Source organism: Plantibacter sp. ME-Dv--P-122b, from assembly GCF_030209375.1.
In the GTDB taxonomy this organism is placed as follows: Bacteria; Actinomycetota; Actinomycetes; order Actinomycetales; family Microbacteriaceae; genus Plantibacter.
Genome location: NZ_JARVSC010000001.1, coordinates 330992 through 388662 on the forward strand (window position 1 = coordinate 330992; position 57671 = coordinate 388662).

A 57671-nucleotide genomic window follows, 5' to 3' on the forward strand; every position below is an offset into this window, starting at 1 on the left:
AGGCGATCTCCCTCGCGGTCCCGTCGATCGGTGGTGTCCCGGTGGCCATCCTCGGCATCAACGTCGTCGGCGCCTTCCTGCTCGGCCTCCTCCTCGAGTCGCTGCTCCGACGCGGGCCCGACGCCGGCCGTCGGCGCGATCTCCGCCTCTTCCTCGGCACCGGCGTCCTCGGCGGTTTCACGACGTACAGCGCGCTTGCGGCCGACAGCAGTGTCCTCCTCATCGAGGGGAACGCTCTGGTGGGGGTGCTGTACGCGGTGGGGAGCGTCGTGCTTGGCGTCCTCGCGAGCTGGGGCGGCATCGTCCTCGCCCGACGGATCGGCGGTGGCCGCTCGTGACGCCCTGGCTCTTCCTCGCGATCGCGGCGGCCGGTGGTGTCGGTGCCGCGGCCCGCTTCGTCGTCGACGGCCTCGTCCGCTCCCGTGTCGGCGGCGCCTACCCCTGGGGCACGACCGTGATCAACGTCAGCGGGTCGCTCCTACTCGGCCTCGTCACCGCGCTGGCCCTCGGCGGGGTCGTCGACGAGGCGTGGCGGCTCGTCCTCGGCGGTGGCCTGCTCGGTGGGTACACGACGTTCAGCACCGCGAGCATCGAGACCGTCCGACTGCTCCACGACGGACGTTCCCGGGCCGGACTGGTGAACGCATTCGGCATGCTCGTCGCATCGGTGATCGCGGCCCTGGTCGGCTACGGGCTCGGTTCGATCCTCGCCTAGCCACTCGTTCGCCCAAATAAGGGCGAACGAGCGTTCGTTCGCCCGAAGATGGGCGAACGAACACGGCGACTATGCCTCGAAGCGGCGGTTGTGCCGGAGGTTCAGCACGATCGGGATCCCGAGGGCGACGACGAGCAGCAGGATGCTCCAGAAGCCGATCTCCGACCACAGCAGGAAGACCCCGAAGACGCCGAGTCCGCCCGACAGCCCGCGCAGGATGATCGTGAACTGTGGGAGTCGCTGCGGGCGGCCCTGCCACATCGGCAGTGGCGAGTCGGGGTTCGCGGCGATGAGACGGACCATCGACAGCGTCCCGAAGACGGCCGCGAGGAACAGCAGCGAGAGACCCCAGGTGAACATGTCACCAGTCTGTCAGTCTGCGACTACTCCCTCACGCCGTCGCCGGAGCGCGTGGCCGATCAGGAGCGGGGCTGCCCCGTGTTGCGGTCGATGTGCGGCTTCCGCTCGATCGGCTTCTTGACGCGGACGATCTCGCCACGTCGTTCCTGGCCGGGCAGCGGCCGTGACCGACGTCCGTAGATGAGCTCCGAGGAGTCGAGCAGCCAGGGCACGAGGGCGACGGTCACGCCGTGGACGAGCATGATCTGGTTGCGGATCCGCGACGCCCGCCGGTTGTGGAGGAGGCTCTCCCACCAGTGTCCGACGATGTACTGCGGCATGTAGACCGTCACGACCTCGGCGCCGTGCTCTGCACGGTGCGCCTTGATGTACTTCGCGAGCGGCATCGCGAACTCGCGGTACGGCGACTCGAGGATGACGAGCGGCACGTGGATGTTCTGCTCGATCCACTGCTGCTCCAGCAGCTTCGTGGCCTCCGGATCGATCGACATGTGGACCGCTTCGAGGCTGTCGTGCTTCGCGGCGATCGCATAGTCCAGCGCCTTGAGGATCGGCTTCTGCATCTTGCCGACGAGGACGATCGCGTGGTCGCCGGTCGCGCCGAAGGTCGTGGTCGGGTCGACCTCGACCTCCTTCTCGACGTCGCGGTAGTAGCGGTTCACGCCGAGCATGAGGACGAAGAGGATCGGCATGAGCACGAAGACCAGCCAGGCGCCGTGGGTGAACTTCGTGATCGTCACGACGATGAGGACGCTCGCCGTGAGCAGGGCGCCGAACGCGTTGATCGCGAGTCCGCGGTAGACGGAGCCGCGGTTGTCGCAGCCCTCCCGCAGCATCCGCAGCCAGTGCTTCACCATGCCCGTCTGGCCGAGCGTGAACGACACGAACACGCCGATGATGTACAGCTGGATGAGCTGGGTGAGGTTCGCCTGGTAGACCACGAGGATCGCGCACGCGGCGAGACCCAGGATGATCATGCCGTTCGAGAACACGAGGCGGTCGCCACGGGTGTTGAGCGACTTCGGGGCGTAGGAATCGCGCGCGAGGACGGCCCCGAGCAGCGGGAAGCCGTTGAACGCCGTGTTGGCCGCGAGGAGCAGGACGCACGCGGTCGCCGCCTGGATGAGGAAGAACGGGATGCTGTTCGCACCGAACACCGCGGTCGCGACCTGGGCCATGAGGCTCGGCTGCGGCGTCGTCGCGCAATCCGCGAACCCTTCGAGGTGGCAGGCGTTCTCGGCGTAGTGCACGCGTGAGATGAGGGCGAGCGCGGTGAGGCCGACGAACAGCACGATCGCGGTGCCGCCCATGAGGACCAGCGTCTTCTGGGCGTTCTTGATCTGCGGGCGACGGAACGCCGGGACGCCGTTCGAGACGGCTTCGACACCGGTAAGCGCTGAACAACCGGAGGAGAAGGCGCGCAGGAGGAGCAGGATGAACGCCGCCTGGGTGAGGCTCTCGCCCTGCACGGTGAACGCGGCGCTCGACGCGACGGGGGCGTCGCCCATGAAGGTGCGGGCGAGTCCTGCGACGATCATGACGAGCACGCTCGCGATGAAGAAGTAGGTGGGGATCGCGAAGGCCTTGCTCGACTCCCGGACACCGCGGAGGTTCACGGCCATGAGGACGAGGACGAATCCGACGGCCAGCTCGACGCGCCAGGGGTTCAGGCCCGGGATCGCGGAGATGATGTTGTCGACGCCCGAGGCCACCGACACGGCGACCGTGAGGACGTAGTCCACCAGGAGAGCGGACGCGACGACGAGGCCGGCCTTCTCGCCGAGGTTCCGGTGGGCGACCTCGTAGTCGCCACCGCCCGACGGGTACGCCTTGATGAGCTGCCGGTAGCTCGCGACGACCACCACGAGGAGGATCACGACGCACGCGGCGACCCACGGCGCGAAGCTCAGGAAGGCGAGTCCGCCGAGCGTCAGGATCATGAGGAGTTCCTGCGGCGCGTATGCCACGCTCGACAGTGCGTCGCTCGCGAAGATCGGCAGGGCGAGCCGTTTGGGGAGGAGCTGGCCCTCCAGGTTCTCGGTCGGCAGCGGGTCCCCGATCAACCAGCGTTTTGCCGATCGTGGTTCTGTCCCGGGCTCTCGACCCTCAGTTGTCACGAGCGGCGATATTACTCCTTCGGGAACCGGAGTCAAGCGGGATCCGGGGCGCCCAGGGCGCATCGTCACCCGACCGTGACGGAGTGTCCATCGAGCGGGGGAGTGGCGGACGCGGATCGTCGACCAATATCCTGATCGACGGCTGGTACCTGGCTGTGAGCCCGGACCGTCGCTCGTGATCGACCACCCACCTCAAGGACCCTCATCGTGACCGCTCGCCGTCGTCTCCTCCCGCTCGCCCTCGCCGCTCTCGCAGCGGCTCTGACGCTCTCCGGTTGCAGTGTCGTGGAGGGCATCCTCCCGAAGCCCGCCGAGACCCGGGACGCCCAGTCCGGCGAGATCGTCGGTGGAGGCACCACGGACGTCTTCACGCTCTCGATGGGCGACTGCCTGAACGACGAGTCGTCCTCGGAGGAGGTCTCGGAGGTGCCCACCGTCCCGTGCTCCGAACCCCACCAGTACGAGGTGTATGGCGAGGTCACCCTGACCGGTGACGAGTGGCCCGGCGACGACGCCGTCACGCAGCAGGCCGACGACGGCTGCTACGCGCAGTTCCAGCCGTTCGCCGGCATCGTCTACGAGGACTCCACGCTCGAGTTCAACTACTACACGCCGACCAAGGGCAGCTGGGAGGAGATGGGTGACCGGCTCGTCACCTGCGTCATCTTCGACACTGCGGCGACGACGGGCTCGCTGGCCGGCGCGGCACGCTAGGCCGGCCGCACGCGCCGCACCGACGGAACCGCCCGACTCCGGACAGGAGTCGGGCGGTTCCGTGTCTCGGCCGTGTGTCGGGGCGCTCAGCTCTGCAGGCGCTCCCGCAGGCGGTCGCGGACGGCGACGAGGTCGGCACGCAGGGCGGAGACGGTGTCGTCGTCGAGCACGCCCCCACGGGCGACGTGCTCGCGGAGTTCGGCTCGGACCGCCTGCCGGAACTCGTTGAGCGACACGTCGGTCTCGTGGAGCGCCAGGCGACCCTGCACCTTCTGGTCGGCGCTCTCCTCGGCGGTCGATGTCCAGCTCGGACCGGGCTTCGCGGACTGTTTCGCGTCGCGAGCGGCGGAGGCGAGATCGGCCCGGAGGCTCTTCATGGCAGCTGTGACCCCGCTGCGGACCTCGTCGGCGATGCGGCGGACGGAATCGGTGAGCTGGTCCTCGATGCCGTCGAGCTCACCCGCCCGTGCCGCGAGTTCCGCCCGGCCCGCCTCGGTGATCTCGTAGACGGTCTTCCGCCCGTCGCTCGTCTTCGTGACGAGTCCCTCCTCCTCGAGCTTCGCGAGGCGCGGGTAGATGGTGCCGGCGCTCGGGCTGTAGGTGCCGCCGCTCCGGTCGGTGAGCGCCTGGATGAGCTCGTAGCCGTGCTTCGGGGACTCGTCGAGCAGGCTCAGGAGGTACAGCCGCAGGCTGCCGTGGGCGAAGACGGGGCTCATGCGCCTGCCTCGCTCCCTGCGGTGGTGGACGCGCCGGCCGGCTCGGCGGCCGATCGCCGGAGGACGGTCACCGCGCCGCCGACGGTGTTCATCCGCACCTCGGCGAACTGCCCGGACAGGACGCCGGTGTGCGAGTTGTACCCGCCACCGCGCAGTCCCTTGAGGACGACGCCGTCGATCGCCAGGCGACCGCCGACCGAGTTCGCCGTGTAGCGCGCGGCGAGTTCTTCGTCGAGACGGACCGTGATCGCGCCGCTGACGGTGTTCAGATCGAGCTGCTCGCACGCACCGTGGATGTCGAGGAGCAGGTCGGAGGAGACGCCGTCGATCGAGGCGCGCGTGATGTCGCCGGAGACGGTGACGTCGCCCGAGACCGTGTGCGCCTGGATGCGACCCGTGTGGTTCTGGACCGTGAGCTCGCCGCTCACCGAGTTGAGGTCGAGTCGCCCCGTCATCCGGTCGGCCACGAGGTCGCCGGACACCGTGTTGAGCTTCGCGTCTGCGGTGAGTCCTGAGACCAGTCCACTGGCGCTCACGACGCCGAACGTCAGGGCGATGTCGCGGGGGACGAGGACGCTGACCTGGGCCGTGGCGCGGTTGGCGCCGAAGTTCGAGAACACCTCGAGGAAGTTGTCCCAACGCAGCTGCGGGTGGTCGATCTCGGCGACGTCGCCGTCGATGGTGATCTTGAGGTCCTTGCCGGTGACGGCGCCCACCTCGATGCGTGCGCCGGGCTCGTCGTGTCCGATGATGTCGACCTGACCGCCGATGAGGCCGACCTTGAGTCGTCTCACGAGTTCGAGGTCGATGATGCGGCTCTCGCCGGGAGCGATGATCCACTTCTCCTGTGCCATGGTGCGGTTCCTTCCGAGTGATCGCGATATATCGCGTTGAACTGGAATTCACGATATATCGCGTCTCGGCGCGAGGCAACCCCCGGAACCTCCGGGATCACCCTGAGCCGACCCTGGGATCAGCGGCCGGACGGCGTCAGCCCGCGGGCATCGCGGCCGCGTGCTCATCGCCAGCGGTACTCGAGCTCCGGGCGCCCCGGGGTTCCATAGCGCGGCGACCGCTCGACGGCACCCGTCTCGGCGAGGTACTCGAGGTAGCGCCGGGCCGTCACCCGCGACAGCGACCCGGCGGCCGCCGCCTCGCTCGCCGAGAGCGGTCCGGCTGCCTGCCGCAACACGTCCGAGACCAGACGCAGTGTGTCCTCCGACAGGCCCTTCGCCAGCTGCGGACGGGATGACGGCGCTCGCAGCGTGGCGAGGGTGAGGTCCACCTCGTGCTGGCTCGCGACCGCGCCGTCCGCCGTCATCGTGCGCCGGAAGGTGCGATACGCCTCCAGCTTGTCGGCGAACGCGGGGAACGCGAACGGCTTGATGAGGTACTGGACGATGCCCGCCGAGACCGCCGCACGGACGATCCGCAGGTCGCGAGCCGCGGTGATCGCGATGACGTCGACGTCGATGCCCGCCGTCCGGATGCGGCGGCAGAGCTCGAGGCCGTGCGCATCCGGCAGGTTGAGGTCGAGCAGGACGAGGTCGATCCGGTCGTCGGGGGAGCGGTGCGCCGCAGTCGCCCGCAGCAGGTGCATCGCGCTGGCGGCATCGCCCGCCACACCGGCGAGCTCGAAGCCCTCGACGCGATGCAGGTAGGACGCATGGGCCTGCTGGGCGATCGGTTCGTCCTCGACGACCATGACCCGGATGAGCTGGCTCATGTGCCTGCCTCGTCCCGGACGCCGACCGCGGACGGCAGCGTCACGACGAATACCGAGGACGGATCGCGGACGACCTCGATCGTGCCGCCGAGCCGCGTCACGGCCTGCTGGACCAATGCGAGACCGAAGCCTCGACCGTAACGGCCTGGCTCCTTCGTGGACCAGCCGCGCACGAACGCGAGGTCGAGCGCCTCCGGGGGGAGCCCCGGTCCGCTGTCGGTCACCTGGATCACGAGCTCCGTCGTCTCGGCGTCGGCGGACCGCTCCGCGTCCAGCGGGTCCGGCAACCCCTGCCCGAGGTAGACCTCCACCCAGGGGCGATCACCGGACGCCGCGTCGATCGCGTTGTCGATGAGGTTGCCGAGGATGGTGACGATCACCGCCGGGTCGACCCGCACGCGTCCGAGCGCGGGGTCGCTCTCGAGGTGCAGTTCGACCCCCTGCTCGGCCGCCTGCGCCGTCTTGCCGAGCAGCAGTGCCGAGATCACCGGCTCCTGCTCCGCCGCGAGCACGCGGTCGGTCAGCCGTTGACTCGCTCCGAGTCCCTGCGCCGCGAGGTCGAGTGCCTCCTCCCGTCGGTCGAGTTCGATGAGCGAGACGATCGTGTGCAGCCGGTTCGCGAACTCGTGGGTCTGCGAGCGCAGGGCGTCACTCATCGTCCGCATCGACGCCAGCTCACCGCTCAGGTGTTCGATCTCGGTGTGGTCGCGCAGCGTCATCACCCACCCGCGCGGGTGCGGGCCGGCCGTCTCGCCCGGACCGACCGCCGGCTCCTGGTTCACGACGAGCACGTGATCGCGCGTGAGGTGGATCTCGTCCACGGCCTGGCGTCCGCTCGCGAGAAGGTCCCGCAGGCCGGTGTCGATCGGCAGCTCGTCGACCGGTAGTGCTCCCGGGGAACGTTCACCGAGGGGCAGCCCCAGCAGTTCGGCCGCCTGGTCGTTGACGAGCACGAGTCTGCGGTGCCGGTCGACGAGGACGAGCCCCTCCCGCACCGAGTGGAGCACCGACTCGTAGTAGTCGAACATCCTGGCGAGGTCCTCGGGCCCGCGTGACCCGGTGACCCGCGAGAGGTAGCGGCGCAGCGTCCAGGATCCGATCGCGCCGATGACGAGCACGAGCAGGGCGGTACCGAGCAACCACGGCACCCGGGTCTCGAAGGTCTCGGACACGTTGCTGACCGTGACGCCAGCGGCGACCAGGGCGACGACCTCGCCCGTGTCGTCACGGATGGGCGCGACGGCGCGAACCGAGGGGCCGAGCGTGCCCGTGTACGTCTCGGTGAAGGTCCGTCCCTCGAGTGCCGGCTCGATCGTGCCGATGAACGGCTTGCCGATCTGGTCGCGCTCACGGTGCGTGTACCGGGTGCGATCCGGAGCCATGATCGTCACGAAGTCGACGCCGGTGTCGCGCATGAGTGCCTCGGCGTAGGGCTGGAGCGCGTCCGACGGGCGATCCGAGCCGAGCTGCGCGACGACGTACGGATTGTCCGCGACGCCGTTCGCGACGTCGAGGCACTTCGCGACCGCGCGGTCCTCGGTCTCGGTGCGGGTCTGGAACCAGAGCAGCACGCCGGCGACGAGCGTCATCGCGACGACCGCGACGAGCTGCACGAGGAAGAGCCGCGAGGCGATACTCATGGACCGACCGGCCATCGCGTCACCTCCGTCTGCTCCGTCGCGTCGACCCCTCAAGTATCGGGGGTGACGAGGGCCTCAGGCGTCGCCGACCGCGACCAGTACGACCACAAGCGGCCACTACGACCACAACCCGGTCGATCCGCCGGTGCGGTCGCAGCATGGGTCGATCGACCACCCGCTGCCGCACTGACGCGGCCGACGAAACGGATCCGGAATGGCAATGACGCTCTCCTCCCTGAAACGGCTGGACAAGACCCACTACCTCTACCTCGCGGTGATCGTCGCGGTGCTCGCCGGCATCGTCGTCGGCCTCGCCGCCCCGGAGTTCGCGAAGGGACTCAAGCCCATCGGCGACGCCTTCGTGGCGCTGATCAAGATGATGATCGCCCCGGTCATCTTCTGCACCATCGTGATCGGCGTCGGGTCGATCGCGAAGGCCGCGACCGTCGGCAAGGTCGGCGGGCTCGCGCTGCTCTACTTCATCGTGATGTCGACCTTCGCCCTCGCGATCGGCCTCGTCGTCGGCAACCTCATCCAGCCTGGCGCCGGCTTGAACCTCGCCGAGACGAGCTACCAGGTCGAGGGGGAGGCCAAGAGCACGACCGAGTTCCTCCTCGGCATCATCCCTACGACGCTCGTGTCCTCGCTGACCGGCGGCAACATCCTGCAGGTCCTCTTCGTCGCCCTGCTCGTCGGCTTCGGCCTGCAGAAGATGGGGACGACGGGTGAACCGATCCTGCGCGGCATCAAGCTCATCCAGGCGCTCGTGTTCCGGGTGCTCGCGATGATCATGTGGATCGCGCCCATCGGTGCGTTCGGTGCGATCGCCGCCGTGACCGGGTCCGCCGGCGCGAGCGCGCTCGTCGGGCTCGCCACGCTCATGATCGCGTTCTACATCACCTGCGCGTTGTTCATCGTCGTCGTGCTCGGTGGCGTCCTGCGCCTCGCGACGGGCTTCAACATCTTCAAGCTCATGAAGTACCTCGGCCGTGAGTACCTCCTCATCGTCGGCACCTCCTCCTCCGAGGCGGCGCTGCCGCGACTCATCGCGAAGATGGAGCACCTCGGCGTCTCCAAGCCGGTCGTCGGCATCACCGTTCCCACGGGCTACTCCTTCAACCTCGACGGCACCGCGATCTACCTCACCATGGCGTCGATCTTCATCGCCGACGTCATGGGTGTCCCGATGAACCTCGGGGAGCAGATCTCGCTCCTCGTGTTCATGATCATCGCGTCGAAGGGCGCCGCGGGCGTCACCGGCGCCGGTCTCGCGACGCTGGCCGGTGGCCTGCAGGCCAATCGTCCCGACCTCGTCGACGGCGTCGGCCTCATCGTCGGCATCGACCGCTTCATGTCGGAGGCGCGTGCCCTCACGAACTTCACCGGTAACGCGGTCGCCACGATCATCATCGGCACCTGGGTGAAGGAGGTCGACCGGGTGCAGGTCGGCGAGGTCCTCTCCGGTCGCTCGCGGTTCGACGAGGCGACGATGAGTGTCGACGACCACACGGGCGCAGTCGCGGTGGCGAAGCCCTGACGGATCGGCCCGTCGACAGGCTGAGGGACCGGACAACCCGGTCCCTGAGCCTGTCGAAGGGTGGCTTCAGTTGGCCGGGGAGTCGACGATCGGCTTCGACGGCGGGGTGTCGCCCTCCAGCACCGCCTCGTCCAAGGCGGCCGTCGATCCCTCCGTCCGCGGAGCGATCCGGAACAACGGGATCGTGTAGCCGCAGATCGGGCCGATGAGCACGGCGAAGACCACCGTTCCGATGCCGACGTTCCCGCCGAGCAGCCACCCGACAGCGAGGACGACGAGCTCCACGCCCGTGCGCCCGACCCAGATCGGCCACCCGGTGACGCGGTGGATGCCGGTCATGAGGCCGTCCCGCGGGCCGGGGCCGAAGTTGCCGCCGATGTAGAGGCCCGAGGCGACGCCGAGGAGGAGCAGTCCACCGGCGAACAGCAGGATGCGCGCCCACAGGTCGAGGTCCGCGGGGATGAACGCCAGCCCGATGTCGGCCGAGGGGCCCACGAGGAGGACGTTCAGGACGGTGCCGACACCCGGCCGCTGCTTGAGCGGGATCCAGGCGAGGAGCACGAGCCCGCCGACGATGATCGTGATGAGTCCGAAGCTCAGACCGGTCCGCAGGTTGAGCCCCTGGGTGAGGACGTCCCACGGGGCGACGCCGACCGCACCGCGCACGATCATCGCGATGGCGATGCCGTACAGGAAGAGGCCGATGAGGAGTTGGAGCACACGACGGGTCATGGTGGACAATCCAATTGCAGGATTGGCTTTGGCGCTAGAGGCCAATCCGGGTATCGTGGTTCAATGGCTTCCATCACCCTGAGTGCCCGATCGCTCGCCGCCTTGCTCGGGCAATGGAAGACCGGTGCGCCCGCGTACCGCGGTCTCGCCGACCGCATCCGACTCCTCGTCCTCGACGGACGCATCCCGGTCGGCACCCGTCTGCCGGCCGAGCGGGAACTGGCCGATCGGCTCGCACTGAGCCGCACCACGGTCACCGCGGCGTACCGCGAACTGCGCGAGGCGGGCTACCTCCGCAGCATCCGCGGTTCGGGCAGCGTCACCCTCCTGCCGTCGGCGCCCACAGCGCTGGCACCCGTGCCACAGGGCGGGTTCCTCGACTTCAGCAAGGCGGCCGTCCCACCGTGCCCCGAGATCATCGACGCCGTGGCCGCCGCCGCCGCCGAGCTGCCGCGGTACATGCACGACTTCGACTACGACCTCGTCGGCATGCCCGAGCTCCGGCAGGGCATCGCCGACCGCTACACCGCGCGTGGCTTGCCCACCGACCCCGACGAGATCATGGTGACCGTCGGGGCTCAGCACGCGATCGCCCTCATCGCCCGCACCCTGCTCAGTCGAGGCGACCGCGTCCTCGTCGAGATGCCGAGCTATCCCCACGCCTACGAGGCGCTCCGAGCGGCCGGGGCCCGGCTCGGCGCGGCGACCGTCTCCTCGGAGACCGGCTGGGACGTCCGCGAGCTCGAGCAGTGGTTCGAACGCACGAGCCCCGCGATGGCCTACCTCATGCCGGACTTCCACAACCCGACCGGGGCCTCGATGCCGCTCGAGACCCGCCGACGGGTCGCCGCAGCGGCCGAGCGGCACGGAACGGTCCTCGTGATCGACGAGACCACGGCCGAACTCGACATCGACCGGCCGACGGACCAGGGCCTCGACGGCACCCCGTTCGCCGCGCTCCCGGGCGCGCCGGCGTCGATCATCACGATCGGTTCGGTGGGCAAGACGATCTGGGGAGGGCTCCGCATCGGGTGGATCCGGGCCGAGCGCGGCACGATCAGGAAGCTCGTCTCGGCGCGCTCGCTCGGCGACCTCGGCACGCCGATCCTCGACCAGCTGACGGTGCAGCAGCTCATGCCGGCCATGGACGGCATCGTCGCGAGGCGCGGGGTCGCGCTCGGCGAGACCCGCGACCGGCTCGTCGACCTCCTGGCCGACCGTCTTCCCGAGTGGACCGTGCCGCGGGTCGACGGGGGGATCGCCACCTGGGTGAACCTCGGCGAGGCCGCGTCATCGCAGCTCTCGCTCGCGGCGCGGAGTCACGGGCTCGTGATCGTCGCCGGGCCGCGGTTCGGGATCGACGGTGCGTTCGAACGCTACCTACGCATCCCGATCAGTTATCCGTGGGCCCAGACCGAGCAGGCGGTCGAACTGTTGACGCAGACGTGGCACTCCGCGATGTTCGGGCACGTGCCGGCCCTGGACTACCTCGAAGACGTCGTCTGAGGTCGTCGCCGACGAGCGTGACACCACTCCACACGCATCGCTCGTGCGTGCCGTGTCCACCCTCCGCGCGAGACCGCCGTGGGGCGCGCACGCGGTGACATACTTGCAGAGTCGGCACCTCTCGCATCAACCGAAAGCGGCTCCGTGCATCTGCTCTCCGTCCTCAGCATGAAGAACCGCGCGTTGATCGCGCTCGTCACCATCGTGGCCGCCGTGTTCGGCGTCCTGGCGGTGGGCGGTCTCAAGCAGGAACTCATCCCGTCGGTCCAGTTCCCGCAGCTCGCGATCATCACGAGCTACCCGGGGGCGGCACCCGAGGTCGTCAACGACGACGTCTCGACCCCGATCGAGACGGCCATCCAGGGCGTGCCCGGCATCGAGTCCACCTCGGCGACGTCGAGCACGAACTCGAGCCTCATCAGCGCGACCTTCACCTACGGCACCGACCTCGCCACCGCCGAGCAGAAGATCACCCAGGCGATCAACCGCATCAAGTCGACCCTGCCCGACACCGTCGACCCCCAGGTGGTCAGCGGCAGCATCGACGACCTCCCGGTGATCCAGATCGCCGTGTCCGGCGCGGCCGACCAGGACTCCCTGGCCGAGGTGCTCTCGAGCTCCGTGGTCCCCGACATCAAGGACGTCGACGGCGTCCGCGACGCGGCGATCGTCGGCGAGGTGGGCAAGCGGGTCACGATCACCCCCGACGACGCCAAACTCGCCCTCGCGGGGCAGACCAGCCGGGTCATCGGGACGACGCTGCAGCAGAACGGTTCCCTGCAGCCCGCGGGCGACATCACCGAGGGCGACAAGACGTTCTCCGTGCAGACGGGCACCAAGCTCACCTCGGTCGACGACATCGCCGCCCTGCCGATCACGGGCGCCTTCGCCGCCGACGGGTCTGTCCTGACCATCGGCGACGTCGCGACGGTCGCCCTGAGCGACGACCCGATCACCTCGATCTCGCGCGTCGACGGCGAGCCGGCGCTCACCATCGCCGTCACGAAACTGCCAGCGGCGAACACCGTCGAGGTCTCGCAGGGCGTGCGCGACATCCTCCCCGAGCTCGAGCGCACCATCGGGTCCGACGCGAAGCTCACCGTCGTCTTCGATCAGGCGCCGTACATCGAGCAGTCCATCGAGGCCCTGACGACGGAAGGCCTGCTCGGCCTCGTCTTCGCGGTGCTCATCATCCTCGTCTTCCTCCTCGACGTCCGGGCCACGCTGGTGACCGCGATCTCCATCCCGACCTCGGTGCTCATCACCTTCATCGGCCTCCAGGTCGCCGAGTACTCGCTCAACATCCTCACGCTCGGTGCGCTGACGATCGCCATCGGGCGCGTGGTCGACGACTCGATCGTCGTCATCGAGAACATCAAGCGGCATCTCTCGTTCGGCGACAACCGCACCGGTGCGCAGCGTGCCGGATCGATCCTGAGCGCCGTCCAAGAGGTCGCGGGCGCGATCACCGCCTCGACCATCACCACGGTGGCCGTGTTCCTGCCCATCGCGTTCGTCGGCGACGTCACCGGAGAACTCTTCCGACCCTTCGCCCTCACCGTCACGATCGCGCTGCTCGCGTCGCTCCTCGTCGCGCTCACCATCGTCCCCGTGCTCGCCTACTGGTTCCTCCGCGCACCGAAGGCCCAGCGACTCGCGGCTGCAGCCGCAGCGGAGGAGGCGCCGTCCGACGCGACGACCGGACCGGTCCGGAGCCGACGCGAGCGCCGGGTCAGCGTGCAGGACGAAGACGACCTCGAGAAGCCGTCGCGGCTCCAGAAGGCGTACCTCCCGATCATCCACTGGACGCTCAAGCATTCGGTCACCACGCTGCTGCTGTCGGTGCTCGTGCTCGTCGGCACCTTCGCGCTCACGCCGTTCATGAAGACCAACTTCCTCGGTGACTCCGGCCAGAACACCCTCACGGTCACGCAGACCCTGCCGGTCGGCACGAGCCTCGACGCTCAGGACGCGGCGGCGAAGCAGGTCGAGACGAAGCTGCGCGACATCGACGGCATCGACACCGTCCAGCTCTCGATCGGGTCGAGCGGAAGCTCCTTGCGCGACGCGTTCTCGGGCGGCGGTGGCGGAGCCATCACCTACTCGATCACGACGAGCGAAGACGCCGATCAGACGGCACTCCAGAAGACGGTCCGCAAGGACCTGTCCGGGCTCGACGACGTCGGCAAGATCGAGGTCGCCGCGTCCGCGGGCTTCGGCGGGTCGAGCGACATCGAGATCGACATCACGTCAGCCCGGCAGAGCGATCTCGCTGAGGCCGCCGACGCGATCCAGCAGGCCGTCACCGGCCTCGACGGCATCGACCAGGTCACGAGCAACCTCAGCGAATCGCGACCCTACGTCCAGGTGGCCGTCGACCGCGACGCCGCTGCCGCCGCAGGGTTCAGCGAGGTCGCGCTCGGTGCGTACGTGTCGCAACTCATGCAGCCGACCACGGTGGGCTCGATCGTCATCGACGACACCACCCTCACCATCTACGTCGACGCCCAGGACCCGCCGACCACCGTCGACGCCCTTGCAGCGACGGAGGTCCCGACCGCCACCGGCCCGAGGCGCCTCGACGCCCTCGCGACGGTCTCCCAGGTCGACGGACCCGCGACGATCTCGACGGTCAAGGGGCTGCGTTCGGCGACGATCAGCGCGACTCCGGGCAGCGACAACCTCGGCACCGCGAGCGCCGAGGTGCAGACGGCGATCGACGACGTCAAGCTGCCTGCCGGCACCACGGCGACCCTCGGAGGTGTCACCGCTTCGCAGAGTGACGCGTTCGGACAGCTGGGCCTTGCGCTCCTCGCGGCGATCCTCATCGTGTACGTCATCATGGTCGCGACGTTCCGTTCGCTGCGGCAGCCGCTCCTCCTGCTGGTGTCGGTACCGTTCGCCGCGACCGGCGCGATCGGACTCCAGGTGATCACCGGCGTACCGCTCGGCGTCCCGTCCCTCATCGGCGTGTTGATGCTCATCGGTATCGTCGTGACGAACGCGATCGTGCTGGTCGACCTCGTCAACCAGTACCGGCGCCGCGGCATGACGGTGATCGAGGCGGTCGAGCACGGGGCCGCGCGCAGGCTCCGCCCGATCCTCATGACGGCGCTCGCGACGATCTTCGCGCTCACCCCGATGGCACTCGGCATCACCGGGCACGGCGGTTTCATCTCGCAGCCACTCGCGATCGTGGTCATCGGCGGGCTCGTCTCCTCGACCATCCTGACGCTCGTCGTGCTCCCCACCCTCTACAACCTCGTCGAGGGGTTCCGCGAACGTCGCGAGCAGCGACGGGCCGCAGCCGAGCCGAAGCCGACGCCGCGCTCGGTCGCCGCGATCGAGGGGCCGCGGGCCGCGACGGTCCCCGCTGAGGAGCCGGCCCTCGTCGGCGCCGGTGGCGGAAGCGCTGCAACCGCGCCGAGCGCGCCTGACGCATCCGTTCCGTCGGCCTCGGCGGACGTGGCTCCGGCGGACGTGGCTCCGGCGGACGTGGCTCCGGTGGACGCGGCTCCGGTGGACGCGGCTCCAGACGGCGCCGCTCCCGCTGACGCGGAACCGGCTGAGGCGGCCCCGACCGATTCGGTTCCTGCCGACGCCCACCCTGCCGACGCGGTTCCCGCGGACTCAGATGAGGCACCCGAGCCGCCGGTCGAGGCATCGAGTGAGCCGGCGGTGGATCGACCGATGACGCGCCCGGCCGCGCACGAGGTGCACGAAGCCCACGAGGTGCACGGGGCGCATGTGGCGACGGGTGACGAGCTGCCGCGTACCGAGGCCATCACCCTTCCCGACGCGGTCTCCGACGCCCCGGCGGAGGAGGTCGTGCACTCCGGCGAACACGTCGCCCCAGCGGTGCAGCCTAAGCCGGAAGCGAAGCCTGAGCCGGTCGCCGAGCCCGAGCCGGTCCTGGAGACGGAGCCGGTCGGACAGGCTGAGCCGGCAGCGGAGTCCGAGCTCTCTGCTCACTCCAGCCCGACGAGCGACACTGCGCCGACGCCTGACGCTGAGCCGACGCCCGATGCCGACACGGCACCCGGGACCGAGCCGTCTTCGGGCACCGAACGACCGAAGCGTCGCCGCGCGCAGTGGCCGTGATCGACCACCTGCCGCTCGGTCGCTGAGCTGAGGCTCGAGCCGTTCGATACGAAGCCCTCGGGAACGCCGTCACCGGCGCCCGAGGGCTTCGTCGTGTGACGCCCGACTCAGCGGAGATCGCCGACCGCGCCGGTGACCGCCCGCAGGACCTCGCCCGACTGCACCAGCGCGGTGACCGCCTCGATCTCGGGGGAGAGGAACCGGTCGGGACCGGGACCCGTGACCTGCTCACGCACCCGGTGGAGCACCGCCCCGGTGCCGACGGCCGGCTCGAGCGGGTTGCGCAGGTCGAGGCCCCGGGCCGCCGTCATGACCTCGATCGCCAGCACCCGGCTGAGGCCGTCGATCGCCCGACGGAGCTTCCGCGCCGCCGCCCAGCCCATCGAGACATGGTCCTCCTGCATCGCGGACGACGGGATCGAGTCGACGGACGCCGGGTGCGCCAGGCGTTTCAGCTCGCTCACGATGCCGGCCGCCGTGTACTGGGCGATCATGAGGCCCGAGTCGACACCGACCTCGTGTGCGAGGAACGGCGGGAGGCCGTTGCTCCGACTCCGGTCCAGGAAACGGTCGGTGCGGCGCTCCGACATGGACGCGACATCGGCGACGGCGATCGCGAGGAAGTCGAGCACGTAGGCGACCGGTGCGCCGTGGAAGTTCCCGTTCGACTCGACGCGTCCGTCCGGGGTGAGCACCGGGTTGTCGACGGCACTCGCGAGTTCCCGCTCGGCGACCGTCGCGGCATGGTCGACGGTGTCCCTGGCGGCACCGTGCACCTGCGGGGCGCAGCGCAGTGAGTAGGCGTCCTGCACCCGGGTGCACTCGGGACCCCGGTGGCTCGCGACGATCGGGGAGCCGTCGAGCAGCAACCGCAGGTTTGCGGCGCTCTCGGCTTGACCCGATTGCGGGCGCAGGGCCTGCAGGTCTGCGGCGAACACGGCGTCCGTGCCGAGCAGGCCCTCGACGCTCATCGCCGCGGCGACGTCGGCGGTGCGCAGGAGCATCCGCAGGTCGTCCACGGCGAGCGCCAGCATCCCCAGCATGCCGTCGGTGCCGTTGATGAGGGCGAGCCCCTCCTTCTCGGCGAGCTGTACCGGCTGGAGGCCGGCGTCCGCGAGGGCCTCCGCCGCGGAGCGCGTGCGCCCGGACGCATCGGTCACCTCGCCCTCGCCCATCACCGCCAGCGCGCAGTGTGCGAGGGGCGCGAGGTCGCCGGAGCAGCCGAGCGATCCGTACTCGCGCACGACCGGGGTGATGTCGGCGTTCAGCATCGCCACGTAGGCGCGGACCGTCTCCACCCGCACCCCGGTGCGGCCCGTCATGAGCGTCGAGAGGCGCAGCGTCATGAGAGAACGCACGACCTCCCGCTCGACGACCTCGCCGCTGCCGGCGGCGTGCGAGCGGACGAGACTCGCCTGTAACTGCGCGCGGCGCGCCGGCTCGATGAACGTGGTCGCGAGCGCACCGAACCCGGTCGAGATCCCGTAGTGGGGCTCGGGGTCGGAGGCGAGCGCCTCGATGATCCGACGGGATGCGGCGACACCGTCGAGGGCCTCGCCGTCGAGGTCGATCCGCGCGCCGTGCCGGGCGACGGCGACGACCTCGTCGATCGACAGCGGCCCGGCGCCGAGGACGACCGAGGTCGGGCCGGCGGGTTCGGGATACGAGCGACTGGAGGTCGTCGGGTCGATGGTGGTCGGGGTCGCGCCGGGCTGGATGTCCATGTTCCGATGGAACACCCGGACGCCGACCGCGGCGGTGCGCGTAGAGTCGTCCGTGTCTGGGATGACAGACATGGACGACAGGCGGCCGCGTCCGAGCCGCGGAGACGAGGCCCACCGTGAGTCAGGTCCCGGCAGCCGACGCCACCCTGCGCGTGCTGAGCCATCTCGCCGGTGCCCGCGGCCCGCTTCCGGCCGCTGCCATCGCCTCGGCACTCGACCTGCCGAGGTCGACGGTCTACCACCTCCTCAGCGTGTTGCAGGAGCACGGCTTCGTGGTCCACCTGCCCGAAGCCCGTCGCTACGGGCTCGGGGTCGCCGCCTTCGAGCTCTCCGGTGGATACGCGCGACAGGAGCCGCTCAGCATGCTCGGGCGCCCGCTGCTCGCCGAGCTGGTCGACCGGGTGGGCGAGAGCGCGCATCTCGCCGTGCTGCACGGGCGGGACGTGCTCTACATCGTGGACGAGCGTGCCCCGCGTCGGCCGCACCTCGTCACCGATGTCGGTGTGCGCCTCCCGGCACACCTGACCGCCAGCGGCTGCGCGATCCTCGCCGCACTCCCGGCCGGCCAGCTGCGCGCTCTGTTCCCCGACCAGGCGGCGTTCGTCGACCGCACCGGCCACGGGCCGAAGCGGTACCGGGAGCTCCGCCAAGTCCTCGCCCAGACGACCCAGGACGGCTATGCGCGCGAGGCGGGCGGGGTGACGCTCGGTCTCGCGAGTGTCGGAGTGGTCGTGCGCGACCACACCGGCTGGCCGGCGGCGGCCATCGCGGTCACGTACGACGCCGATGCCGGGCTCGACCCGGCGTGGCTGGCGCGCGAGATCCACCCGGCGGCGGCCGAGCTGTCGCGGCGGATCAGGGGTCGCTGAGCGCTCGGCAGCGTGGGCGGGCGGTGCCGCGGCTCCGAAGGTGCGGTCAGGCGACCGAGCGCAGGATGAGCTCGAGCAGCGCGGTCGCGTAGGCGTCGGGAGCCGTCGCGGCGCTGAACCGACGCAGCTCGCCCCCGAGTTCCACGACCACCGTGTAGGCCTCGGCGTCGCCGAGCGACAGCAGGACGTCGAGCTCGTCGTCGAGCGTCGGCTCGGCGTCGGTCGGAGCGGCCGGGGACACCGCGCGTTCGAGCGCTCGGAACGACCCGCGGAGCAGCGCCCGCAACTGGTGCTCCGACGGCAGCCAGAGCGTCTCCTCCTGATCGACGGAGTCCAACGCCCACTCGGTCGTCCCGTTGAAGCCGAAGCTGCGGCCGCCCGGGTGCTCGTGTACCTCGACGGTCATCTCGCTCACCGTGAACACGTCGCCGGCGAGTTCACCGCCGTCGATGGTGAACCGGTCGCCGGGTTCGGGGGTCCAGCGGAGGCCGGCGGTGCGGAGCGCTCGGGCGAGGTCAGCGGAGATCATCCGTCCAGTATCGCCGACCACCGTGCGATGCGGCTGGCAACCCCTCGATTCGAGCGGAACCCTGTGCGAGGGTGGAGGTCCTGTTCGAAGGGTCAGATGATGCCCGCACCCGATGATGGCCTGTCCGGTCGGTTCCCTGCGCGCGGCCGCGTCACCACACGACGGTTCGAGGGCGCGATCGGGATGCAGGAGGCGTCGGGCGCGCTGCGATTCGTGGACGTGGACCCCGACCGGTTCTCGATGACCGTCGACTCGGTCGTGCTCGGCGAGTACGTCGTCCATCGCAACACCGTCGGCCCCGGGACGTTCGACGTCGCCGCCGACGCCTACGGGCTCGATGAGCCGGTTGCGACGATCGTGCTGCTCACCGACGGCGCAGCCAGCCTGGTCCACGGCCGGCAGCAGCTCGATTTGGCCCCCGGGACCGGCACGCTCACCATCGGGACGGAGACGTACCGGACGACGATCGAGGAGCATGCGACCTACCTGTACGTGTTCGTGCCCATGCGCGCGCTCCGTCGGCTCGGCATCACCCCGACGAGCGCCCTCGGCCCGTTGGCGCCGTCGCCGCTGCTGCGGGGGAGTGCCGCATTCCTCGTGGAGGTCATCTCCGCGTTCGAACCGATCGGCGGCGCTGCGCAGCTCAGGCTCTGCCGGGTGATCGACACGATGCTCGCGACCCTCTACGTCGAGAACGACCTCTTCCGGGCCGAGGGTGAAGCGGGGCGGGTTCCGCTCCGGCTCCGGATCATCGAGCACATCGCCGCGTCATTCGCCGAGCGGGAGCTGCGACCGGAGACGCTGGCGCGTCGCTTCAACATGTCGACCAGGTCCCTGCAACGGGTGTTCGAGGGGTCGGGCACGAGCGCCGCGGGCGAGATCGCCGAGCGGCGGGTGCAGCTCGCGCTCGCCCTCCTCTCGGACCCCGATCACCGAAGCCTGTCGATCGCCGAGGTCGCGGCCCGGTGCGGCTACCACTCGCAGGCGCACCTCCGTCGAGCGGTCGTCGCGCACACCGGTCTCAGCCCGAGCCAGTTCCGGGAGCGGACGAAGGCGGAGGACGCCTGAGGGCGCGCTGCCGTCCGATGACCGGATCAGGTCGCGGCGGGCCCGCTTCGACGCGGGGCCGTCAACCACGGACGCAGCAGCTTCGTGACGAGCGGCAGGAGCCAGTAGGTCATGATCGGCGTCAGGACGAGCGTCGAGATGAGCACGTGGAGGAACACGCCGAGCGGTTCCCAACCGGGCACGAGCGCCGTGACGAGGAGGGTGAAGACGAGGTTGAGCGGGAAGAAGCCCAACCAGATGCTCACCGCCTGCTTCCAGCGCGGCGGTGCGGGCGGGATCGGGTCCGGGTCGCCGGAGAGCTCGGCCTCCTCGACGCGGAGGATGCCGTCCGGTGCGTCGAACCACCCTTCGATCCCGCTGCGCCGCTCGACGCGGGACTGCTCCATGAACTCGCGGCCGCTCGAGAGCCACCAGGCGCGTTCCTTGGAGTCCTCCCAGTCGGTGAGCGTCTGTTCGTCCGCGAAGCGGTAGAGCATGTACCAGACGTCGCTCTCGGCACCCGCGCGCACCCAGCCGGAGCCGAGGAAGCCGGGGTATCGGTTGGCCAGGTTGATGCCCGCCTGGACCCAGATGGTGGCCTCGGAGATCGACGCCGGGTTGACGCGTCGCTCGATCGAGACGGTGATGGGATCGTGTTCCATGCGCCCAGTAGACCGCACTCGTGTTTCGATCTCGTGTCCCGGTGTCGCGCCCGTAGAGTCGAGGCATGGCGACTCCTGACTTCGTGCTGGCCCTCCGTGAGCGGATCGGGCATGCACCCCTCTGGCTGACCGGCGTGACCGCGGTCGTCCTGCGCGGTCTCGGGACACCCGAGGCCCAGGTCCTGCTCGTCCGGCGACAGGACAACGGGGCGTGGACACCGGTCACCGGCATCATCGACCCGGGCGAGGAGCCCGCGGTGGCGGCCGAGCGTGAGGTCCTCGAAGAGGCGGCCGTGGTCGCCGTCGCCGAACGCCTCGCCCAGGTGCAGGTGCTCCCGCAGAACGTCTACGACAACGGCGACATCACGCAGTACATCGACCTCGTGTTCCGATGCCGGTACGAGTCGGGCGAGCCGTATCCAGCGGACGGCGAGAACTCCGAGGCGCGGTGGTTCCCGCTCGACGCCCTGCCGGAGCAGGTCTCGCAGAACTTCCGCACCCGCATCGCGCTCGCCGCCTCCGATGAGCGTGAGGCCCGCTTCACCCGCTGACGTCCCTCCCCCTGCCCGCGAACTGTCACTTGAGGCTAGTTCCGGGGCCCGTGACTAGCGTTTGGTGACAGTTCGCGGGCCGGAGAGGGTGACGCGGCTGCGGCGATGGCGTCGGCGGCTCGGACGAGGGTGAGGTGCGAGAGCGCCTGCGGGGTGTTGCCGACCTGCCGCGCCTGCTGCACGTCGTACTCCTCGGACAGCAGGCCCAGGTCGTTGCGGAAGGACAGCAGCCGGTCCATCAGCTCGCGGGCGTCGTCGAGTCGGCCCGAGGCCGCGTACTGCTGCACGAGCCAGAACGAGCACGCGAGGAACGGGTGCTCGTCGCCCGGCAGGCCGTCGACCCCGCTCGTCGTGCGGTAGCGCAGGAGCAGACCGTCCTGGAGGAGGTCCTCCTCGATCGCGGCCACCGTCGCGAGCATGCGCGGGTCGTCGGGCGCCACATAGCCGATCTGCGCGAGCACGAGCAGCGACGCGTCGACCTCGGTCGTCCCGGCGTGCTGGACGTAGCAGCCGCGGGCGTGGTCGACGTTCTCACGCTCGATCGTCTCGCGGAGGGTCTCGCGCAGGGCCTCCCAGCGCTCGACGGGTCCGTCCAGACCGTGCTCGCGGACCGCCCGGACGCCGCGGTCGAGCGCCGCCCAGATCATGGCGCGCGAGTGCGTGAAGTGCTGCTCGTCCCCTCGAACCTCCCAGATGCCGCGGTCGGGACGGTTCCAGTGCTCCTCGAGGACGCCGAGCAGGGCGCGCTGGAGACTCCACGAGAAGTCGTCGTCCGCGAGACCGACCGAGCGCGCCTCATCGAGGGCGATCATCACTGACCCGAAGACATCGCCCTGGTACTGCGTGTAGGCGCCGTTGCCGACGCGCACGGGGGCGGCGCCGAGGTACCCGGGGAGGCTGTCGAGCTCCTCCTCCACGAGATGGCGCTCGCCCGCGAGGCCGTACATGATCTGCAGGTCGTTCGGATCACCGGCGATCGCCCGGAGGAGCCACCTGCGCCAGTCGTGCGCCTCCTCGGTGAAGCCGTGCTGCATGAGGGCTTCAAGGGTCAGCGAGGCGTCGCGCAGCCAGACGTAGCGGTAGTCCCAGTTGCGGACGCCCCCGAACGACTCCGGCAGGCTCGTGGTCGCGGCGGCGACGATGCCCCCGGTGTCCTCGTGTGTGAGCGCGCGGAGGACGAGCAGCGACCGCACGACCGCCTCCTCGTACTCGTCGGCGGGATCGCAGCGGGACGCCCAGTCGCGCCACCAGGCGATCGTGTGGTCGATGCGCGGGCCGACGTCGACCGGGTCCGGTACCTCGCGATGCGAGGGGTACCAGGTGAGGGTGAGGTCGACGGTGTCGCCCGCGGAGACCTCGACGGTCGCCGAGTGGGCGTGATCGGACGCCGTCAGGTGCACGCCGCGGACCACGACGGCGTCGGGTCCGGCGACCGCGACGATCCCGGAGCCGTCCGGGAGCTGTCGCACCCACGGGATCGCGTCGGCGTACCCGAAGCGGAGGCGCACCTCGACGTCGACCGCCACGGTTCCGCTGATGCCCTCGACGCGCCGGACGACATCCGCCCGGCGGTCGCCGTGGGGCATGAGGTCGGTCACACGCACCTGGCCGTCGGGGGTCGTCCAGACCGTCTCGAGGACGAAGGTGTCGTCGCGGTAGGCGCGGCTCGCCGTCGCCCAAGCGTCGGCGGGCCGGACCGTCCAGCAGCCGTGGTCCTCGGTGCCGAGCAGCGCACCGAACATCGACGGCGAGTCGAACCGGGGGAGGCACAGCCAGTCGATGCTGCCTTCCGACGAGACGAGCGCGGCGGTGTGGCAATCACCGATGAGGGCGTAATCCTCGATGGGGCTGGGCATGCACCCATGCTGCCACGCCGCCGCTCGCCTGCCTGGGAGCGATGCTCCGTGACTTCTCAGGGTGGATCGGGTAACGTAGGTGAGTCGGCTCGAGACACCGCGTTTGTACCGCGGAGGGTTATGTCAGTCTGGTGGGCCGGTTTCGTCGGAGAGCACTCCGCGAACACACACATGATGTGGACGGCCCCGGCCAGTGATCGCCCGGGTATGAGCATGCCGCAGCGCAGCCGAGGTTTCGGATGGCGCTGTGTGAGTCATGCAGGTTGTTCATGCGAACGAGTTATAACCCGGAAAGCATTTCTCCATGCCCAAGAACAACACCCCCGCCGGCAAACGCCCGGCCAAGAACTTCGACCCCAAGTCCAAGTACGGCGAGAACAAGCGGCCCTTCGGCTCGCGCCCCGGCGCGAAGTCCGGTAGCAAGAGCGAAGGCCACCGCGGCTACCGCCCCGACGCCGGTGGAGCGCCGCAGAAGTCCCGCTGGAACGCCGACGAGCGTGCCGAACGCGCCGCCCGCTTCGAGTCGGAGGAGCGCGGCGACCGCGCACCCCGCGGCGACCGCAACGACCGTCCCGCGTACAACCGTGGCGGCGACCGGAACGAGCGTCCTGCGTACAACCGTGGTGGCGACCGCAATGAGCGTCCCGCGTACAACCGTGGCGAGCGGACTGAGCGTCCGTCTTACGGCGACCGCAACGACCGTCCTGCGTACAACCGCGGTGGCGACCGGAACGAGCGTCCGTCGTACAACCGTGGCGAGCGATCCGAGCGTCCGTCGTACGGTGACCGGAACGAGCGTCCGGCGTACAACCGTGGCGAGCGGTCCGAGCGTCCGTCGTACGGTGACCGGAACGAGCGTCCCGCGTACAACCGTGGTGAGCGGTCCGAGCGTCCGTCGTACGGTGACCGGAACGATCGTCCGGCGTACAACCGTGGTGGCGACCGCAATGAGCGTCCCGCGTACAACCGTGGCGAGCGGTCCGAGCGTCCTTCGTACGGCGACCGCAATGAGCGTCCCGCGTACAACCGTGGTGGCGACCGCAATGAGCGTCCCGCGTACAACCGTGGCGAGCGGTCCGAGCGTCCTTCGTACGGTGACCGCACCGAGCGTCCCGCGTACAACCGTGGTGAGCGCACCGAGCGTCCTTCGTACGGTGACCGCACCGAGCGTCCCGCGTACAACCGTGGCGAGCGGACCGAGCGCCCCTCCTACGGTGACCGCCCGGCCCGTCAGGGTGACCCGCGTCAGGCGAACCGCACCGACCGTCCCGCGCGTTCCTACGACGACCGTCCGAAGCGTTCCTTCGAGGAGCGCCCGGTGCGTTCGTACGACGACCGCCCCAAGCGTTCCTTCGACGACCGCCCGAAGCGCTCGTTCGACGACCGCGGCGCGTCCGACGCCGGCCGTGGCAGCGACTACTACCCGAAGCGCGACGCCGGCTCCTACACGCCCCAGGACGACGTGGTGCTCGAGCGCCTCGAGGCCGACGCGATCCAGGCCGGCGACGTCGAGGGTGTGACCTTCGAGAGCCTCGGCCTCGGCGGCAACATCGTCCGTGCGCTCGCCGAGCTCGGTGCCGACAGCCCGTTCCCGATCCAGGCGGCGACCATCCCGGACGTCATCGCGGGTCGCGACGTCCTCGGCCGTGGTCGCACCGGCTCCGGCAAGACCATCGCCTTCGGCGCCCCGCTCGTCGAGAAGCTCATGGAGAACGGCGGCGGCAAGAACCGCAAGCCGGGTCGCAAGCCCCGCGCCCTCATCCTCGCCCCGACACGTGAGCTCGCCCTGCAGATCGACCGCACCGTGCAGCCCATCGCGCGCGCCGTCGGCCTCTTCACCACGCAGATCTACGGCGGTGTCCCGCAGGGTCGCCAGGTCGGCGCTCTGCAGCGCGGCGTCGACATCATCGTCGGCACGCCCGGTCGCATCGAGGACCTCATCGAGCAGGGTCGCCTCGACCTCTCGCAGGTCACCGTGACCGTCCTCGACGAGGCCGACCACATGTGCGACCTCGGCTTCCTCGAGCCCGTGCAGCGCATCCTGCGTCGCACCGCGCCCGACGGCCAGAAGCTCCTCTTCTCCGCCACCCTCGACAAGGGTGTCGCAGCCCTCGTCAACGAGTTCCTCCCGAACCCGTCAGTGCACGAGGTCGCCGGTGAGGACCAGGCGTCCTCCACGATCGACCACCGTGTGCTGGTGGTGGAGCACAAGGGCAAGGACCGCCTCATCGAGGAGCTCGTCAACCGCACCGAGAAGACCCTCGTGTTCGCCCGCACCCGCGCCTACGCCGAGCGTCTCGCGGAGCAGCTCGGCATGGCGGGTATCCCCGCCGTCTCGCTCCACGGCGACCTCAACCAGGCGCGCCGCACGCGCAACCTGGAGAAGCTCACCTCGGGTCGGGTCAATGTGCTCGTCGCCACCGACGTCGCCGCCCGCGGCATCCACGTCGACGACATCACGCTCGTCGTGCAGGCCGACGCCCCGGACGAGTACAAGACGTACCTGCACCGTGCCGGCCGCACCGGTCGTGCCGGCAAGATCGGTCGCGTCGTCACGATCATCCCCAAGGCCCGTCGCCGCCGGATGACCGAACTGCTCGACCGCGCTGAGATCGAGGCCGCGTTCGACGACGCAGCCCCCGGCGACCAGCTCGTCGAGGACATCGCCACCGCATAGTCCGCACCGCATCAGGAACGCCCGCCGAGCTCACGCTCGGCGGGCGTTCCGCGTTCCGGTCGGCGTACTGTCGCCTCTCTTGAAGCGGCCGATGGTGATGAGTAGGCTCAAAATATATGAGCGAGTCCCGCGAAGCGATCGTCGATGCAGCAACCGAACGCGTCGTCGATGCCGCGCGGAAACCGCTGGGCCGCCGACCGGTCGACGTGAGCCGCGGCGCAACGCTCTACGCCGATGCAGTTGCAGCGATCGGGGCTGTGGCGCTGGTCGGCGAGTGCCGAGCGGCCCAGACGTCGGTTGACCGCCGCACTGCCTGGTTCGACCTTGCAGATCCGAGTGGACAGTGGACGTCCATGCTGGTGCTGGCGCCCGAGCGGAAGCGCATCGAGGGTTTCCTACGCATGGACCTCCTCGAATTCTTGACCGAGGGCAAGGTAATCGCGGTCAGCGGCCACTTCGTGCCGGGGAGACGAAGCGGCGAGCGACAACTTCGCGTGGAGAAGATCAGTGCGACTGCTGTCGAGGACGCAGGAGCCGCCTTCTTGGCTCGAGCGGAGGCTCAATCCTTCCTCGAGTCGGCCTTCGCGCAGGATCCTGAACGGTACGGCGTCAGGGATGCGACTCGTCCGTACCGGGGCAGTGCCAAGCACCTCGCGCAGCGGCTCTCCGATCGAGGGGTGCACGTGAAGCGGGTCGTCACATTGCGGCCGGCCAGCTCTCAGACCCAGGACGAGTTCTCTCGGGGGTTCGCTCGAGTCGGGCTCCACGAGGAGCAGCGGTCCGTGCTCTTCGACCCGACGGGTCTCTCTACGGCGCTCGACGCGATCGAGCCGGCCGATGATGTCGTCGTGGCGATCCATCGGGGAGGTGGACATTGGAGTGACCGTTCGGCGCTGGACGACGTCCAGGTCGTGCGATCGATTATCGACTGTGCAGCCCCTGTGTTCACCGGGGTGGGTCACTGGGCGGATGAGACCGTCGCGGATCGAGCGGCCTTCGCCTCGGCGGCCACACCGACCATGCTCGGAAGTCTGATCACCTCGCTCGCGCGTGAACAGGCTCAGGAGCGCTCACGGCGTTCAGCGCGGAGCGCTACTCCACCATCCACCACAGCGCCGGTTGCGATGCCGAGACCCGAGACGCTTCGCGCCGCGCAGCGATCCGCCGATTGGCAGTTCCGCCGACGGATCGACGAGGCGAGAGCCGCGGCGCTCTATCGCGTGCGGATGCGAGGCGCGATTCTGGCGTTGCTTTGGGCGGCGCTCACGTTCGTCCTCGCCGGTTCGGCGCTGTCGGTGCTCGAAAACGGCCTGGCCGCATCAGCAGTCTGGGTGTGGTTGGCGCTGGCAAGCCTCATTCTGACGTTGTGGAGTGCGTCAGCCCAGCGACGTGCGACCCGGGTGACTGTCAGACAACGGAAGCGAGGCTGGCCGCCGATCGATGATGAATCGTGGTTCGTCACCGCGGCTCAGGTGCGAACTCCGAGACAATTCCGACGGCACTTCGCCGAATGAGCCGTCCCGTGGAGTACCGCCCCGCCAAGCGCCCGCTACCGGGTGAGGGCCGCCCGCTCGTCGTCGCGCGGCGCGAGGACGACGGCGTCGTCGACCCCGTCGAAGGTCCGGACCGGTCGGGTGGCGTCCCAACGCTGCCAGCCCGGGTCGCCTGCCTTCGCGAACGCGACCCAGGCGTCGTGCATCGCGGTCGCGAGCGACTGCGGGGCCGAGGGGCCCGCCATGCGGACGGCCTCCGGGGAGTCGAGGTGGTCGAACACGAAGCCGATCTCCATCGCGTGTGCGGCACCGAGCTCGCCTTCGCCGTCCGCTCCGACCGGGCTCCGCCAGGCGAACTCGTACACCCAGGTGTCCGAGCCGTTGTCGGCGCGTGCGTCCGCCAGTTGATTGAGCGGGACCCGGAGCAGGATGTCGGTGGCGATCGCCCCGAGGATCTCGCCGGGCCTCGCCTTCGGACGGTTGCGGCGGAACGTCCGCACGGCTGAGGCGCTGACGCCGAAGCGCAGTCGCGCCACGAACAGCTGGAGGCGCGTGATCCGCCGGGAGATACCGGTCGGGACGAGGAACAGTCGGTGCTCCTCCGTCGTCGTGCCGATGAGGACCGGGATGTCGGCGGAGCCGCCCGACACCAGGGCGTCCAGGGGACTCAGTGGCGCGAGTGGCGACGACGTCGTGATCGAGAATCCAGGGCCGCCGGTCAGCGGGTTGCCCCCGCCCATCACCCGCTCCTGGGCCGCGACGAGCCCTTCGGGCGGCACACGGCGGAAACCGGCCCTGGTGGCAGGGACGCCGAGGTCCTTGCCCATGAGCTTCGAGATCCGGCCGGAGCGCTCGCGCGGCTCCGAGCGCAGCGGGCCGCTCTGGATGATCGCCCGCCGCATCACCGACGAGGCGTCCGGGTGTGCGAGGAGCGCGGCGACCGAGGCCCCGCCCGCGGACTCACCGAACACGGTGACGTTGTCGGGGTCACCGCCGAACCGCGCGATCTCGTCCTGCACCCACGTCAGCGCCGCGAGTTGGTCGGCGAGACCGAGGTTCAGCGGGACGTCGTCGAGCACCGAGAAGCCCTCGGACCCGAGGCGATAGTTGACGGAGACGAGCACGACGCCGTCGCGCGCGAACGCGGTGCCGTCGTACGAGTCGAGTGCGTTGGAGCCGTGGACGAGCGAGCCGCCGTGGATCCACACCATGACGGGGAGCGGGTCGTCCGACCGCTCGGCCGGTGTCCAGACGTTGAGGTTCAGGATCTCGTTGCCCGGCACCGTCACCGTGGGGAGCAGCTCACCGACCGCGCCGGCGTAGGGCGGCTGCGGGGCGGTCGCACCGGGACGGGTCGCATCGCGGGGGTCGTCCCAGGGCACGACCGGCTGGGGGAGTCGGAAGCGGTCGTCGCCGTACGGCGCTGCCGCGTAGGGGACACCGAGGAATCGCAAGACACCCGCTTCGGTGAGGCCGGTGATCGGGCCGCTGCCGGTGGCGATGGTGACCGTTGTCGATCCGTCAGGCGCCGGGATCGGGTCGCCGGTCGGTTCCAGGCCAGGGTCGATGCTCATACGGGTCCGTTCGTCGATGCTCGGGTGACCAACTGTATCGACGCCGCGTGTGCGGAAGACTGGGCTGATGCCGATCCGTCCCTTCACGCCGTCCGACACCGAGCCCGTCATCGCCCTCTGGCACACCGTCGGGCTCACCCGACCGTGGAACGACCCGGCGAAGGACATCGAGCGCAAGTCGACGACGCAGCCCGAGCTGTTCCTCGTCGCCACCGACGGCGACGGCGCCCTCGTCGGCACGGCGATGGTGGGGTACGACGGTCACCGCGGATGGGTGCACTACCTGGCGGTGTCGCCGGCCCAGCAGGGCGGCGGGCTCGGACGGCGGCTCATGGCCGAGGCCGAGCGTCTGCTCATCGAACTCGGTTGCCCGAAGATCAACCTCATGGTCCGGACGGGCAACGACCGCGTGATCGGCTTCTACGAAGCGCTCGGGTACGGCACCGACGAGGTCGCGCTGCTGAGCAAGCGGCTCATTCCCGACGCCTGAAGCCGATTCGTTCGCCCATCTTTGGGCGAACGGGCGTTCGGTCGCCCAGAAATGGGCGAATGAACGGGTCAGAAGAGGGTCGGCTGGACCTGCAGGCCGGTCGTGACGAACTCCGGGGCGCGCTTGCGCAGCTCGGCCCGCTCGCCGTACCCGTCGCGCAGCATGCCGAGTGCCGACGAGCGGACACCCCCGGTGGCGGGGTCCTCGGTGCCGCGCTCGAGCCCGTGATCGCGGATCATCGGACGGATGCGCGCGGCCAGCCACTTCCGGTACTCCTTCGGGGCGTAGGCGCCGTCGGCGTACATCGAGGTGTAGCGGTCGACGAGCTCCGGGTGCTCCCGCGACAGCCACTGCATGAACCAGGGTTTGACGCCGGCCTTCAGGTACAGGGTCGAGAAGAGGACGGTGCTCGCGCCGGCCTCGCGGATGCGTGACAGGGCGAGGTCGAGGTGGTCGACGGTGTCGGTCAGGTACGGGAGGATCGGCATCATGAAGACCCCGACGTCGAAGCCGAGGTCGGCAGCGGCGCGGACGGTCGCGAGTCTGGCCGCCGCCGTCGGGGTGCCGGGTTCGATCGACTGCTGGAGCTCGTCGTCGTAGATGGCGATCGACATGGCGAGGTCGACCGGTACTCGCTGAGCGACCTCGGCCAGGAGGGGCAGGTCTCGCCGGAGCAGCGTGCCCTTCGTCAGGATCGAGAACGGGGTTCCCGAGTCGGCGAGGGCGTTGATGATCCCCGGCATGAGCCGGTACTTGCCCTCGGCGCGCTGGTACGGGTCGGTGTTCGTTCCGAGTGCCACCGGGTGCCTGCCCCAGCTCGCCTTCGCGAGCTCCTTCTCGAGGACCTCGGCGACGTTCACCTTGACGATGAGCTGTGAGTCGAAGTCCTTCCCCGCATCGAGGTCCAGATACGAATGCGTCGATCGGGCGAAGCAGTACACGCAGGCATGTGAGCAGCCCCGATAGGGGTTGATGGTCCACCCGAACGGCATCACGGACTGGCCGGGTACGCGGTTGAGCGCCGACTTCGCGAGCACCTCGTGGAAGGTGATCCCGGCGAACTCCGGCGTCTGGACGCTGCGCACGAGGTTGTTCAGCTTCGCGAGGCCCGGTAGCGCCGACGTCGTCTCAACCCCGAGTTCCTGTCCGCTCCACCGCATGCCTCCATTAGAACATATGTTCGAGTCCTCCGGGTGACTCCGGACGATCAGTTCCGGACGACGGGACCCGGGCCCGCGGTGAGACTCCACCACACGAGCACGGCGCTCACGAGCCAGAAGGCGACCATGAAGCACCAGTCGCGGGTGCGGAAGGGGATGCGGGTCCGCTCCGTGCGCTGCGGATGGGCACCGAACGCCCGCGAATCCATGGCGAGCGCGACCCGCTCCGCGTGACGGATGGCACCGGCGAGCAGCGGTACGACGGTGCCTGCGGCGCGGCGGACGGCGGCGATCGGTCCGCGACCCTCGACCATGCCGCGGACGCGGTGGGCGGAACGGATCACCTCCAGCTCGTGCCCGAACCGCGGCACGAACCGGTAGGCGGCGAGCGCCGTGTACCCGATCCGGTAGGGCACGTGCAGCTGCTGGATCATCGCTCGGACGAACTCCGGGCCGGTCGAGGTGAGGCCGCCGATGCAGGCGAGGACGAGGAGGGCCGCGAGCCGCAGTGCCGTTGCGAGGCCGACGAGCAGCGCCCCGAGGAAGAACCGGTAGTCGCCGACCTGGAACAGCAGGACGGACTGGTCGACGCGGCTCGGGTCGGTCCACAGGCCGAAGCTGAACGACATGATCGCGACGATGAGCGGCAGCGCCACGAAGAGCAACAGGGCGACCGTCCGCGTCAGGCTGGCTCCGACGAGGATGACGACGACCGCGAGGGCGATGAACAGCGCCGGCGTGACCGGGTCCCTCGTGAACGCGAGGAGGATCATCACCGGGAGCGGTGCACCGAGCTTCGCGAGCGGGTTCAACCGGTACAGGAATCGACCGGCCGGGGTCGTGCTCGAGGCGTACGGGTCGATCGTCGTGGCGCTCATCGGGCGGCCGCCCCGGGCAGGTCGTCGAGTCTCGACAGGTGCCGCCAGTCGGGGTGGTTCGCCAGCGAGCGCATCGCCTGGGCGAGCGGCGGTGGCCGGAGCCCCGCGCGGCGCAGGAGCTCGTCGTCGCCGAGGATCGCGGCGGTCGTGTCGTGGGCGAGGAGGCGACCGCCGGCCATCACCGCGACGTGACTCGCGTGATCGGCGACGAGCTGGAGGTCGTGGGTCACGACGAGGACCGTGGTGCCTTGCGCGTTGAGCCCGGCGAGGAGGTCCAGGAGCTCGTTCGCCCGAGCTCGGTCCTGACCGAAGGTCGGTTCGTCGAGCGCGAGCACCGGAGCTCCGGCGATGAGGGCGCTCCCGACGGACAGTCGGCGCTTCTGGCCGCCGGAGAGGAGGAACGGGTGCACGTCGCGTGCGGATTCCAGGCCGAACCGCCGCAGCAGGTCGTCGACGCGCCGCTCGATCCCGGTGTCGTCGACGCCCCGGATCCGCAGGCCGTGCGCGAGTTCGTCGTGGACGGTGTGGGCGATGAACTGGTGCTCGGGGTTCTGGAAGACGAAGCCGATGTGCGCCGCGATCGTCCGGACGTCGCTGCGCCCCGGGTCGATCCCGCCGACGTCGATGTGGCCGCGGGGAGGCCGGACCACCCCGGCGATCGCCTGGAGCAGCGTCGTCTTGCCGGCACCGTTCGTCCCGATCACCGCGAGGAAGTCGCCCGTCCCGACCTCGAGGCTCACCTCGTGGAGGATCGGGGTGCGTCGGCGGCCGCGACCGCGTTCGACGCGGAGCCGGTCGAGGCGGACCGCCACCGACCGCTCGGCGGTGACCGGCGCGACGGGTGCTGTCGGCAGCGTCGGCAGTGCGGTCGCATCGAGTGCGGCGGTCAGTTCGGCAGGCGTCAGGGGGAGGTGCGGCAGGGCGACGCCGGCTGCGCGGAGGTGCAGGGCGGCGAGCGTCGCGACCGGCAGCCAGACGCCCATCGCGAGCAGTTCGTCGAGGTGCCCGAGCAGGATGTCGCGGGTCGGGCCGTCGAAGGCGAGTCGCCCGCCACGATCGAGGACGACGACCCGGTTGACGAGGTCGATGGCGGCGTCGAGATTGTGCTCGACGAGCAGGATCGCGTGCCGCTTCCCGGCGCCATCGGGTCCGGAGACGAGCGAGCGGAGGGCGGCGTAGACCTCCTCGATCCCGGCCGGATCGAGATTCGCCGTCGGCTCGTCGAGGACGAGGAGGTCGCTCCCCATGGCCAGGGCGCAGGCGATCGCGAGTCGCTGTCGCCCTCCGCCTGAGAGCCGGTCGGGATTTTCGGTCCGGCGCTCCCAGAGCCCGACCTGCCGGAGCGCGCGTTCGGCGCGGGACAGGACCTCCTCGACGGGGAGCAGGAGGTTCTCGGGACCGAAACACACCTCGTCGAGGACTGTCCCGGTGACGATCTGGGCATCGGGGTCCTGGAACACCATCGACACGTGCTCGCTCAGCTGCGCGACCGTCGAGGTGGCCGTGTCGAGCCCGCCGGTGACCACAGCGCCCTCGAACTCGGCCGGGACGGCGTGGGGGACGAGGCCGTTGAGGGCCAGCGCCAGCGTCGACTTCCCCGAGCCGCTCGGCCCGAGCAGGAGGACCACCTCACCGGGTGCGACCTGGAACGACACGTCGTCCGGGGTCCACTCCTCGCGCTCGTCGTGACGGATGCGCACCCGCCGGACGACGGTGGCGGGATGCGTCGGCGGTACGGGGTCCACTCAGGCCCGCGTGCCGGCCGAGCCGCGGTCGCGCTGCAGGGGTTTCGCGATGGACCGCCCCACACCGGCTCTCGCGAGCGCCGCCGCGACCGCCCGCCCGAGCGCGGTGAAGGCGATCGGGCTGAGGACGAAGAGCGCGATGTAGACCGTCTGGGCGAGGGGCGCGAAGTGCTCGATCCCGAGGACGACGAGCACGGAGCCGCCGAAGACGAGTCCCGCGATGCCCGCTGCCAGGTAGAAGACCCAGGCCTTCCAGACGCGGTAGCGCGACACGGCGAAGGGGATCTCCTGCAGGAGCCCGATCGCGAGACCGGTGCCGAAGTAGCGGAAGAACCACTGCGGGCTGAACGCCGCGGAGACGAGGCCGGCGGTGAGCCCGGTCATGAGGGCCACGCCACCGCGTCGGAGGAGTGCCTGCGAGACGACACCCGGCAGGAAGTACACGCCGATGATGAGGCCGTAGAGCACGGGGGCGGTCGCGGAGATCGTGCCGCCGACGTACCCGGAGACGACGAAGACGAGGCCGCCTCCGACGCCGATGGCGGCGCAGGTCAGCAGCAGTCGCGTACTCAGACGTTGCATGAGCCCACCTTCACGAGCAGCCGATCTCCTGAGGACAGCCTATCCTTTATCGGCCGATCGGGACGCCGACGGACATCGCTCGGAACGGGGTCCTGAGCGCCCCGTCCGGGCGATCAGATCGAGCGTCGGCGCGGGGCCAGACGGACGTTCGGCAAGGGCGGCGCCGGGATGCGGTCCGTGCCGTGGCCGGCGACCGACCCGAAGCGCGGCGACCCCGCCTCCCAGTCCTCCCGGGCGGACTCGATGTCCTCGTGAGTGCGACCGACGAAGTTCCACCACATGACCAGCTCCTCCGGGAACGGCGTCCCTCCGAGGAGCACGAAGCGGGCACCGGTCGCGCTCCGGAGCTCCAAGCGATCGCACCCGGGCGCCAGGTAGAGCAACGGTCCGGAGCCGAGTTCGACGCCACCGACTTCGAGCATCCCGTCGAGCACGAGGACGCCGTGCTCGAAGGCCGGATCCACCGGCACCTCGACGACGGTGTCGGCCTCGAGCGTCACGTCGGCGCCGAGCAGGGGCGAATGGACGGTCGCGGTCGACGTCACCCCGCCCAGCGTGCCGACGAGGACGGTCGCCTCCAAGCCTGGAGCACGGTGCACGGGAAGGTCCGTGTGCTGTTCGAACGCCGCCGGCACCGAGGCGGCGGCTTCGGGGAGTGCCACCCACAGCTGGAGGCCGTGCATGGCGGCGGCCTCCGCGCCCACCGAGAACTCGGAGTGCGACACGCCCCGGCCGCTGGTCATGAGGTTCAGCTCGCCCGGGCGGACGACCACGTCGCTGCCCACGCTGTCGCGGTGGCGGATGTCGCCGACGAGCGGCCACGTCACGGTCTGCAGGCCGGTGTGCGGATGCGGCAGGACGCGCATCAGCGAGCGGTCCTCGTCGAAGCGGTCGAGGAAGCACCAGGCGCCGATCATCGGCAGCTCCCGCTGCGGGAGGGTGCGATGGACGCTCAGGCCACGGACGCCGCCGAGGGGGACCTCGCGAGCCTCGAGGAGTCTCGTCCCGGAACCGTCAGGTGCGTGGCAGACGCTGGGGACCGGGTCGGCGTCGAGTCTCGTCATGAGCGCCTCCTTATCACGGACAACGCTACTCCCGCTCGGCCTGACCTCGGCCCGCACCGACGTGGTTGACTGGGCGCGGGGCCCGTCCGGCTCCGCCGCTGCCGAGATTGGGGATCCCATGGGCCTGTTCGACAAGCATGAGGACGCACCGGAGCCGCTCGCCCGCGGCCTCTGGCACGACCGCATCGGCACGTTCGCGACCCGGAGCATCCAGACGCTCGCCATCGTCGCGGTCGCCGCGCTGATCGTCTTCGCGCTGACGCAGCTCTCGCTCGTGATGATCCCCGTCGTCATCGCACTCATCCTCGCCTCGGCGATCTACCCGCTCATGCGGTGGATGCGGTCGAAGGGACTCCCGTCGATCCTCGCCACCTGGATCGCCCTCGTCTCGATCCTCGTCGTCCTCGGCGGCATCGGGTGGCTCATCGTCTGGGCCGTGCGGAGCCAGTGGGACGACCTCGTCGACTCCGCCTCGAAGGGCTTCGGGCAGCTGCAGGACTGGCTCGGCACCCTGCCGTTCGACATCGACGAGAAGCAGATCGAGGACGCCAAGCAGACCGCGGTCGACTTCCTCACCTCGAGCCAGTTCGGCAGCGGGGCGCTCGCCGGCGTCTCCGCGACGGCGAGCTTCCTCACCGGCCTGGTGCTCATGGTCGTCGTCCTGTTCTTCTTCCTCAAGGACGGGCCGCGGCTCTGGGAGTTCCTGCTCCGCCCCTTCACCGGAACCGCGTACGACCGCGCCAAGCGCATCGGCGGCAAGACGGTGGACACCCTCGGCGGGTACGTGCGCGGCACCGCGACGATCGCCGCCGTCGACGCGATCGGCATCGGCGTCGGTCTCGCGATCATCGGGGTCCCGCTCGCCCTGCCGCTCAGCGTCATCGTGTTCCTGACCGCCTTCATCCCGATCGTCGGTGCGACCGCCGCCGGTATCCTCGCGGCCCTCGTCGCACTCGTCGCCAACGGTCCGGTCGCCGCCCTCATCGTCGTCGGCATCGTCGTGCTCGTGAACCAGCTCGAGGGCAACTTCCTCCAGCCCGTCGTCATGGCACGCTCGCTCAAGCTGCACGCCCTCGTCGTCCTCCTCGCCCTGACCGCCGGCACCATCCTCGGCGGCATCGTCGGCGCGGTCCTCGCCGTCCCGATCGCCGCGGTCGCGTGGGGCATCATCGGCGTCTGGAACGGTCCGGACCAGCCGGCCGAGCCCATGCGGCAGAAGCGACCCGAGTCCGTCTGAGCGAGGCCGTCCGAGTCGTGGGCCCGCCCGCCGGATAGCATGTGATCGTGGACCCCCACGATCTCCTCGGCCTCGTCTTCGAGGTCTTCACCTGGATCGGCTTCGGCAGCGCCGTCGTCGTGCTGATCGCCATGCTCATCGCGCGGGCTGCAGACGGCAGCTGGGTGGAGACGCACGGGGTCATCGTGGACCTGCCGGACGACGCGGGCGGCGGGGACATCGATCGAGGTCCGGGGCGCGAAGTCCGTTGGATGACCGAGGCGGCCGAGCTGTACTCACGACCCGTCACGGATGCGGAGTTCGACGCGCTGCGCGACCCCGAGGAGCCGAACGTCTTCTACGCCCGCCGGGAACCGTCGCGCGCACGCTTCCGCCGGACGGCCGACCACACGAGAGCGCTCCGGCTGCTCTTCGGCGTGACCTTCGGCATCGGCGTCGTCTGCTCCATCGCCTCGATCGTGCTGTTGTTCGTCGCCGACACCGGGGCCTGACCACCCGCTCCCCGGTCCCTGACCACCTTCTCCCCGGTCCCTGAGCACCCCCTCCCCGGTCACTGAGCCTGTCGAAGTGCCCCCGTGTGACCCGCTTGTGCGCGGGCCGATCGTCCGGGCCACCCGTCGAAGGGCCTCCACCACTCGGGTAGGCTGTGAGCACGAGCGTCGACACCTGGTCCGCTCGCTCTCCCGGAGGCATCGCATGACGGAACGGTGGGCCCGTGTCGCCCGCGGCACCGCCGCAGCCGCGTTCGCCACCTTCGCCGCCGCCCTCTCGCACACGATCGGCGGAGCCGCCGCACCGTCCGCGTTCGTGCTCCTCGTCGGCGGGACGTTCGCCGTCCTCGTCTGCGTCCTGCTCGCCGGCCGCCGCATCACCGCACTCGGGGTCGTGGCATCCGTGCTCGTGAGCCAGCTCGGCTACCACGCGCTCTTCACCCTCGTCCCGAGCACCGTCAGCGCCACGGTCGCATCCGGCGGTGCGACCGGCCCCGCCAACTGGCACCGGCACGGAGTCGTCGAACTGGCGACCGGCGGTGCCACCGCAGCGCACACCCACGGCGACACCACGATGTGGGCGGCGCACCTCGTGGCGGCCGTCGCGACCATCGCCGCCATCCTGTTCGCCGAACGCGCCACACTCGCCGCGCTCGCCGCGCTGACCGTCCGGATCCTCGCCCGCCGTTCGGCACCGACGCACCTCGTCCCCGCGCCCCGTCGGGTTCGCTGGGTCCGGGTCAACCGTCGTCCGCGCAACCTCGGCGTGGTCCTGCTCCACCTGCGACACCGCGGTCCGCCGGCGCTCGCCGCCGCCTGACCGACGCAACACCCTCCGACCGGGACGGGTGCCGTGCGTGGCCGGGTCGGCCGCAGCGCAGCAGCACCCTTCGGCGCGCCATCCGGCGTGAGCCATCCCCTTTCCGCACGCTCGACGTCGTGCGGAGCAGTCGACAGGACGATCATGAACGCAACCACCTCCCGCCCCACCTTCCGCAAGCCCGCCGTGCTCGGTGCCGTCGCCATCGGCGCCGGAGCCCTCCTCGCGGTCGGAGCGCCGCTCGCCGCCAGCGCCCACGTCAGCGTCACGCCGACCTCCACGGCCGCCGGCTCGTACACGGTCCTGAGCTTCGCCGTCGGTCACGGCTGCGACGGTTCGCCCACGACGAGCCTCTCCTTCGAGATCCCCGAGGAGATCAACGCCGTGACGCCGACGGTCAACCCGAACTGGACCATCGACAAGCAGATGGCTCCGCTCGCGAAGCCCATCACCGACAGCCACGGTGAGCAGCTCGCCGAGCGCGTCGGCACGGTCGTCTACACGGCCAAGACGCCGCTCGCCGACGGTTACCGTGACACCGTCTCCTTCCAGGTCCAGCTGCCCGCCGACGCCGAGGGCAAGACCCTCGTCTTCCCGGTGACGCAGACGTGCGAGGTCGGCCAGACCGACTGGACCGACGTCGCGAAGGACGGGCAGACCGAGGACGACCTCGAGTCCCCGGCGCCGGTCGTCGTCGTGACCGCTGCAGAGGCCGGCGACCACCACGGTGGAGCCGCCATGGACGACGACGGTGACGGCGACCACACCGAGGCCGCCGCGTCGTCCGACGCCGGCAGCACCGACGTGTTGGGCCGCGTCCTCGGCATCGCCGGCCTCGTCGTCGGAGCCGCGGGCATCGTGATCGCCGCGTCCGCCCGTCGCGCCGCGTCCGACGCGAAGCGCCAGGCCTGATGACGGTCTCCCGTCGCCGCCGCTTCGTCGGCACCGCTGCGACCGCGTTCCTCGCGGTCGCGGCGGTGCTCGCCGTGGCCCAGCCGGCCTCAGCGCACAACACCATCGTCTCGACGACGCCGGCCGAGGGGTCGACGATCACGGAGCAGCCGGAGCAGCTCGTCATCACGACGAACGACAACCTGCTCGACCTCGGGGATGCCGGCCAGTCCAACCAGATCCAGGTGACCGGCCCGGGCGATGAGCGACTGTACTACGGCTCCGCGTGCGCAGCGGTGAACGGGCCCGCGCTCGTCATGCCGCTGCAGCTCGGTGAAGCGGGTGAGTACACCGTCGTCTGGCAGCTCGTCTCGACCGACGGCCACCCGCTGTCGGGCAGCTACACCTTCGAGTGGGCGCCGGCCGAGGGCCAGGAGCTCGCGGCGGGGAGCGAGAAGCCCGCGTGCGCGACGAGTGGCGCCTCCACGGTCGAGCCCTCATCGGAGGCGGGCGGTGTCGAGCCGCAGTCGTCGTCCGACGGCGGGTTGAGCGGCGATGTGTGGTGGATCGTCGGTGCGATCGGCGTCGTCCTGATCGCCGGCATCGGCGTGCTGCTCGTGACCCGGCGGAAGCCGGAGGCGCCTTCGGACGACCAGGGCACGGACACCTCCGCGCCCTGAGCCGCACCCGTTCCGGTCCCTGAGCTCGTCGAAGGGTCCCGACACAACGGAACAGCCCCACCATCCTCGAGAGGATGACGGGGCTGTTCCATTGTTACCGGTGTAGCGTGCGGGTGAACCCGCGGTCGGCTACTTTGCCGGCGGCATCAGCACCGAGTCGATGAGGTACACGGTCGCGTTGGCGGTCTTGACGCCACCGCAGATGACCTTGGCACCGTTGACGGTGATGTTGTCACCCGAGCCCTCGACCTTGACGGTTCCACCCTCGACAGTGGTCTGCTCACCGTCGATGTCGGACGGAGCGATCTGGCCGGGGACCACGTGGTACGTGAGGATCGAGGTCAGCGTCGCAGCGCCCTCAGGGGTCTTGAGGCTGTCGAGCGTGGCGGCGTCGATCTTCTTGAAGGCGTCGTCGACCGGGGCGAAGACGGTGAACTCGGAGCCGTTCAGCGTGTCGACGAGGTTGACGTCGGGGTTCAGCTGGCCGGAGACCGCAGCGGTGAGCGTGGTCAGCAGCGGGTTGTTGGACGCGGCGACGGCGACGGGGTCGGCCGACATGCCGGCGACGGAGCCTGCACCGTCCGGGACGGCGTCAGCGTAGGCGGCGCAGCCCGAGCCGACGAGGTCCGCTGCGGGGTCTGCAGCCATCGACTCGGTGGGAGCGGAGCTCGGCTCCATCGAGGAACCGCTGTCGGAGCTGGAGCCGCTGGAACAGGCTGCGAGGCCGAAGGTCGCGACGGCGGCGAGTGCGAGCACTGCCATGTGGTTTCGCTTGATGGTACGCATGTGATTCTCCTTTGATGAGGTATGGACCGGTTGTCGAGTGCCTCTCAGAACCGGCCCTCGATGACACTTCGGAGCCCCCACGGGGGTGGTTTGGAAAAAGATCCGATCGCGTGTCAGATGGGGTCGCGCATTAAGAGGAGCGAAATTCTTCGGATCGGTTCCTGTGGAGGGGCACCGGGGTGTCAGCTGCTGCGGCTACGATCGACGGATGAGCTGGAGCACCGAACCCGACTGGATCCCGGACGACGCGGACGCTCCCGACGACTTCGACGCCCCACCGCCCGACGACGCGTACCTCGGCGGTGGTGTCGCGTGGGGGAGTGGAGCGGTCACGTCCGCTTCAGCCGCTCCGCCCGCAGCGGCTCCGGTGGCCGCCCGTGCGGCGGGCCAGAAGTTCGCCACGGCACAGGAGGCACTCCACACCGTCTTCGGGTACGACGCGTTCCGCGGCGAGCAGCAGCAGATCATCGAGCAGGTCGCCGGCGGCGGCGACGCGGTCGTCCTCATGCCGACGGGTGGGGGCAAGAGCCTCTGCTACCAGATCCCCGCGCTGCTCCGGCCGGGCACCGGTATCGTCGTCTCCCCGCTCATCGCGCTCATGCAAGACCAGGTCGACGCACTCCTCGCCGTCGGCGTCCGCGCCGCGTTCCTCAACTCGACGCAGGATCCCGCCGAGCGTTCCCGGGTCGAACAGGCCTACCTCGCCGGCGAGCTCGACCTCCTCTACGTCGCGCCCGAGCGCCTGAGCTCCGAGGCGACGCGGCGGTTCCTCGGCCAGGGCACCATCGCCTTGCTCGCGATCGACGAGGCGCACTGTGTGTCGCAGTGGGGGCACGACTTCCGTCCCGACTACCTCATGCTCGGCGAGCTCGCCGAACGCTGGCCCGACGTCCCGCGCATCGCGCTCACGGCGACCGCCACCGAGGCGACGCACCAGGAGATCACGCAGCGGCTCCACCTCGGCGAGGCGAAGCACTTCGTCTCGAGCTTCGACCGCCCGAACATCCAGTACCGGATCGTCGGCAAGAACGAGGTCCGCAAGCAGCTCGTCGCGTTCGTGAAGGAGCAGCCGGCCGGCACCGCCGGGATCGTCTACTGCCTCAGCCGCAAGACGGTGGAGCAGACGGCGCAGCTGTTGCGCGACAACGGGGTGGACGCCGTGGCGTACCACGCCGGACTCGACGCCTCCGTGCGTGCGGCTGCGCAATCGCGCTTCCTCCGCGAGGACGGCGTCGTGGTCGTCGCGACCATCGCCTTCGGCATGGGGATCGACAAGCCGGACGTCCGCTTCGTGGCCCACGTCGACCTCCCGAAGAGTGTCGAGGGCTACTACCAGGAGACCGGCCGTGCGGGGCGCGACGGCGAGCCGTCCATCGCCTGGCTCGCCTACGGCCTGCAGGACGTCGTCCAGCAGCGACGCATGATCGCCGAGTCACCGGGCGACCTCGCGCACCAGCGCAACCTCAGCGCCCACCTCGACGCGATGCTGGCCCTCTGCGAGACCGTCGACTGCCGTCGGGTCAACCTGCTGCGCTACTTCGGTCAGCCCTCCACGCCGTGCGGCAACTGCGACACGTGTCTCGAACCCCCGGTCACCTGGGACGGCACCGTGCCGGCGCAGAAGCTCCTCTCGACGATCGTGCGCCTGAAGCGCGAGCGCAACCAGTCCTTCGGCGCAGGGCAGATCATCGACATCCTTCGCGGCAAGCGCACCGACCGCGTCGCCCAGCAGCGGCACGACGAACTCGCGACCTTCGGCATCGGTGAGGACCTCAGCGACCAGGAGTGGCGCGGCGTCGTCCGTCAGCTGCTCGCACGCGACCTCCTGGCCACGGTCGGCGAGTACGGCACGCTCGGACTCACCGAGGGGAGTGCCGAGGTGCTCGCCGGCAACCGGCCCGTCGCCATGCGCCGTGAGCCGGAACGCGCCGCACGCTCCTCGTCGAGGTCGTCCTCCCGCTCGTCGCCCGCGAACGTCGAGCTCGAGCCCGCCGCGGCCGAGCTGTTCCAAGCACTCCGTGCCTGGCGGGCCGGTGTCGCGAAAGAACAGGGCGTCCCCGCCTACATCGTCTTCGGCGACGCGACACTGCGGGAGGTCGCGACCGCGAAGCCCGACTCGCTCGGTGCGCTCGACGGCATCAGCGGCATCGGCGCGAAGAAGCTCGACGCCTACGGGCAGGCGCTCATCGAGGTCGTCGCCGCCAACGCCTGACGCCGCTCCTGAGAGCGAGCTGCGACAGCTGTGGGGGAGGACCAAGTCGATCGACGACGATCGGGCGAGCCCTTGTCCACATCCCACAGGCGCTCTCACCCATCGTTATGACAGTCCTACCATTGTCGGAGGTTTTCATGGGTGAAAGGCAGGACACAGCGATGGTCGACACAGCGATCCGGACGAGCGTCAGCGGTACCACGGCAGCGACGGTCGAGGTGGCGCCGTCCGACGCGCGGATCGATGTCCCGGCGCTCGCGCACCAGCTGCTCGGCACCTGGCCGGAGGCCCGGCTCGCGTCGCGGGAGCTCGCGGCCAAGCCGGAGATGCAGCGCATCGAGGGGCAGTCGATGGACGACCACCGCGATCGCGTCTTCCACCAGCTGAAGCTCCTCGTCGACAACGGCCAGGTGCTCAAGGCGTTCCCGAAGCGCCTCGGCGGCGCCGACGACCACGGCGGCAACATCGCCGGGTTCGAGGAGCTCGTCCTCGCGGACCCGTCCCTCCAGATCAAGTCCGGCGTCCAGTGGGGACTCTTCGGTGCGGCGATCCTGCACCTCGGCACCGAGCTGCACCACGACGCGTTCCTGCCCGGCGCGATGAACCTCGACGTCCCCGGTGCCTTCGCGATGACGGAGTCCGGTCACGGCTCCGACGTCGCCTCGATCGCGACCACCGCGACGTACGACCCGGAGACCCAGGAGTTCGTCATCGACACCCCGTTCCGCGCGGCGTGGAAGGACTACCTCGGCAACGCGGCCGTGCACGGCAAGGCGGCGACCCTGTTCGCGCAGCTCATCACGAACGGCGTGAACCACGGCGTGCACTGCTTCTACGTGCCCATCCGCGACGACGAGGGTGCCTTCCTCCCCGGGATCGGTGGCGAGGACGACGGCCTGAAGGGCGGGCTCAACGGCATCGACAACGGCCGACTGCACTTCACCGGCGTCCGCGTGCCGCGCACCAACCTCCTCAACCGCTACGGCGACGTCGCCGAGGACGGCACCTACTCCTCGCCCATCACGAGCCCCGGGCGTCGCTTCTTCACCATGCTCGGGACGCTCGTCCAGGGCCGCGTGTCGCTCGACGGAGCCGCGACGTCGGCCTCCGCGCTCGCCCTGCAGATCGCGATCACCTACGGCAGCGAGCGTCGGCAGTTCAACGCGGGCAGCGACACCCAGGAAGAGGTCATCCTCGACTACCAGCGCCACCAGCGCCGGCTCCTGCCCCGCCTCGCGACGACGTATGCGCAGATCTTCGCCCACGACCGACTGCTCGTGAAGTTCGACGAGGTGTTCAGCGGCAAGGCCGACTCGGACGAGGACCGTCAGGATCTCGAGACGCTTGCGGCGGCCCTCAAGCCGCTGTCGACCTGGCACGCGCTCGACACGCTCCAGGAGGCGCGCGAGGCGTGCGGTGGCAACGGCTTCCTGGCGGAGAACCGCCTCACCGGCCTGCGCGCCGACCTCGATGTCTACGCGACGTTCGAGGGCGACAACAACGTGCTCCTGCAGCTCGTCGCCAAGCGACTCCTCACCGACTACAGCCGGAAGTTCGCGAAGGTCGACGCCGGTGCCCTCGCCCGCTACGTCGTCGAGCAGGCGACGGACCGCGCCGTGCACAGCAGCGGGCTCCGGAGCCTCGCCCAGACCGTGAAGGACTTCGGCTCCACGGCACGCTCGGTGAGCCAGCTGCGCGACACGAACGTCCAGCGCGAGCTGCTGACCGAGCGCGTCGAGTCGATGATCGCCGAGGTCGCGACGAAGCTGCGCGGAGCGAACAAGCTCTCGAAGCAGGCCGCAGCCGATCTCTTCAACGCGCACCAGAACGAGCTCATCGAGGCCGCGCGGGCCCACGGCGAACTCCTCCAGTGGGAGGCCTTCACGGAGGGTGTCGAGCAGATCGAGGATCCGGGCACCAAGCAGGTCATGACGTGGGTGCACGACCTCTTCGGGCTGTCGCTCATCGAGAAGCACCTCGCCTGGTACCTCATCCACGGGCGCCTCTCGCCGCAGCGCGGCCAGGCCGTCAGCGCGTACGTGGACCGCCTCATCGCCCGGTTGCGTCCGCACGCCCTCGACCTCGTCGAAGCCTTCGGCTTCGCCCCCGAGCACGTGCGCGCACCCATCGCGACCGGTCAGGAGGCGCAGCGCCAGCAGGAGGCCGCCGACTACTTCGCCGCGCGTCGTGCGTCGGGCGACGCACCCGTCGACGAGAAGACGCTCACCAAGAAGTCCCGCTGACCGCACGCGGTTGAGGGGAGGCGGATCGTCGTCCGCGCAAGGGGCGGGCGACGATATGCCTCACCTCGCGCTGAGCGATAGGGTGCCGACATGACGTTCAACGACAACGCCGACATCAGCGGGAACAAGGTCAAGCGACGGGGCCGCACGACGGGCATCGCCGTGGGTGGCGGTGCCGTCGGCGTCATCGTCATCGCGCTCATCTCGCAGTTCCTCGGCGTCGACGTCTCAGGCATCCTCGGCGGCGGCGGTGTCGGCGGGGGCCAGCAGGAGGAGAGCCAGCTCTCCGACGAGTGCAAGACCGGCGCCGACGCGAACGCGAACGTCGACTGCCGCATGGGAGGCGCCTACTCGTCGCTCGACGCCTACTGGGCCGAGGAGTTGCCCGCGCTCGGTGCCGACTACACCTCGCCGGCGGACTTCATCATCTTCGACCAACAGACGAACACCGGTTGCGGTGCCGCCACGAGCGCCACCGGCCCGTTCTACTGCCCGCCGGACCAGACCATCTACATCGACACGAGCTTCTACGCCGAACTGCGCGACCGCTTCGGTGCCTCGGGCGGACCGCTCGCCGAGATGTACGTCGTCGCCCACGAGTGGGGTCACCACATCCAGGCGCTCACCGGCATCATGGACCGCGCCGACCGCAGCGGTACGGGTCCGGCCTCGGACTCCGTCCGCATCGAACTGCAGGCCGACTGCTTCGCCGGTGCTTGGGTCGCGGCGGCGTCCGACACCGAGGACGCGAAGGGGGTCGCCTTCCTGAAGCCCGTGACCCAGCAGGAGATCGACGACGCGCTGAGCGCCGCGGCGGCCGTCGGTGACGACCGCATCCAGGAGGCGGCGACCGGCCAGGTGAACCCCGAAGCATGGACCCACGGCTCCGCCGAGCAGCGCCAGCGGTGGTTCATGACCGGCTACCAGTCCGGTCCGTCGGCGTGCGACACCTTCTCGGTGTCCGCCGACCAGCTCTGACCGGCGTGCCGGGTGCGGCATGCTAGGTGAGACACATGTCGTGAACACAGGAGGAAGTGGACCGTATGGGTGAGCCGTATCCCGAGATCGAGCCGTACGAGACCGGCATGCTCGACGTCGGCGACGGGCAGTCGCTGTACTGGGAGACCTCCGGCAACCCCGACGGCAAGCCCGTCGTGTTCCTCCACGGCGGCCCGGGCGGCGCGACCAGCCCCATCCACCGTCGGCTCTTCGACCCGAAGCGCTACCGCATCGTCCTCGTCGACCAGCGCGGCTGCGGCAAGAGCACCCCGCACGCGAGCGACCCCGCAGCCGACCTGTCGACGAACACCACCTGGCACCTCGTCGCCGACCTCGAGGTGCTCCGCAAGGCGCTGAAGATCAAGCGCTGGATGGTGTTCGGCGGGTCCTGGGGCTCGACCCTCGCGCTCGCGTACGCCCAGAAGCACACGAAGCGCGTCACCGAGCTCGTGCTCCGCGGCATCTTCACGCTGCGCGACGCCGAGCTCGACTGGTTCTACGAGGGTGGTGCCTCCGCGGTCTTCCCCGACCTGTGGGAGGGCTACCTCGAGCCGATCCCGGTCGGCGAGCGCCGCCACCTCATCGAGGCCTACCACCGGCGCCTGTTCGACGAGGACCCGGCCGTCCACGGACCTGCGGCGGTCGCCTGGTCGCGGTGGGAGTCGTCGACGATCACCCTGCTGCCGCAGGAGGAGACCGTCGCCCGGTTCACCGACCCGCACTTCGCAGTGGCGTTCGCGCGCATCGAGAACCATTTCTTCACGAACAAGGGCTGGTTCGAACCCGAGCAGCTCATCCGTGACGCCGGCAAGCTCGCCGGGGTGCCCGGCGTGATCGTCCAGGGTCGCTACGACATGTGCACGCCGGTCTTCACCGCGTGGGACCTGCACCGGTCGTGGCCGGATGCGGACTTCACGATCGTCCCAGACGCGGGGCACGCCTTCGACGAGCCGGGCATCCTGTCGGCGCTCATCGACGCGACGGACCGCTTCGCGAAGGACTGAGGGGCGGGGTCGGTCTCGGATAACGCCCTTCGACAGGCTCAGGGACCGGGTGTGGGCTCAGGGACCGGGTGTGGGCTCAGGGACCGGGGTCGGCTCAGGGACCGGGGGTGATCACTCCGTGAAGCGCGCCCGGCGGACGGCCTTGCCCGCCCGGAGCGCTTCGCCGAGCGAGCGGCCGACGAGGCCCTCGCGGGCAAAGCCGCTCAGCAGCTCGGCTGCGAGCGCGCCGCGGTCGACCTCGGGCTCAGGGCCGTCGTCGACGCCGTCGGCCGGGCCGGCGAAGCCGTCGTGGGCGAGCAGGATCGAGCCCTGGTGGCAGTGCCGCACGGCGTGGGCGACGCGCTCGTGCTCGCCGACGTCCTTGACGTCCCAGGCGGTCGCCGTCCACAGCACCGTCTGCAGACCGGCTCGTTTGACGGCCTGCCAGGTCTCGATGCTCTGCGCGCCGTAGGGTGGCCGGAACCACTCGATCGGCTGGCCGCTCAGCTGTTCGAGCTCCTGCTTGGCCGCGAGGGTGCGCCGGTAGGCGACCTCCTCGGAGAAGTCGGTGAGGCGCACGTGGTCGTCGCCGTGCAGCGCGAGTTCGTGCCCACCTGCGACGATGCGTTCGAGGAGCTCCGGGTACTTCCGCGCGCGGCCGACGAGGACGAAGAACGTCGCGGTCGCGCCGGCTTCGGCGAGGGCGTCGAGAACCCCTGGCGTGCCGTCGGGACTCGGACCGTCGCCGTAGGTCATGACGACCGTGTGCTCCTCGGTGGCGACACCGACGATCGAGCCGTGGACGGGCAGCGAACCGGTGAGGCGCGCGAGCAGCGCCTGCCGAGCCTTCGTCATGTGTCCACCACCCTGTGCGTTGATCCGTCCAACAGTACCCCGCTGTCGTGGCGAAGGGCATCGCGGGCGCTGCGGCGGAGGGGACGGTGTGGAGGGGCGGGTGTCAGGCCTGGACGAGCGTGGTGTCGAGCTCGCGTTGCTCCTCGAGCTGGGCGAGCGCACGGCGGAGCGCGGTGCTCGAGGTGCTCATCGTGTACGGGAAGTAGACGACCTCGACGCCGACCTTGGCGAACTCGGCTTCGAGCCGGAGCCCCTCGGCGGTCCCGCGCCAGTCGTCGCCCTTGAAGAAGATGTCGAAGCGCAGCGCCTCCCAGGCCTGGAGCTTGTCCTCCCAGGTCTCCTCGACGGCCTCGTCGACGAAGCCGATGTGGCGCACGATCTCGAGTCGCTCCGTGAGGGGGACGACCGGCTCGATGCGCTTGCGGGTGCGCAGCAGTTCGTCCGAGACGACTCCCGCGATGAGGTAGTCGCATGCGCTCTTGGCGTGACGGAGGATGTTCAGGTGACCGACGTGGAAGAGGTCGAAGGCCCCTGCGGCGTAGCCGACGCGTCCGACGGTGCTTCGATCGGTCATGCTGTCGCCCCCTGGCTGATTCGTGGTGGTGTGCGCACGACGTCGGCTGATCGACGACGGTGCTCGGCGCGTCCATCGGGCCAGTTGCGAGCCTATGAGGGGCATCAGCGCTTGCCGAGTCCACTTTCAGGTGCCACCCGAGCAGGGGTGCCAGCTCCGATACGGGCCGGACGACCGGTGCGATACAGTTCCCGAGACGATCTGGAGCGTGACATGGCCGAAGCAGATGACCGCAGCGAGGTTCCGACGACCGGCGACGAGCCCGGGGCACCCGGTCGTCGTCGCGTTGTGCCGGTCGTCGTCGGGGTGGTCGTCGCCCTGGTGATCGTCGGCGTCGTGCTGTGGCTGACCCTTCGCCCGGGCATGCCGTCATCGCAGACCACGAGCGACCCGTCCAGCGCCCCCTCCTTCTCGTCGACGGTGCTTCCGACCGCTGAGCCGGGCTCCACGTTGCCCCCTGCCGGGTCGGAGGCCGGCGCGATCGGGTTCGACGACTCGGCCGCCATCGGCGACGCGGTGAGCGTGCGGATCGAGTCCTTGGAGGCCGTCGACGGCGAGGCGTCCCAGCCCGGCGAGGTGGCCGGACCATCGATCCGCGTGACGATCGCCTTCACCAACAGCGGCTCCGAGGCGTATTCGCTCGCGGGCGCCGTCGCGAACGCATACTACGGCGCCGACCTCACTCCGGGGATCGAATTGGCGGCTCCAGGCGGTGTCGTGTTCCCCGAGCAGGTCGCGGCCGGCGAGACGGTGCGGGGCACCTTCATCTTCAACATCCCCGAGGACGCGCGCGACACCGTGCGGGTGACGGTGGACTATGCGGCGGCCGAGCCGGCCGTGGTGTTCGAAGGTGCCGCTCCGCGCTAGCCCGGCGTCTCAGGGGGCTCCCGGCGGACGATTTCGACTCGTGTCGATATCAGACATGTGTCGATCTGTCAGCCGCCAGTGCTGATCTTGGAGAAATTCACCCCTGATCTGGGGGTGCAACTGCCCCCAACGGGGTGCATCGTCGTCCCCCATCTTGCGGTTGACTGCGTGGAAGGACCATCCCCGCTGGCCCACGGCTCCCGACCGTGTGCGTCAGAGGTCCTACTCCTTCACCCGAGAAGACTGCGAGATACCCCATGACCACACTGCTGTCGTCCGAGCCCGCGACCCCGCGACGGATGCGCCGGCCGGCGCGCGCGCGCCTCATCGCCCTCGTCGGTCTGGCCGCCGTCTCCGTGCTGTTCGGCACCCTGACCGCCGTGCAACCGGCCGTGGCCGACACCACCCCGGCCGCCGGCCAACCGGCGACGGTATCGTCCGACGCGCTCCCCGCGCCGCAGATCAACGGCGTGGTCTGGGATCAGGTCGTCATCGGCAACACGGTGTATGTCGCGGGGTCCTTCACGACCGCGCGCCCGGCCGGTTCTGCGGCCGGTGCGAACACCGTGACCCGGAACAACTTCCTCGCCTACACGTTGTCGACCGGCGCGCTCCTCCCGTGGGCGCCGAACTTCAACCAGCAGGTGCGCTCCCTCGCAGCCTCGCCCGACGGCACGAAGCTCTACGCGGGTGGGCAGTTCACCGCGGTCAACGGGACGACGCGCTACCGCCTCGCCGCGTTCGACGTGGCCACGCAGACGCTGGTCGCCGGCTTCGCGCCCTCGATCAACTCGATCGTCAAGTCGGTCTCCGCCACCAACACCACCGTGTACGCCGGGGGGCAGTTCACGTCCGCGCAGGGCTCGGCCCGTGCCGGCGTCGCGGGCTTCGCCGCGTCGAACGGTGCCCTGACCGGCCTCGCTCCCGACGTCGTCGGCGGGACGGTCCAGGCGCTCGTACTCAGCCCTGACGCCTCGAAGATCGTCATCGGCGGGAACTTCACCTCGGTCAACGGCTCGAACAGCCCCGGGTACGGGCTCGCCGCGCTCAGCACCGCGACCGGTTCCTCCATGCCGTGGGCGATCAACTCCCTCATCCGCAACGGCGGTGAGGAGGCGTCGATCAACTCGCTCACCAGTGACGGCACGAGCGTCTACGGCACCGGATACACCTTCGGCACGGGCGGCAACATCGAGGGCGCGTTCAAGGCCGACTGGGCCGGCGGTGAGCTGCAGTGGGTCGAGGACTGCCATGGCGACTCGTACTCCGTCGCGGCCGACACCGACGTCGTCTACGTCGCCAGCCACGCCCACTACTGCGGCAATGTCGGCGGATACCCGCAGACCGACCCCTGGGGGTTCCAGCGCGCGACCGCCTTCACCAAGGCCACCACCGGCACGCTGACCGCCGACCCGTACGGCTACTACAACTTCGCAGGCACCCCGGCACCGACCCTGCTCAACTGGTTCCCGACGATCAACACCGGCAGCTACACCGGTACCGGTCAGGGCGCCTGGGACGTGACCGTCGCCGGTGACTACGTGCTCTACGCCGGTGAGTTCACCCAGGTGAACGGCACGGGCATGCAGGGCCTCGTGCGGTTCGCGAAGGCATCCATCGCCCCGAATAAGGACGGCCCCCGACTCACCGGCTCCAACTTCGTGCCCACCGTCACGTCGTTCAGCCGTGGGACGGCCCGCATCTCCTGGCAGGCCAACTACGACCGCGACAACACGGACCTCACCTACCAGGTGATCCGCAACAACGTCACGGCCTCGCCCGTGTACACGACCCAGGCCTCCTCCACGTTCTGGAAGCGCCCGGTCATGTCCTTCCTCGACACCGGCCTGACACCCGGGCAGTCCTACAACTACCGGATCAGGGCGACCGACCCGTACGGCAACTTCCAGCAGGGACTCAACGTCGCGGTCACCGTCTCCGAGGACGGCGTGATCAGCAGCTACCAGCAGTCGGTGCTGAATGACGGCGCGACCTCCCTCTGGCCGCTCGGCGAGTCGAGCGGGACCACCGGCTTCGACTGGACCTCGGGTGACGACCTGACCCTCACCTCCACCGGCGTGACGCGCGGAGCGGCTGGACAGGAAGCCGCCTCGAACAACGCGGCCACCACCTTCTCGGGCGGATCCAGCTCCTCCACCGTCCAGAGGCCGTCCCCGAACGTCTTCACCACAGAGGCGTGGTTCAAGACCACGACCACCTCCGGCGGCAAGATCATCGGCTTCGGCGGATCCGCGACCGGCAACTCCTCCTCCTACGACCGTCACGTCTACCTGGGCAACGACGGGCGCTTGAACTTCGGTGTGTACACCGGGAACACGAACGTCGTGACCAGCCCGAAGGCCTACAACGACGGTGAGTGGCACCAGGTCGCCGCCTCGCTCGGAGCGAACGGGATGCAGCTGTTCGTCGACGGGAAGAAGGTGGCCGCCCGGGCCGACATCACGAGCGGTCAGGTCTTCAACGGGTACTGGCGCGTCGGCGGTGACAGCCTCGGCGGCTGGCCCAACGGCCCGAGCAGCAGCAACTTCTCCGGTGACATCGACGATGTCTCGGTGTTCCCGACGGTCCTGACCCGCCAGCAGGTGGACGCGCATTACGTCGCCTCCGGTCGGACGTCCACCGTTCCGGCTGCACCCGCTGACGCCTACGGCGCCGCGGTGTTCGGCCTCGACCCGGCGCTCTACTGGCGCCTCAACGAGACGAGCGGGTCAACCGCCGTCGACGCCGGCCCGACCGAGTCGAACGGCCTGTACTTCGGTCAGGTGACCAAGGGTGCGAACGGCGCCATCTCTGGTGTGGACAACACGGCGGCCCAGTTCACCTCCAACGGCTGGGACGAGGGGGGTGTCGCGAGTCAGTCGAGCTATTCCAACCCGACCAGCTACGCCATGGAGGCCTGGTTCCAGACCACGTCGACCCAGGGCGGCAAGGTCATCGGCTTCGGCTCCAACCAGACCGGGGGGTCCGGCGGGTACGACCGACACGTCTTCCTGCGGCCCGACGGCAAGCTCGTCTTCGGCACCTGGACCGGCCAGGAGAACACGATCACCTCGCAGGCCGCCGTCAACGACGGCCAGTGGCACCACGTGGTCGCCCAGCAGTCCGCAGCCGGCATGAAGCTGTTCATCGACGGCGCGTCCGTCGGTACCAACCCGCAGACCGGTGCGCAGGACTACACCGGGTACTGGCGGGTCGGCGGCGACAACGCCTGGCAGGGTTCGGTCCCGTACTTCAACGGCAAGATCGACGAGGTCGCCGTGTACAACGCGCCGCTGACCGACGCCCAGGTCGCCCAGCACCGCGAGCTCGGCATCGGGCAGGCTCCCAACGTGTTGCCGACCGCCGCGTTCACGAACGCGGTCGCGAACCTCCAGCTCACCACGGACGCGTCGGCCTCGACCGACACGGACGGGGTCGTCAGCTCCTACGCCTGGGACTTCGGCGACGGCCAGACCGGCACCGGTGTCACGGCTTCACACACCTACGCCGCGGCCGGCAGTTACACCGTCAGCCTCACAGTGACGGACAACCGCGGTGGAACGGCCACCACCCAGCAGGCGGTGACGGCCGTGGCTCCGAACCAGCTCCCGACCGCGGCCTTCACGCCGACGGTCGTGAACCTGGACGGGTCCTTCGACGCCTCCGCCTCGGTCGATCCCGACGGGACGATCGCCTCGTACGCCTGGAACTTCGGCGACGGGACCACCGGGACGGGCGTCACCGCGACGCACACGTACGCCACGGCAGGCACGTTCAGTGTGAGCCTGACGGTCACCGACAGCGTCGGCGCGACCGCGAGCGTCTCGCACGACGTGGTCACGACGCTGGCTCCCAACCAGCTGCCGGTCGCGAGCTTCACGGCGGCGTCCACCGGACTGACGGCGAGCTTCGACGGATCGGGTGCCTCGGACCCGGACGGGACCATCGCCTCGGTGGCGTGGGACTTCGGTGACGGAACGACCGGCACCGGGACGACGACGACGACCCACAGCTACGCGACGGCGGGCACCTACACGGTCACTCAGACCGTGACGGACAACCGCGGCGGCACGGCGGCCACGACCCTGAGTGTCACGGTCGCGGAGATCCCGGTGGCGTCCACCTACGCGGCGGACACCTTCGAGCGCACCGCGAGCAACGCGTGGGGCACGGCGGGGACGGGCGGAGCCTGGACCGTCGCCGGAGGCAACACCAGCTTCTCGGTCGGCAACGGCACGGGCAAGATGTCGCTGCCCGCGGGCGGGACCCGCACGGCACGCCTCAACGCGGTGTCCGCGACGGACGTGACGGTGAGCGCGAAGATCACGGCCTCCGCCGTGGCGAACGGTGGCGGCGTGTACGCGTCCGTCATCGGTCGCCAGGTCGGGAACGCGTTCTACTCCACCCGCGTCTGGATCCAGGCGAACGGTGCCGTCCGCATCCAGCTGCTGCAGGGGGCGACCGCGCTCCAGGCGGTCACGGTCCCCGGACTGACGTACACCGCCGGACAGGCGCTCCAGATCAAGCTGCAGGTGACGGGCGCCTCGCCCACCACCCTCGGCGCGAAGGTCTGGGTCGCCGGAGCGACGGAGCCGACCGCCTGGCAGGTCCAGGCGACCGACGCCACCGCCGGGCTGCAGTCCGCGGGCCTGATCGGCCTCGGCGGCTACCTGTCGGGATCGACCACGAACGGACCGGTGACCGTCACCTTCGACGACTTGCTCGCAGCGACGCCGGGTGCGGCCCAGCCGACCCCGGTGAACCAGGCTCCGACGGCGGCGTTCACAGCGACGCCCTCCGGCCTCACCGCGGCGCTGGACGCCTCCGCCTCCACGGACCCGGACGGCACCATCGCCTCGGTCGCATGGGACTACGGAGACGGCACGACCGGCACGGGCACCACGTCCTCGCACGTCTACGCCGCCGGCGGGACGTATACGGTCACCGCGACGGTGACGGACAACGGCGGCCTCACGGCCACGACCACGCAGACCGTCACGGTCACCGCGCCGATCGTGCCTCCGGTCGACCCCGCTCCGGTGGTCATCGCGGCGGACACGTTCGCGCGGACCGCGGCGAACGGCTGGGGGGCGGCGCTGACCGGTGGTCCGTGGACGCTCGCCGGCACGGCTTCCTCCTTCTCGGTGAACGGCACCGCGGGCCTCATCTCGGCCACCGCCGGGCAGTCGCGCACCGCGCGGCTCGCCCAGGTCTCGTCCTCCGCGACCGACTCGACGGTGTCGTTCACGATCGCACAGGCGCCGACCGGCGGGGGACAGTTCGTCTCCCTGGTCGGCCGTCAAGTGGGTGCCGACAACTACGCGGCACGGGTCTGGGTGCAGGCGAACGGCGTCCTGCGTCTGCAGCTCATGAAGGGCTCGACAGCCCTGACGGCGGTGAACATCGCAGGCCTCGCCTACACACCGGGGATGAAGATCACCCTCCGCACACAGGTGTCCGGCGTCGGGACGACCGCCGTCAAGGCGAAGGCTTGGGCGGACGGACAGACCGAGCCCGACTGGCAGGCGAGCACGACAGACACGACCGCCGCGCTGCAGGCACCGGGGTCGGTCGGGGTGGACACCTACCTGTCCGGCACGATCACCAACGGGCCGGTCGTGGTGAACTACTCCGGCTATCGGGTCACCGCACTCTGAGCTGATCGAGACCCGGTCGGGAGTGGACGCGTCCGTCTGAGACGCCCACTCCCGGCCGCACCGACGGCGGTGTCATCCGGTGTTCGCAGCGCCGAGACATCGCCAGATGTGCCTCTGTCGGGATACGGAGCACACCGAGAAACGCCCCTGATGCTCATCAGGGGCGTTTCTCGGTGCGGGACCCGATCAGTTCGTGGACGCCCGGTCGGCGCGGATCCGCGCTGCGATTCGGCGGCCGTCGCGGATCGCACGGACGGCGGTCCACAGGACGGACGGGTTCGTCAGCAGCTGCTTCCGGCCGCCCTGGAGCAGGATCTCCCACGAGACCGCGAGGGTGGAGCGGCGCCAGGAGGCTTCGTCGCGCTCGCTCAGGTGGAGCGCGGCGAAGACGAGGCGGTTCCGGATGTTGTAGTAGTAGTACAGCCCCGACTTGGCTTGACCGGACGAGGTCTGTCCCACGGCCTGTGTGCCGCCCTCCGCGTGTACGGCGGTGACGTCGTCGAGGACGAGCAGCGCGCCCCCAGCGGCGACGACCTTGTGCGACAGGTCGACATCCTCCCAGTAAAGGAAGTACTCGTCCGAGAAGCCGCCGATCTCGCGCCAGAGCGACAGGCCGATGGCGAGGCATGCGCCGGTGAGCCAGGGCTCGATCCGATCGAGCGGCACCGTCGCCAGGCGACGACGACGGGAGCGGATACGACCGTCGTCCAGGTACAGGTCGGACCCGCCGAACCAGAGGCTGCCGTCCGGGCGGAGGATGCGCGGCGCGACCAGGGCCGATGGGTCGGCCTCGCACGCGGCGAACAGTGCGGCCGCAGCGGCCGGGAGGAGTTCCGCGTCCGGGTTGAGGATCACGAACCGGCTGGCGCCCGCTTCGACGGCGAGTTCGACGCCGGCGTTCACGCCTGCTCCGAAGCCGAGGTTGCCCGAAGGCTCCACCAAGTACCAGCCCTCGGCGGTCGCCAGTGCCTGGAGCCGGGCGCGTTCCGCGGTGGTCGTCAGGTTGTCGACGACGACCGCCACGAGCCCCGGAGCGTCCCGGGTGAGTCTCGTGAGGTGCTCGGCGAGCAGCGCACTCGAGCCGTAGTTGACGACCACGACGGCAGTGTCGTGGAAGTCGGGGATGGCGGCGGTGTTCATGCGAGACTCCCGTCGTCGGTAGGGCTGTCCGGCTCGATCGAGGCGGCGGGTGCGGTCTTCGACCGTCGCGCGGCCGAGACGATGCTGAGCACCATCCGCAGGTCTCGACGCACGCCGGGGACCACGAGTGCGGCGAGGCCGTACACCGCGAGGTCCGCCACGATCGCGGCGAGGATCTGCAGGACGGAACCGCCGCCCACGGCGAAGACAGCCGCACCGTACGCGGCGGCCCCGGCTGCGAGGGTCAGCAGCGAGATGCGCACGACGCCGAACAGGAGCTTCCGGATCGGGATCGGCGCCCACCGGTTCAACCACCAGAGCGAGAGCGGCCAGGACACCACAGGCTCGAGGGCGAAGCCCGCGGCCACACCGACGACGCCCCAGTTCGATCCGATGAGGACGAAGGTGATCTTCAGGGCCGCGCTCATCAGCGTGAACTGGAACAAGCGGGCGGTGAGCCCCTTCGACACGTAGACCCAGTACCCGACGAGGGCGAGCGTCTGGAAGGCGCCGGCCACCGTCAGGAACCGGAGGACCGGGGCCACCTCGAGCCAACGCTCGCCGAGACCGAGGGCCACGATCGGTTCCGCGGCGCCGGCGACGAGCCCGAGGCCCGCGACGAGCGTGTAGCCGAGTGCGACCTGTCCGCGCACGACGTAGGAGTCGAAGCGCGCCTGCTGGTCCTGGATCCGCGAGAGGACCGGGATCGCGACGCGGGTGACCGGCGCGCGGAGCTGGTTCAGCGGGTTCATGAGGAGCTGGAAGCCTCGGCTGTAGATGCCGAGCGGGGCCGCACCGAGGCGCAGGCCGATGACGAAGGAGTCCGTGTTGTTGGCCGCGTAGCCCACGAGCTGGGTGGCGACCATGTTCCAACCGAATCGGTAGAAGCCCCGCATGTCGACCCCGCGTCGAGGGAGCCGGGGAAGCCAGCGCGACGCGATGAGCACGAGGATCAGCGTCGCGAACGACAGCGTCACCATCTGCCAGGCCAGGGCCCAGTACCCGGCGCCGAGGACGGCGAAGACGATGGCGACGGCGAGCGCGATGACGGCGGCTGCGACGTCGACGACGGCGAGCGTCGTGAAGCGCAGCGACCGGCTGAGGCTCGCGCGGTGCTGGGTGCAGACGCCGTTCAGGAGGAAGGCGAGCCCCATGAACTGCGCGAGCGGCACGAGCTCGGGCTTCCCGTAGAGCGCCGCGATCAGGTAGGCCAGACCGAAGATGATCGCACCGAGCGCGATGCCGATGCCCGAGTTCGCCCAGAACAGGATGTCGCGCTGCCGATCACTGAGCGTCTTCGCCTGGATCGCCGCATTGGAGAGCCCGAAGTCGCGGAAGATCTCCGACACGCCGACGACGGCCATGACCATCGCGAAGAGGCCGTAGTCGTCGGGCGTGAGGAACCGCGCGAGCACGACCACGGACACCACCTGGACGAGGATCCTGGTGAGCTGACCGACCATGGTGACGGCAGCGCCCCGGGCGGCATGGCGGCCGAAGTCGCCGCTCATGGTGCCCGGCGCGGTCCCGGCGGTCATGCGCACACCACCGTGACGACGCCCGAGATGGGGGCGGTGGGGACGTCCCGGCACCCAATAGTCTGGTCATCCATCGACGGCTCTGCCGCGGAGAGGGAGCACATGCACTCGGAGACCCCGGCCGGAGCCACCGGACGCCAGGCCGCGACCTCGTTGGTCGTGGCCATGTTGACTTTCCGGAGACCGGACGACCTCCGGGTGGCGCTGCCGGCGCTGATCGAGCAGGCCGAGCAGGTGATCGAGCGGTTCGAGCGCGTCGAGGTGCTGGTCGTCGACAACGATCCGCAGGAGAGCGCTCGGGCCTTCGTCGAGGCGTTCCCGTCGGCGGGCCCGGTCGTGCTCACGTATCGCTGCGAGTCGGAGAGCGGCATCACCGCCGCACGCAACCGTGCGCTCGCCGAGGCCGCTGCGAGCGACCTGCTGGTGTTCATCGACGACGACGAACGGCCGACCGGGCGGTGGCTGGTGGACCTCGTCGCGACCTTCGACCGCGGCGACGCCGTGGCCGTGGTCGGCCCCGTCGTCTCCCGCTTCGAGCGGGAACCCTCCGCCTGGATCCAGGCGGGGGAGTTCTTCACCCGGCGCCGCATGCCGACGGGCACAGCGGTGTCGGTGGCAGCCACCAACAACCTGCTGATCGACTTGCGGGTGGTCCGCGGCATCGGGCTGGTGTTCGACACGGCCTTCGGGCATGCGGGCGGCGAGGACACGATGTTCACCCGGACGCTGCACGCCGCCGGCGGACGTCTCGTGTGGTGCGACGAGGCGGTGGTCTGGGACATCGTCCCGGCAGCCCGAAGCACGCGCGACTGGGTGGTGCGCCGAGCGTTCAGCAGCGGCAACAGCTGGAGCCAGACGTCCATCGCGCTCGAGGACTCTCTCCGCGGACGGCTCACGGCGAGGGCCCGCTGCATCGCCAAGGGGCTCGTGCGC

At 70.0% G+C, this 57671-nt stretch carries 46 protein-coding genes (2 of these 46 running past the window's edge); 24 read left to right on the forward strand and 22 right to left on the reverse strand.

Translation table 11 applies throughout. The annotated features are described in order from the left end of the window. Positions 1 to 338 carry the 3' portion of a fluoride efflux transporter FluC gene (locus tag QRN19_RS01645; protein ID WP_350224022.1) on the forward strand. The gene continues 97 nt to the left of window position 1, outside the view, so the window shows 338 of its 435 coding nt (coding positions 98-435); the start codon falls outside the window, past its left edge; its stop codon occupies positions 336 to 338. Next, entirely contained in the window at positions 335 to 715 is a 381-nt protein-coding gene (crcB, locus tag QRN19_RS01650) for a fluoride efflux transporter CrcB (protein WP_285024809.1), read from the forward strand. Before QRN19_RS01645 ends, crcB begins: the two co-directional genes overlap by 4 nt. A gap of 69 nt (positions 716 to 784) precedes the next feature. On the opposite strand, the gene QRN19_RS01655 is transcribed toward crcB, so the two are convergent. Then, positions 785 to 1075 (reverse strand): hypothetical protein, encoded by a 291-nt coding sequence (locus QRN19_RS01655; protein WP_079001460.1) that lies wholly within the window; start codon positions 1073 to 1075, stop codon positions 785 to 787. A gap of 59 nt (positions 1076 to 1134) precedes the next feature. After that, on the reverse strand, positions 1135 to 3138 hold the full coding sequence (locus tag QRN19_RS01660) for an APC family permease (RefSeq protein ID WP_371413680.1): 2004 nt from the start codon (positions 3136 to 3138) through the stop codon (positions 1135 to 1137). A 261-nt stretch (positions 3139 to 3399) separates the two neighbouring features. Between QRN19_RS01660 and QRN19_RS01665 the strand changes: the two genes are divergently transcribed. After that, positions 3400 to 3906, forward strand: coding sequence for a septum formation family protein (locus tag QRN19_RS01665; protein ID WP_285024816.1), 507 nt, complete (start codon positions 3400 to 3402; stop codon positions 3904 to 3906). An 86-nt stretch (positions 3907 to 3992) separates the two neighbouring features. On the opposite strand, the gene QRN19_RS01670 is transcribed toward QRN19_RS01665, so the two are convergent. The 4 genes from QRN19_RS01670 to QRN19_RS01685 all read right to left on the reverse strand — a co-directional run bounded on the left by QRN19_RS01670 (position 3993) and on the right by QRN19_RS01685 (position 7988). Then, positions 3993 to 4622 (reverse strand): PadR family transcriptional regulator, encoded by a 630-nt coding sequence (locus QRN19_RS01670; protein ID WP_285024819.1) that lies wholly within the window; start codon positions 4620 to 4622, stop codon positions 3993 to 3995. Continuing rightward, on the reverse strand, positions 4619 to 5476 hold the full coding sequence (locus tag QRN19_RS01675) for a DUF4097 family beta strand repeat-containing protein (RefSeq protein WP_285024822.1): 858 nt from the start codon (positions 5474 to 5476) through the stop codon (positions 4619 to 4621). The genes QRN19_RS01670 and QRN19_RS01675 overlap by 4 nt, the downstream gene beginning before the upstream one ends. A gap of 164 nt (positions 5477 to 5640) precedes the next feature. Next, the gene (locus QRN19_RS01680) at positions 5641 to 6348 is read right to left on the reverse strand and encodes a response regulator (RefSeq protein WP_285024825.1); all 708 of its coding nucleotides are present in this window, start codon (positions 6346 to 6348) and stop codon (positions 5641 to 5643) included. Beyond that, positions 6345 to 7988 (reverse strand): ATP-binding protein, encoded by a 1644-nt coding sequence (locus QRN19_RS01685; RefSeq protein ID WP_285024828.1) that lies wholly within the window; start codon positions 7986 to 7988, stop codon positions 6345 to 6347. Before QRN19_RS01685 ends, QRN19_RS01680 begins: the two co-directional genes overlap by 4 nt. 214 nt (positions 7989 to 8202) lie before the next feature. On the opposite strand from QRN19_RS01685, the gene QRN19_RS01690 reads away from it, so the two are divergent. Continuing rightward, positions 8203 to 9525, forward strand: a complete 1323-nt coding sequence (locus QRN19_RS01690; RefSeq protein ID WP_285024831.1) for a cation:dicarboxylate symporter family transporter — start codon at positions 8203 to 8205, stop codon at positions 9523 to 9525. Between the two features lie 66 nt (positions 9526 to 9591). On the opposite strand, the gene yczE is transcribed toward QRN19_RS01690, so the two are convergent. Beyond that, positions 9592 to 10257, reverse strand: a complete 666-nt coding sequence (gene yczE, locus QRN19_RS01695; protein ID WP_285024832.1) for a membrane protein YczE — start codon at positions 10255 to 10257, stop codon at positions 9592 to 9594. 63 nt (positions 10258 to 10320) lie between these two features. On the opposite strand from yczE, the gene yczR reads away from it, so the two are divergent. Next, a complete protein-coding gene (yczR, locus tag QRN19_RS01700; protein ID WP_285024833.1) occupies positions 10321 to 11763 on the forward strand; it encodes a MocR-like transcription factor YczR in 1443 nt (480 codons plus the stop codon). A gap of 144 nt (positions 11764 to 11907) precedes the next feature. Beyond that, positions 11908 to 15864, forward strand: coding sequence for an efflux RND transporter permease subunit (locus QRN19_RS01705; RefSeq protein WP_285024836.1), 3957 nt, complete (start codon positions 11908 to 11910; stop codon positions 15862 to 15864). 107 nt (positions 15865 to 15971) lie between these two features. On the opposite strand, the gene hutH is transcribed toward QRN19_RS01705, so the two are convergent. After that, entirely contained in the window at positions 15972 to 17660 is a 1689-nt protein-coding gene (hutH, locus tag QRN19_RS01710) for a histidine ammonia-lyase (protein ID WP_285024837.1), read from the reverse strand. 44 nt (positions 17661 to 17704) lie between these two features. On the opposite strand from hutH, the gene QRN19_RS01715 reads away from it, so the two are divergent. Then, positions 17705 to 18457, forward strand: coding sequence for an IclR family transcriptional regulator (locus QRN19_RS01715; RefSeq protein ID WP_079705092.1), 753 nt, complete (start codon positions 17705 to 17707; stop codon positions 18455 to 18457). 46 nt (positions 18458 to 18503) lie between these two features. Here the strand turns inward: QRN19_RS01715 and QRN19_RS01720 are convergent, their stop codons facing one another. After that, positions 18504 to 18986, reverse strand: a complete 483-nt coding sequence (locus QRN19_RS01720; protein WP_285024840.1) for a pilus assembly protein CpaE — start codon at positions 18984 to 18986, stop codon at positions 18504 to 18506. A 99-nt stretch (positions 18987 to 19085) separates the two neighbouring features. Here QRN19_RS01720 and QRN19_RS01725 point away from each other — a divergent pair, with 99 nt between their 5' ends. After that, positions 19086 to 20054, forward strand: coding sequence for an AraC family transcriptional regulator (locus QRN19_RS01725; protein WP_285024841.1), 969 nt, complete (start codon positions 19086 to 19088; stop codon positions 20052 to 20054). 26 nt (positions 20055 to 20080) lie between these two features. Here the strand turns inward: QRN19_RS01725 and QRN19_RS01730 are convergent, their stop codons facing one another. Next, positions 20081 to 20695, reverse strand: a complete 615-nt coding sequence (locus QRN19_RS01730) for a putative antibiotic biosynthesis monooxygenase (protein ID WP_285024842.1) — start codon at positions 20693 to 20695, stop codon at positions 20081 to 20083. A 65-nt stretch (positions 20696 to 20760) separates the two neighbouring features. Between QRN19_RS01730 and QRN19_RS01735 the strand changes: the two genes are divergently transcribed. Beyond that, positions 20761 to 21246 carry an NUDIX hydrolase gene (locus QRN19_RS01735; RefSeq protein WP_285024844.1) on the forward strand — a complete coding sequence of 162 codons (486 nt, stop codon included), beginning with the start codon at positions 20761 to 20763 and terminating at the stop codon, positions 21244 to 21246. A gap of 35 nt (positions 21247 to 21281) precedes the next feature. Here QRN19_RS01735 and QRN19_RS01740 read toward each other — a convergent pair whose 3' ends face one another. Then, on the reverse strand, positions 21282 to 23102 hold the full coding sequence (locus QRN19_RS01740; protein ID WP_285024845.1) for a glycoside hydrolase family 15 protein: 1821 nt from the start codon (positions 23100 to 23102) through the stop codon (positions 21282 to 21284). Between the two features lie 304 nt (positions 23103 to 23406). Here QRN19_RS01740 and QRN19_RS01745 point away from each other — a divergent pair, with 304 nt between their 5' ends. After that, complete coding sequence (locus tag QRN19_RS01745; RefSeq protein WP_285024846.1) at positions 23407 to 25779, forward strand: DEAD/DEAH box helicase; 2373 nt, start codon at positions 23407 to 23409, stop codon at positions 25777 to 25779. 116 nt (positions 25780 to 25895) lie between these two features. Beyond that, complete coding sequence (locus QRN19_RS01750; RefSeq protein ID WP_285024848.1) at positions 25896 to 27293, forward strand: exodeoxyribonuclease VII large subunit; 1398 nt, start codon at positions 25896 to 25898, stop codon at positions 27291 to 27293. 35 nt (positions 27294 to 27328) lie between these two features. Here the strand turns inward: QRN19_RS01750 and QRN19_RS01755 are convergent, their stop codons facing one another. After that, positions 27329 to 28846, reverse strand: coding sequence for a carboxylesterase/lipase family protein (locus tag QRN19_RS01755; protein ID WP_285024849.1), 1518 nt, complete (start codon positions 28844 to 28846; stop codon positions 27329 to 27331). Between the two features lie 67 nt (positions 28847 to 28913). On the opposite strand from QRN19_RS01755, the gene QRN19_RS01760 reads away from it, so the two are divergent. After that, positions 28914 to 29336 carry a GNAT family acetyltransferase gene (locus tag QRN19_RS01760; RefSeq protein WP_285024851.1) on the forward strand — a complete coding sequence of 141 codons (423 nt, stop codon included), beginning with the start codon at positions 28914 to 28916 and terminating at the stop codon, positions 29334 to 29336. A gap of 68 nt (positions 29337 to 29404) precedes the next feature. On the opposite strand, the gene QRN19_RS01765 is transcribed toward QRN19_RS01760, so the two are convergent. The 5 genes from QRN19_RS01765 to QRN19_RS01785 all read right to left on the reverse strand — a co-directional run bounded on the left by QRN19_RS01765 (position 29405) and on the right by QRN19_RS01785 (position 34765). Beyond that, complete coding sequence (locus tag QRN19_RS01765; RefSeq protein WP_285024852.1) at positions 29405 to 30496, reverse strand: Rv2578c family radical SAM protein; 1092 nt, start codon at positions 30494 to 30496, stop codon at positions 29405 to 29407. Positions 30497 to 30543: 47 nt separating this feature from the next. Continuing rightward, positions 30544 to 31374 carry an energy-coupling factor transporter transmembrane component T family protein gene (locus QRN19_RS01770; RefSeq protein ID WP_285024853.1) on the reverse strand — a complete coding sequence of 277 codons (831 nt, stop codon included), beginning with the start codon at positions 31372 to 31374 and terminating at the stop codon, positions 30544 to 30546. Continuing rightward, entirely contained in the window at positions 31371 to 33119 is a 1749-nt protein-coding gene (locus tag QRN19_RS01775) for an ABC transporter ATP-binding protein (protein ID WP_285024855.1), read from the reverse strand. Before QRN19_RS01775 ends, QRN19_RS01770 begins: the two co-directional genes overlap by 4 nt. Continuing rightward, positions 33120 to 33701, reverse strand: a complete 582-nt coding sequence (locus tag QRN19_RS01780; RefSeq protein WP_071259786.1) for an ECF transporter S component — start codon at positions 33699 to 33701, stop codon at positions 33120 to 33122. Positions 33702 to 33814: 113 nt separating this feature from the next. Next, positions 33815 to 34765, reverse strand: coding sequence for a pirin family protein (locus tag QRN19_RS01785; RefSeq protein WP_285024857.1), 951 nt, complete (start codon positions 34763 to 34765; stop codon positions 33815 to 33817). A 118-nt stretch (positions 34766 to 34883) separates the two neighbouring features. Here QRN19_RS01785 and QRN19_RS01790 point away from each other — a divergent pair, with 118 nt between their 5' ends. The 5 genes from QRN19_RS01790 to QRN19_RS01810 all read left to right on the forward strand — a co-directional run bounded on the left by QRN19_RS01790 (position 34884) and on the right by QRN19_RS01810 (position 38884). Beyond that, positions 34884 to 36002: an AI-2E family transporter gene (locus tag QRN19_RS01790; RefSeq protein ID WP_285024858.1), complete on the forward strand. Its 1119-nt coding sequence runs from the start codon at positions 34884 to 34886 to the stop codon at positions 36000 to 36002. A 47-nt stretch (positions 36003 to 36049) separates the two neighbouring features. Then, a complete protein-coding gene (locus QRN19_RS01795) occupies positions 36050 to 36493 on the forward strand; it encodes a DUF3592 domain-containing protein (protein ID WP_285024859.1) in 444 nt (147 codons plus the stop codon). Positions 36494 to 36698: 205 nt separating this feature from the next. Beyond that, positions 36699 to 37313 (forward strand): hypothetical protein, encoded by a 615-nt coding sequence (locus QRN19_RS01800; protein WP_285024861.1) that lies wholly within the window; start codon positions 36699 to 36701, stop codon positions 37311 to 37313. Between the two features lie 144 nt (positions 37314 to 37457). Next, entirely contained in the window at positions 37458 to 38225 is a 768-nt protein-coding gene (locus QRN19_RS01805; RefSeq protein WP_285024862.1) for a YcnI family copper-binding membrane protein, read from the forward strand. After that, positions 38225 to 38884, forward strand: a complete 660-nt coding sequence (locus QRN19_RS01810; protein ID WP_285024864.1) for a copper resistance CopC family protein — start codon at positions 38225 to 38227, stop codon at positions 38882 to 38884. The genes QRN19_RS01805 and QRN19_RS01810 overlap by 1 nt, the downstream gene beginning before the upstream one ends. Positions 38885 to 39013: 129 nt before the next feature. On the opposite strand, the gene QRN19_RS01815 is transcribed toward QRN19_RS01810, so the two are convergent. Beyond that, on the reverse strand, positions 39014 to 39670 hold the full coding sequence (locus QRN19_RS01815; protein WP_285024866.1) for a fasciclin domain-containing protein: 657 nt from the start codon (positions 39668 to 39670) through the stop codon (positions 39014 to 39016). 208 nt (positions 39671 to 39878) lie between these two features. Here QRN19_RS01815 and recQ point away from each other — a divergent pair, with 208 nt between their 5' ends. The 4 genes from recQ to pip all read left to right on the forward strand — a co-directional run bounded on the left by recQ (position 39879) and on the right by pip (position 46128). Further along, entirely contained in the window at positions 39879 to 41882 is a 2004-nt protein-coding gene (recQ, locus tag QRN19_RS01820) for a DNA helicase RecQ (protein ID WP_285024869.1), read from the forward strand. A gap of 161 nt (positions 41883 to 42043) precedes the next feature. Further along, on the forward strand, positions 42044 to 44125 hold the full coding sequence (locus tag QRN19_RS01825; RefSeq protein ID WP_285024872.1) for an acyl-CoA dehydrogenase family protein: 2082 nt from the start codon (positions 42044 to 42046) through the stop codon (positions 44123 to 44125). A 90-nt stretch (positions 44126 to 44215) separates the two neighbouring features. Next, positions 44216 to 45103, forward strand: coding sequence for a KPN_02809 family neutral zinc metallopeptidase (gene ypfJ / locus QRN19_RS01830; RefSeq protein ID WP_285024874.1), 888 nt, complete (start codon positions 44216 to 44218; stop codon positions 45101 to 45103). Positions 45104 to 45168: 65 nt separating this feature from the next. Then, positions 45169 to 46128, forward strand: coding sequence for a prolyl aminopeptidase (gene pip, locus QRN19_RS01835; RefSeq protein WP_285024875.1), 960 nt, complete (start codon positions 45169 to 45171; stop codon positions 46126 to 46128). A 111-nt stretch (positions 46129 to 46239) separates the two neighbouring features. Here the strand turns inward: pip and QRN19_RS01840 are convergent, their stop codons facing one another. Both QRN19_RS01840 and QRN19_RS01845 read right to left on the reverse strand, forming a co-directional pair. After that, positions 46240 to 46962 carry a polysaccharide deacetylase family protein gene (locus QRN19_RS01840; RefSeq protein ID WP_285024876.1) on the reverse strand — a complete coding sequence of 241 codons (723 nt, stop codon included), beginning with the start codon at positions 46960 to 46962 and terminating at the stop codon, positions 46240 to 46242. A 103-nt stretch (positions 46963 to 47065) separates the two neighbouring features. Further along, positions 47066 to 47536, reverse strand: coding sequence for an FAD synthase family protein (locus QRN19_RS01845; protein ID WP_285024877.1), 471 nt, complete (start codon positions 47534 to 47536; stop codon positions 47066 to 47068). Positions 47537 to 47749: 213 nt separating this feature from the next. On the opposite strand from QRN19_RS01845, the gene QRN19_RS01850 reads away from it, so the two are divergent. Both QRN19_RS01850 and QRN19_RS01855 read left to right on the forward strand, forming a co-directional pair. Further along, the gene (locus tag QRN19_RS01850; protein WP_285024879.1) at positions 47750 to 48403 is read left to right on the forward strand and encodes a hypothetical protein; all 654 of its coding nucleotides are present in this window, start codon (positions 47750 to 47752) and stop codon (positions 48401 to 48403) included. Positions 48404 to 48660: 257 nt separating this feature from the next. After that, positions 48661 to 54060: a PKD domain-containing protein gene (locus QRN19_RS01855; RefSeq protein ID WP_285024880.1), complete on the forward strand. Its 5400-nt coding sequence runs from the start codon at positions 48661 to 48663 to the stop codon at positions 54058 to 54060. Positions 54061 to 54246: 186 nt separating this feature from the next. On the opposite strand, the gene QRN19_RS01860 is transcribed toward QRN19_RS01855, so the two are convergent. Both QRN19_RS01860 and QRN19_RS01865 read right to left on the reverse strand, forming a co-directional pair. Beyond that, positions 54247 to 55200, reverse strand: a complete 954-nt coding sequence (locus QRN19_RS01860; protein WP_285024881.1) for a glycosyltransferase family 2 protein — start codon at positions 55198 to 55200, stop codon at positions 54247 to 54249. Further along, the gene (locus QRN19_RS01865) at positions 55197 to 56738 is read right to left on the reverse strand and encodes a lipopolysaccharide biosynthesis protein (protein WP_285024882.1); all 1542 of its coding nucleotides are present in this window, start codon (positions 56736 to 56738) and stop codon (positions 55197 to 55199) included. The genes QRN19_RS01860 and QRN19_RS01865 overlap by 4 nt, the downstream gene beginning before the upstream one ends. Before the next feature lie 102 nt (positions 56739 to 56840). On the opposite strand from QRN19_RS01865, the gene QRN19_RS01870 reads away from it, so the two are divergent. Next, positions 56841 to 57671 carry the 5' portion of a glycosyltransferase family 2 protein gene (locus QRN19_RS01870; RefSeq protein WP_285024883.1) on the forward strand. It continues 153 nt past the right edge of the window, so only the first 831 of its 984 coding nucleotides appear in the window; the start codon lies at positions 56841 to 56843; its stop codon lies off the right edge, out of view.

Coding starts and splice junctions, on each gene's coding strand:
- QRN19_RS01755 (WP_285024849.1), bottom strand. CDS start 28,846: ATGAGCATCGACCCTGGCCTGGAACCGACCGGCGACCCGATCCCGGCG.
- QRN19_RS01670 (WP_285024819.1), bottom strand. CDS start 4,622: ATGAGCCCCGTCTTCGCCCACGGCAGCCTGCGGCTGTACCTCCTGAGC.
- QRN19_RS01680 (WP_285024825.1), bottom strand. CDS start 6,348: ATGAGCCAGCTCATCCGGGTCATGGTCGTCGAGGACGAACCGATCGCC.
- QRN19_RS01810 (WP_285024864.1), top strand. CDS start 38,225: ATGACGGTCTCCCGTCGCCGCCGCTTCGTCGGCACCGCTGCGACCGCG.
- pip (WP_285024875.1), top strand. CDS start 45,169: ATGGGTGAGCCGTATCCCGAGATCGAGCCGTACGAGACCGGCATGCTC.
- QRN19_RS01805 (WP_285024862.1), top strand. CDS start 37,458: ATGAACGCAACCACCTCCCGCCCCACCTTCCGCAAGCCCGCCGTGCTC.
- QRN19_RS01860 (WP_285024881.1), bottom strand. CDS start 55,200: ATGAACACCGCCGCCATCCCCGACTTCCACGACACTGCCGTCGTGGTC.
- QRN19_RS01780 (WP_071259786.1), bottom strand. CDS start 33,701: ATGCAACGTCTGAGTACGCGACTGCTGCTGACCTGCGCCGCCATCGGC.
- QRN19_RS01815 (WP_285024866.1), bottom strand. CDS start 39,670: ATGCGTACCATCAAGCGAAACCACATGGCAGTGCTCGCACTCGCCGCC.
- QRN19_RS01690 (WP_285024831.1), top strand. CDS start 8,203: ATGGCAATGACGCTCTCCTCCCTGAAACGGCTGGACAAGACCCACTAC.
- QRN19_RS01720 (WP_285024840.1), bottom strand. CDS start 18,986: ATGATCTCCGCTGACCTCGCCCGAGCGCTCCGCACCGCCGGCCTCCGC.
- QRN19_RS01740 (WP_285024845.1), bottom strand. CDS start 23,102: ATGCCCAGCCCCATCGAGGATTACGCCCTCATCGGTGATTGCCACACC.
- QRN19_RS01760 (WP_285024851.1), top strand. CDS start 28,914: ATGCCGATCCGTCCCTTCACGCCGTCCGACACCGAGCCCGTCATCGCC.
- hutH (WP_285024837.1), bottom strand. CDS start 17,660: ATGTCTGTCATCCCAGACACGGACGACTCTACGCGCACCGCCGCGGTC.
- QRN19_RS01735 (WP_285024844.1), top strand. CDS start 20,761: ATGGCGACTCCTGACTTCGTGCTGGCCCTCCGTGAGCGGATCGGGCAT.
- QRN19_RS01845 (WP_285024877.1), bottom strand. CDS start 47,536: ATGACCGATCGAAGCACCGTCGGACGCGTCGGCTACGCCGCAGGGGCC.
- QRN19_RS01825 (WP_285024872.1), top strand. CDS start 42,044: ATGGTCGACACAGCGATCCGGACGAGCGTCAGCGGTACCACGGCAGCG.
- QRN19_RS01750 (WP_285024848.1), top strand. CDS start 25,896: ATGAGCGAGTCCCGCGAAGCGATCGTCGATGCAGCAACCGAACGCGTC.
- QRN19_RS01655 (WP_079001460.1), bottom strand. CDS start 1,075: ATGTTCACCTGGGGTCTCTCGCTGCTGTTCCTCGCGGCCGTCTTCGGG.
- QRN19_RS01675 (WP_285024822.1), bottom strand. CDS start 5,476: ATGGCACAGGAGAAGTGGATCATCGCTCCCGGCGAGAGCCGCATCATC.
- QRN19_RS01730 (WP_285024842.1), bottom strand. CDS start 20,695: ATGGAACACGATCCCATCACCGTCTCGATCGAGCGACGCGTCAACCCG.
- QRN19_RS01800 (WP_285024861.1), top strand. CDS start 36,699: ATGACGGAACGGTGGGCCCGTGTCGCCCGCGGCACCGCCGCAGCCGCG.
- yczE (WP_285024832.1), bottom strand. CDS start 10,257: ATGACCCGTCGTGTGCTCCAACTCCTCATCGGCCTCTTCCTGTACGGC.
- QRN19_RS01840 (WP_285024876.1), bottom strand. CDS start 46,962: ATGACGAAGGCTCGGCAGGCGCTGCTCGCGCGCCTCACCGGTTCGCTG.
- recQ (WP_285024869.1), top strand. CDS start 39,879: ATGAGCTGGAGCACCGAACCCGACTGGATCCCGGACGACGCGGACGCT.
- ypfJ (WP_285024874.1), top strand. CDS start 44,216: ATGACGTTCAACGACAACGCCGACATCAGCGGGAACAAGGTCAAGCGA.
- QRN19_RS01685 (WP_285024828.1), bottom strand. CDS start 7,988: ATGAGTATCGCCTCGCGGCTCTTCCTCGTGCAGCTCGTCGCGGTCGTC.
- QRN19_RS01725 (WP_285024841.1), top strand. CDS start 19,086: ATGCCCGCACCCGATGATGGCCTGTCCGGTCGGTTCCCTGCGCGCGGC.
- QRN19_RS01790 (WP_285024858.1), top strand. CDS start 34,884: ATGGGCCTGTTCGACAAGCATGAGGACGCACCGGAGCCGCTCGCCCGC.
- QRN19_RS01770 (WP_285024853.1), bottom strand. CDS start 31,374: ATGAGCGCCACGACGATCGACCCGTACGCCTCGAGCACGACCCCGGCC.
- QRN19_RS01745 (WP_285024846.1), top strand. CDS start 23,407: ATGCCCAAGAACAACACCCCCGCCGGCAAACGCCCGGCCAAGAACTTC.
- QRN19_RS01855 (WP_285024880.1), top strand. CDS start 48,661: ATGACCACACTGCTGTCGTCCGAGCCCGCGACCCCGCGACGGATGCGC.
- QRN19_RS01765 (WP_285024852.1), bottom strand. CDS start 30,496: ATGCGGTGGAGCGGACAGGAACTCGGGGTTGAGACGACGTCGGCGCTA.
- QRN19_RS01785 (WP_285024857.1), bottom strand. CDS start 34,765: ATGACGAGACTCGACGCCGACCCGGTCCCCAGCGTCTGCCACGCACCT.
- QRN19_RS01865 (WP_285024882.1), bottom strand. CDS start 56,738: ATGACCGCCGGGACCGCGCCGGGCACCATGAGCGGCGACTTCGGCCGC.
- QRN19_RS01850 (WP_285024879.1), top strand. CDS start 47,750: ATGGCCGAAGCAGATGACCGCAGCGAGGTTCCGACGACCGGCGACGAG.
- yczR (WP_285024833.1), top strand. CDS start 10,321: ATGGCTTCCATCACCCTGAGTGCCCGATCGCTCGCCGCCTTGCTCGGG.